Consider the following 57671-nt stretch of genomic DNA (forward strand, 5'->3'; position numbering starts at 1 on the left):
GGTCGTGCACCGCGCGGCGGCCGTCCCCGCCACCGGCGCGGCGGGGATCGTCGACTCCACGGGGGCCGGGGACGCCTTCGCCGCGGGCTTCCTGACCGCGCTGCTCGCCGGCCGCCCCGCGCCCGCCGCCCTGGATGAGGGCTGCCGGGCCGGCGCCGCCGCGGTCGCCCGGCTCGGCGGCCGTCCCCCCTCCCGTCCCCCGGCCCTCTGACCTGCCCGCCGGCGGGCGCCGTCACCGGCCCAACGGCGGTGAAGGGGCATGGCGGGCACGGCACGGGGGCACGAGGGCATGGCAGGCGCGGCGAGAACGGCGGGCAGGGCGGCGGATCGGGGTGGCGATGAGGGCCGTGTGCGCCCCCGGGCGCCGCGCGAGCCGCTATGTTCTCCCTTGATGGCGCTAATTGATAGCCTCCGGCGTAAGCTGCACCACTAGCAACATGCGTCACACTCGGGAGGATGCGGTCAGCCGATGGACGCCGATTCAATGATCTGCCTGAGTGATCTCGTTCCGGCTCTGCGCTGGAGTCGGCCTCAGCAGATCGCCGAGGTGCTCGCCGACCCCCGGCTGCCCGGGGGATGGTGGGCGTCGGTCACCCTCAGCCGTGCCCTGGGCACGACCGGTGTCGAGTGGCTCTGCGACCGTCTCTCGCGGCTGGCCGTCAGCCGCTGGGACCACATGGCGCTGACGGACGTGCTGCCGGCCCTGCAGGTCCACGCCGGCGACCCGGCGCTGCCCGGCTGGCCCGAGCCCGCCCGGTCGGCCGTCAGCGGCATGGGCGGCATCCAGCGCCTGCGCCGGCTCAGCCCCGCCGACCTGCGCGTCCCCGCGGTCCCCGCCTCGCCCGAGGTGATCATCACCGCGCTGTTCCGCGAGGTCCTCGGCCGGATGCCGGCCGTCTCGCCGCAGGTGCCGCCGCCCGCCGGCGCGCCGGGCGCGACGCACCCCGCCCAGCGCACCGGCCCCCACCCGGTGCAGCCCGGCCCCGTTCCCGGACAGCCCGGCGGGCCCCAGCAGGGCGTCCCGCAGCCCGGACAGCCGGGCCTTCCCCCGCAGGGCGTTCCCGGGCAGCCCGGCCCGGCCCCGCAGGGTGTCCCCGGGCAGCCGGTCTTCTCCTCACAGCCGGGGCAGCCGGGGCAGCCCGCCGTGCCGTACGCCGGGCATCCCACCGGGCCGCAGGGCCGGTCGGCCGGGCCGCGCCCGGGAGCTCCCGCCGGGCCCTACTCCGGGCAGCACACCGGGCCGCACCCCACGGTGAACGGCGTGTCCCGCGCCCCGTACGCCGAACCTCCGGCGCCGCCCGCCCCCGCGACGCCTCCGCCGCCGCCGGTGTCGGACAACCCGCTGGTCCGGCTGGTGGACGCGGTGTTCCGCGAATGGACGCCCCTGGAGCGGGCCGTCGCGATAGAGCGGCTGTTCGCCGAGCAGCCGGTCAGCCTGCGCACGCTGGCCCACGAGCTGCACGTCGACCGCGACGTCCTCTCGCAGGCGCAGCGGGCCGCCGAGGAGCGGGTGCTGCAGTGGCTGCGCTCGCCGGAGTCCACGGCGGTGACCGGGCACCTGTTCCGGCTCACCGAATGGCTCGGCGTCGCCGCCACCGAGGACCAGCTCATCGGGGCCGACCCCGCGCACCCGATCGAGGTCCCCTCGCTGGGCACGCCGCTGTGGCGGGTGCTGGTGGCGCTGATGCGGGACCGCCGCCTGCAGGACGGCTGGCTGGTCGTCGGCGACCTCTCCCGGCTGCGCGAGCGGACGGCGCAGATGCTCGGCGACAAGACCTCCGGCGAGGACGCCGTCGAGATGCTGGCCCAGGTCGGCATCCGCGCGCACTCGGCCCAGGCGTGGATCGAGGCGCTGCCCAAGGCGATGACGCGGGCGCCGGAGCCGATGGCCACCACGACCAACGGGTTCGCGCCGCTCCCCCGTCGTACTCCCGGGGCCAACGGCCACCAGATGCGCGGCGGCCTGCCCATCCCGTCGGTCGCCGACAACCTGCCCGACGCCCAGACGGCTCTGGCCGCGCTGACGGCGCTGTCCGGCCCGCCCCGGCCCCACCTGGTGCCCGAGCCGCGCGCGGCCACCCAGACGCCGATTCCCGGTCCGGCGTCCGACCCGCGCCGCTGGCAGCGCATCGACGTGACCCCCGAGCACCTGCGCGGCGAGCCGGTGCCCGTGCCCGAGGGGTACGCCACCCAGCTCGGCATGCGCCCGGGCACGCTGCTGTCGGTCACCGGGCCCGGGGAGAACGCCGTGGTGCTGGTCTGGCGCGACCGCCAGCCGGTGTTCGACTCGCTCCAGCCGGTGCTGATGCGCCTCAACGCCCGGCCGGGCGACGCGGTGTACGTCACGGTGGAGGGTTACCGCCTGGACGCGCAGCTCACGTCCTGACCCGGCCGCCGGGCCGCCGGCGGGCCCGTGAGCGGGCCCGCCCGGGAGCGGTCGCGCGTCAGGCCGGGCGGTCGGCCTTGAGCACCTTGCGGTAGTAGGTTCCCGCGGACTCGTACTCCAGTGCCGCGTAGAACTCCGGCGCCCGCCGGGTCGCCAGCGCGATGTACCCGGCGTCGCGGGAGCGCGCCCAGGTCTCGAACTCCTCCAGCAGCGCCCGGCCGAGCCCGCGCCGGCGGAAGCCGTGCTGGGTCATGGCCTCCTCCACCCAGGCCACGTGGCCGTTGGCGAACAGGGTGAGGTGCACGAAGCCGAGCAGGTACCCGCGCACCGTGCCGCCCACCGTCACGACCAGGAGCAGGGCGTCGGGGTTCTCCAGCAGGCGGGGGAAGGCCGCGTCGAACGCCGATCGCTGGGGACGGAAGGACATGGCGAACTCGCGGGTGAGCCCGAAGATCTCCTCGATGTCCTTCTTCTCAGCCCTTCGCACCAGGAGATCATCAGAAGTCATGAAAAGGACTTTAGGGAGTCGATGGCGGGTTCGTCCATTCGGCGGCCTTCCGCGGGCCCCGTGACGCCTGGCGCGGGAGCGCCGCGGGGGACGAAGGGGCGGGCCGGAATCAAGCCCGGGGGTGCCGGGGGCATCAGAACGCGCGGTCCTTGCCGGGCATGGCGTACCCGAGCTGCGCCGCCAGCTCGAGCTGGTCGAAGTACAGCCGGTGACTGGCCACGGCGCCGTCCTCGATGGTGCACACCGAGCAGCAGCGGATGGCGATGGGGCGGCCGGTCGCCTCCGCCACCTCCCCCGCCGCCATGATCAGCGGCCCTTTGTGCGTGCCGGTGACCATGAACTCCAAAATGGTGCTCTCACCCGCCGTGACCAGCAAAGAGGGGGTCACCACGGAGTCGGGGAAGGCGCCGATCCAGTCGGCGTAGTAGGAGAAGATCTCGTCCAGCCCCTCGGCGATGCCTCCCGGCGCGACGGTGACCGCACGGGGCGCGTAGCACCGCGTGATCGCCTCGACGTCGTGGCTGTTGTAGGCCTCAGTCAGCCGAATCATGATTTCACTGGCCTCGGACATCGGGACGGACCTTTCTCGCGGCAGGGGCCGACGAAGGCGGCACGCGGCGGGCGCGACCGGCTCGGCGAGCCGGCCGGACGCACCCCCCGATGCCCCCATGTTGCACGATAGCGCAGGTCACAGCGCGGACACCCCCCGCAGATCAGGCCTTGACCTGCGATCTGCCCCCTACGCGGGCATGCCGAGCTGCCGGGCGATCAGCATGCGCTGCACCTCGCTGGTGCCCTCGCCGATCTCCAGGATCTTGGCGTCGCGGTAGAAGCGCCCGACCGGGAACTCGTTCATGAAGCCGTACCCGCCGAAGATCTGGGTGGCGTCGCGGGCGTTGTCCATGGCGGCGTTGGAGCTCACCAGCTTGGCGATCGCCGCCTCCTTCTTGAACGGCTCGCCCGCCAGCATCTTCTCGGCGGCGTGGTAGTAGGCCAGGCGGGCGGTGTGCGCGCGCACCTCCATGTCGGCGACCTTGAACTGGATGGCCTGGTAGCGCCCGATCTCCTGCCCGAAGGCCCGCCGCTCCTTCACATAGCGCAGGCATTCGTCGACGCAGCCCTGCGCCAGGCCCACCGACAGCGCGGCGATGGCGACGCGGCCCTCGTCCAGGGTCTGCAGGAACTGCGCGTATCCCCGGCCGCGCCCGCCGAGCAGGTTGGCCTCGGGCACCCGGCAGTCGGCGAAGGACAGCTCCCTGGTGTCGGAGGCCGACCAGCCGACCTTGGAGTACTTCTTGGACACCGTGAACCCCGGGGTGCCGGAGGGGACGATGACGGTGCTGATCTCCGGCGCCGGGCTCCCGTCGGCCCGCTCACGCCGGCCGGTGATCGCCGCCACGGCGACGAACCCGGTGATGTCGGTGCCGGAGTTGGTGATGAACGCCTTGGAGCCGTTGACCACCCATTCACCGGCGTCCAGCGCGGCGGTCGTGCGCATGCCGCCCGGCACGTCGGAGCCGCCGCCCGGCTCGGTCAGGCCGAAGGCGCCGAGCGTCTCGCCGGAGGTCAGCCGGGGCAGCCACTCCTGCTTCTGGGCGGCGGTGCCGAACCGGTAGACGGGCATGGCCCCCAGGGAGACCGCGGCCTCCAGGGTGATGGCCACCGAGGAGTCGACGCGGGCCAGTTCCTCAAGGGCCAGGCACAGGGCGAAGTAGTCGCCGCCCATGCCGCCGTACTCCTCGGGGATCGGCAGCCCGAACAGTCCCATGCGCCCCATCTGGGCGACGATGTCGTACGGGAAGGCGCAGCGCTCGTAGTAGTCGGCGATGACGGGGGCGACCACGTCCCGGGAGAACTCCTCGACGCTCTTGCGCAGCGCCTCGTACTCGTCGGTGAGCCGGTGCATGCTCTTCACTCCTGTTCTGGGGCCGGCGGCCCGGGGGGTCTCCCCGTGGCCGGCTCGGAGGGTCGCTCCGCCGGGGGTCCGGCGGCCTGGCCGGCCTCCGGCGCGCCGGCCCGCGTGGTGGCGGGCCCGGCGGCCAGGGCCTGGACGACTCGGGAGGGGCTCGGGCGGCCGAGTTCCCCGGCCAGCCACGCGCTGGTCTCCACCAGCGATGCGAGGTCGACGCCGGTCTCGACGCCGAGGCCGGACAACATCCAGACCAGGTCCTCGGTGGCCAGGTTGCCGGTGGCGCTCTCCGCGTACGGGCAGCCGCCGATGCCGCCGGCCGAGGCGTCCACGACGCTCACCCCGGCGCGCAGCGCGGCCAGGGTGTTGGCCAGGGCCTGGCCGTAGGTGTCGTGGAAGTGCACGGCGAGCCGCTCGGGGCCGACGCCCGCGTCGGCGAAGGCGCGCAGTAGGGCGCTGACGTGGCCGGGGGTGCCGACGCCGATGGTGTCACCGAGGGACAGTTGCGTGCAGCCCAGCTCCAGCAGCCGCCGGCCGTGCCGCACGACCTGCTCGATCGGCACCGGTCCCTCCCAGGGGTCCCCGAAGCACATCGACAGGTAGGCCCGGACGTCCAGCCCGCCGGCGCGGGCGCGCTCGACCACGGGGGCGAACATCGCCATCGACTCCTCCACGCTCCGGTTGAGGTTGCGCCGGGCGAAGGACTCGGTGGCACTGCCGAAGACGGCGATGTCGGTGACGCCGAGGGCGAGGGCGCGGTCCAGGCCGCGCTCGTTGGGCACCAGCACCGGGTAGCGGACGCCGGGCACGCGGTCGAGGCGTCCGAGCAGCTCCTCGGCGTCGGCGAGCTGGGGTACCCACTTGGGGTGGACGAAGCTGGTGGTCTCGATGGTGGTCAGGCCGGCCCGGGCGAGCCGGGCGACCAACTCGGCCTTGATGGCGGCCGGCAGGACGGTGTCCTCGTTCTGCAGGCCGTCCCTGGGCCCGACCTCGTAGATCGTCACCCGGGCGGGCAGTCCCTCCATGGGCGCCCGGAACGGTGCGCGCATCATGATCCCTCCTCGGCGGCCGGGGCGCCCGCCGGCTCGGCGGGCGCGGGGCGGATGACGGCGAGGACCGCGTCCATGTCGACCGGACGGCCGGCGCGCACGGCGAGTTCGGCGACGATGCCGTCGGCGGGGGCGGTGACGGTGTGCTCCATCTTCATCGCCTCGACGATCAGCAGCGGCTGCCCCTGGGTGACCTGCTCGCCGGGGACGACCTTGACCAGCAGGACGGTGCCCGGCATGGGGCTGCGCACCACCCCGTCGCCCGCGCCGCCCGGCCCGGCGCCGGCGCCGTGCTCCCCCGCCTCGTGCGGCGTGAGCGCCCAGGACCGGCCGTCGCGGCCGAGCCAGACGACGCCGCCGTCGAGGGCGCAGGCGAAGCGGGAGGTCATGCCGTCCATGGTCACCTGGACGGCGTCGCCGTCCCGCGCGAGCCGCGCTTGCACGGCCGGGCCGTCCGCGACGGCGACCTCGCATCCGCGGGCGGGCAGGCCTCGCACGCGGACGGCGGCCGTCTCGCCGCGCGCCGCGAGCAGCCAGGTCGTCCAGGCGGGCTCGCCGACGCGCCAGCCGTCGGGCACCTCCCACGGGTCGTCCCCGGCGCGCCGGGCCAGCTCGTCGTGCAGCACCAGGGCGGCCGCGGCGAGCACCTCGCCCGGCGGCGCGCCGCCCGGCACGCGGCCGCCGGCGACCTGGCCATCCGGAACGCTCTGCGTGCGGGAACCCGCCGAGACGGAGCCCTTCGCGGGGGAACCCGCCGAGATGGAGCTCACCCCGACGGCTCCGCCGCCCTGGGCGGCGTCGAGGAGGGCGCCGAGCCGCTGGTCGATCAGCCCGGTGCTCAGGCGGCCCGCGGCGACGTCGGGGTCGGCGAGCAGGGCGCGCAGGAAGGCGATGTTGGTGGTGACGCCGAGGACGGTGGTCGCGCGCAGCGCCGCGTCCAGCCGCCGCAGGGCCTCTCCCCGGTCCGGCGCCCAGGCGATGATCTTGGAGAGCATCGGGTCGTAGTCGCTGCCGACGACCGTGCCGGGCCGAAGACCGGAGTCCACGCGCACGTCGGGCCGGTCGCCGGGCTCGGCCAGGGCGAGAACCGTTCCGCCGGTGGGCAGGAAGTCGCGGGCCGGGTCCTCGGCGTACACGCGGGCCTCGACCGCGTGGCCGCGCAGCCGCACCTCCTCCTGGGCGAACGGCAGCGGCTCGCCGGCGGCGACGCGCAGTTGCAGCTCCACCAGGTCCAGGCCGGTGACCAGCTCGGTGACCGGGTGCTCCACCTGCAGGCGGGTGTTCATCTCGATGAAGTAGGCCGGGTGCCCCGGCTCGTCGCCGGCGACGATGAACTCGACGGTGCCGGCGCCGACGTACCCGACCGAGCGGGCGGCGCGCACGGCGTCCTCGCCCATCCTGCGCCGGGTCTCCTCATCCAGCAGAGGGGACGGCGCCTCCTCGATGATCTTCTGGTGCCGGCGTTGCAGGCTGCACTCGCGCTCGCCGAGGTGGACCACATTGCCGTGCGCGTCGGCGAGCACCTGGATCTCGATGTGCCGGGGCCCGGCGATGTACCGCTCGACGAGCAAGGTGGCGTCGCCGAACGCGGCGGCGGCCGTGCGGCGGGCCGATTCCAGGGCCTGCGGCAGCTCCGCGGCCGAGCGGGCGACCAGCATGCCCTTGCCGCCGCCGCCCGCCGACGGCTTGACCAGCACGGGGAAGCCGATGCGCAGGGCGGCCTCGGTAAGGTCGTCCGGCTCGGCGCCGCCCGGGACGACGGGGACCCCGGCGGCGGCCACGGTGGCCTTGGCCCTGATCTTGTCGCCCATGGCCTCGACGGCCTCCGCGGGCGGGCCGACGAAGACGACGCCCTCCTCGGCGCAGCGCCGGGCGAAGGCGGTGCTCTCGGCGAGGAACCCGTAGCCGGGGTGCACCGCCTGCGCGCCGGTGCGCCCGGCCGCCGCCAGGACCTCCTCGACGGCGAGGTAGCCCGAGGGCAGGCGGACGGCCGCGTCGGCGGCGCGGACATGCGGGGCGCCCGCGTCTGCGTCGCTGTACACCGCCACCGACCGCACGCCGAGCCGGCGCAGCGTCCGGATGACGCGCAGCGCGATCTCGCCGCGGTTGGCGACCAGAACGGTGTCGAACATCGAGGTCATGGTCACATCCGGAAGACGCCGTAGCCGATGGGGTCGAGGGGGGCGTTGGACGCCGCCGAGAGGGCCAGCCCGAGGACGGTGCGGGTGTCGGCCGGGTCGATCACGCCGTCGTCCCACAGGCGCGCGGTGGAGTAGTAGGGGTTGCCCTGCTCCTCGTACCGCTCGCGGATCGCCCGCTTGAACTCCGCCTCCTCGCCGGCGTCGCCGCCGGGCCGGACGGTCGCCAGGACGTTGGCCGCCTGTTCACCGCCCATGACCGAGATGCGGGCGTTCGGCCACATCCACAGGAAGCGCGGCCCGTAGGCCCGGCCGGCCATCGCGTAGTTGCCGGCGCCGAAGGACCCGCCGATGACGACGGTGAACTTCGGCACCCGGGCGCAGGAGACGGCGGTGACCATCTTGGCGCCGTGCTTGGCGATGCCGCCGTGCTCGTAGGCCTTGCCGACCATGAAGCCGCTGATGTTCTGCAGGAACACCAGCGGGATGGCGCGCTGGTCGCACAGCTCGATGAAGTGGGCGCCCTTGAGCGCCGACTCGGCGAACAGGATGCCGTTGTTGGCCACGATGCCCACCGGGTGGCCGTGGACGTGCGCGAAGCCGGTGACCAGCGTGGGGCCGTACTCGGCCTTGAACTCGAGGAACCGGCTGCCGTCGACGACGCGGGCGATCACCTCGCGGACGTCGTAGGGGGTGCGGGTGTCGGCGGGCACGATGCCGTAGAGGTCGCGGGGGTCGTGCGCCGGCTCCTCCGCCCGCTCCCGCTCCCAGGGGGCCGGGCCGGCCGGGCGCAGGGTGGCGACGATGTCGCGGACGATGGCGAGCGCGTGGGAGTCGTCGTCGGCGAGGTGGTCGGTGACCCCGCTGACCCGGGAGTGCACCTCGCCGCCGCCGAGCTCCTCGGCGGTGACCTCCTCGCCGGTGGCGGCCTTCACCAGCGGCGGCCCGCCGAGGAAGATCGTTCCCTGGCCGCGCACGATGACGGCCTCGTCGCTCATGGCCGGAACGTACGCGCCGCCGGCGGTGCAGGAGCCGAGGACGGCGGCGATCTGCGGGATGCCGCGCCGGGACATGGTCGCCTGGTTGTAGAAGATGCGCCCGAAGTGCTCGCGGTCGGGGAACACCTCGTCCTGCAGGGGCAGGAACGCGCCGCCGGAGTCGACGAGGTAGACGCACGGCAGGTGGTTGTGGAGGGCGACCTCCTGGGCGCGCAGGTGCTTCTTGACGGTGATCGGGTAGTAGGTGCCGCCCTTGACGGTGGCGTCGTTGGCGACGATCACGCACTCGCGGCCGGAGACCCGTCCGACGCCGGTGATGATGCCCGCCGCCGGCGCCTCGTCTCCGTACAGGCCGGTGGCGGCGAGCGGGGACAGCTCCAGGAAGCGGGAGCCGGGGTCGAGCAGCGTGCCGACGCGGTCGCGCGGCAGCAGCTTCCCGCGCTCGACGTGCCGGGCCCGGGACCGCTCGGGACCGCCCAGGGCCGCGACGGCCAGGCGCTCGCGCAGCTCGGCGGCCAGTCGCTCGTTGACCTCCGCGTTGCGCTTGAACTCCTCGCCGCCCGGACCCGCCGTCGTCCGGAGCACAGGGGCCATGGTCGCACGCACCTCCCTGGGTTAACGTCCGCTAACACCGCCTCGGATGTTAGTCACCATTAACTGATTCGTCTACCATTGCGCTTTATGACCGCTGTGCCGAGTCCTACCCGCGTTCCGAGCCCTCGCCGCAGGGAAATCCTCGACGCGGCGGCCGCGCTCTTCGCGGCCCGGGGCTTCCACGGGGTGTCGATCGAGGAGATCGGCGGGGCGGTCGGCATCTCGGGGCCGGCGCTCTACCGCCACTTCAGCGGCAAGGAGTCGCTGCTGGCCGAGATGCTGCTGGACATCAGCGAGCGGCTGCGCACCTCGGCCGTGGAACGCGCCACCCGGGCCGCCGACGGGCGAGAGGCCCTGGACGCCCTGCTCAGCGGGCAGATCGAGTTCGCGCTCGACCATCCGGCGCTGATCACCGTGCACGACCGCGAGCTCGGCAACGTCCCCGAGCCCGAAAGGCGCCGCATCCGGCGGCTGCAGCGGCTCTACGTCGAGGAGTGGGTGACGGTGCTGAGCGAGCTGTACCCCCGGGTGCCGCCGCCGCGGCTGCGCGCAGCCACGCACGCGGTGTTCGGGCTGCTGAACTCCACCCCGCACAGCGCCGGGGAACTGCCCCGCGACGCCATGGCCGCCCTCCTGCACGACATGGCCCGCGCCGCCCTGGCCGGCCTCGTTAACGGGCGCTAACTCCCACCCGGCCGGCGGTCCCGCCTCGCCGCCATACGCCCGCCCTACACGGCGCGTCGTAACCTCCCCCATGTCCGAATTAGGGCTTGTCTCGTCAACTATCTAGATATATCGTTAACATATCTCGATAGTTGGAAGATCGGTGAGATGGACGCTTGGAACTTCGCGGGTTCCCGGAGCCTGCCCGACGGGCCGCACTTCCCGCCGCGGGTGCGGCGCGGCGACGTACGGGCCGCCCTGCTGTCCCTGCTGGGCGAGGGGGCCCGAAACGGGTACCAGATGATCCAGGAGATCCAGCACCGCAGCCAGGGAGTCTGGCGGCCGAGCCCCGGATCGGTGTACCCCGCCCTGCAGCAGCTGGAGGACGAGGGGCTGATCACCGGCGAGGAGTCCGGCGGCAGCCGCACCTACGCCCTGACCGAGGACGGACGCCGGCACCTTTCCGCCCGCGCTCTCGGCGATCCCTGGTCGGAGGTGGCGCGGACGCTGCCCGAGGACATGATGGAACTGCGGATGCTGTGGGGGCGGCTCGGCGAGGCGTTCGGCCAGCTCGCCCAGGTCGCCAGCCCCCGGCAGGTGGCGGCGGCGCGCGAGCTGCTCAAGAGCACCAGGCGGTCGATGTTCGCGATCCTCGCCGACGACGGTGACGAGGAGGAGACGGAACGATGACGACAAGCGAGGAGCCCGCCGTCGCCGTACGCGGGCTGCGCAAGAGTTACGGCGACTTCGAGGCCGTGAAGGGCGTCGACTTCGAGGTGCGGCCCGGCGAGGTGTTCGGGTTCCTCGGGCCGAACGGCGCCGGCAAGACCACCACGATCAGCATGCTGTGCACGCTGGCCCGCCCGACCGGCGGACAGGCGTCGGTGGCCGGGCACGACGTGGTCAGGGAGCGCGACGAGGTCCGGCGCAACATCGGGCTGGTCTTCCAGGACCCGACGCTGGACGGCTACCTGACGGCCGAGCAGAACCTGCGCTTCCACGCCGAGCTGTACGGGGTGCCGCGCGAGGCGGTCGCCGAGCGCATCAGGCAGGTCATGGAGATGGTCGCGCTCTGGGACCGCAAGGACGCCAAGGTCAACACCTTCTCCGGCGGCATGAAGCGCCGCCTGGAGATCGCCCGCGGCCTGCTGCACTCCCCCCGGGTGCTGTTCCTGGACGAGCCGACCGTCGGGCTTGACCCGCAGACCCGCTCGGCCATCTGGGGCTACATCAACCGGCTGCGGCGCACCGAGGACATCACCATCTTCATGACCACGCACTACATGGACGAGGCGGAGTACTGCGACCGCATCGCGATCATCGACCACGGCGAGATCGTCGTGGTCGACTCCCCCGAGGCGCTCAAGGCCAGCGTCGGCAAGGACCGCGTCCAGATCCACACCGCCGACGACGAGCTCGCGATCACCTCGCTCAAGGAGCGCTTCGAGCTGGACGCCGCCCTGCGGGAGGGCGTGGTGACCTTCGCCGTCGCCTCCGGCGAGGCGTTCGTGCCCCGCCTGTTCGCCGAGCTGGGCGTGCCGATCCGCTCGGTCAACGTGTCGCGGCCCTCGCTCGACGACGTCTTCATGAACTACACCGGCTCCACGATCCGCGACGCCGAGGCCGAGGGCGGCGGCGCGTCGACGTGGATGCGCGCGATGGCGAGGAGGTAACCGATGACCACAGGCGTCACCGCTCCCGGAGTGGTCCGCGTGCGCGTCCCCGGACGCAGCGTGCGGCACGACCTGCGCGCGGTCAGGATCGTCCTGCACCGCGAGATGCTGCGGTTCGTCAACGACCGCACCCGCATGGTGTCCACGCTCGTGCAGCCCGTGCTGTGGCTGTTCGTCATGGGCACCGGCCTCAGCACGCTGGTCTCGCGGGGACCGGGCGAAGGGGTCGACTTCCGCACCTTCATCTACCCCGGCGTGATCGCGATGACGGTGATCACGACGGCGATGTTCTCGGCCGGTTCCATCGTGTGGGACCGCGAGTTCGGCTTCCTGCGCGAGATGCTGGTCGCCCCGGTGAGCCGCGCGTCCATCGTGATCGGCAAGTGCCTGGGCGGCGGCATCGTGGCGACCGCGCAGGGCGTCATCATCCTGGCCCTCGCGGGCCTGGTGCACGTCCCCTACTCCCCCGCGCTGATCCTCACCCTGCTCGGCGAGATGTTCCTGGCCTCCTTCACCATCACCGCGTTCGGCGTGAGCCTGGCCGCCCGGATGAAAAATATGCAGTCGTTTTTTGGGATCATGCAGATGGCGATCATGCCGATGATCTTCCTGTCCGGCGCGATGTTCCCTCTCGCCAACCTGCCGGCGTGGCTGGCCGTGCTCACCAAGATCAACCCGTTGACGTACGCGGTCGACCCGATGCGCCACGCCGTCTTCAGCCACCTGAACGTGAGCCCCCGGGCCGTCGAGGCGCTCAACCCCGGCGTCCACTGGTTCGGCTGGCGGGTCACCACCGGAGTCGAGCTCGCGATCGTCGCGCTGATGGGCGTCGCGCTGCTCGGCGTCGCCATCGCCCAGTTCCGCCGCACGGACTGATCTCACGGACCGACCGCACGGACCGACCGCGCGGATCGACCGCACGCACTCCGGGCGGCAGGCGGGACGCGGACGGCCCGGGAGCAGGGCTCCCGGGCCGTCGTCATCTCAGATGATCGCCGTCTCCCGGCGATCGCCGTCGCGGGCGATCACCGTTTCCGGCGATCGCCCCGACCGCTGGTGCTACCGCTTCACCTTCACGTAGTCGGCCTTGCTGGTCGACGACTTGGTGTCATCGCCGCCCTTGAAGACGACCTTCCAGTAGCCGGAGTGCCAGGCCTTCACCTTGGTTGAGAAGGCGCCGGCGCCGTTGGTGCCGACCGTCTTGACGTACTCCCACTTGGAGTGGTGGGCCCGCTTGAAGTACAGCGCGACCTTCGTGTGGTCATAAGCCGTCCAGTGGTCGCCGTCCCAGACCTGCAGCGTGCCCCGGTTGGTGAGGTACCTGCCGTACTTCACCGGCTCGGGCGAGGCGTTGAAGCGGACGACCCGCGTGGCGGCCGGCTTGACGACCTTGTGCACCGTGACGTGCTCGGGACGGCTGCTCGTCCCCCGAACGCCGGGGGCGCCGTCGAACGCGGCGCGGAACCAGCCCGACTCGACCGCCTCCGTGCTGATCCAGAACCGGCCGCCGCGGTCGGTCCAGTCGTGCCCGACGACCTTCCAGCGGCGGGAGCCGTCGGCCTTGAACAGCAGGTCGACCTTCTTGCCCCGGGAGCCGTCCCAGCCGCTCGCACGCTCGACCGACAGGCGCCCGCGGGCCACCAGCCGGTCACCCTCGTCGGCCGGGTCGGGTCCGATGCGGAAGTCCGAGAGGTGGGTGTGCCAGATCTGCAGGACGCGGAAGCTCTCGCTCGCCGTCCCGGTTCCGACGACGCTGGTCGCCTTGGCCGTGACGCTCCACCTGCCGGAGGCGTCCGACCGGGTGAACGTGCGGGTGCCCTGCCACTTCTGCTTGCCGTCGCTGTCGCCGACCTTCTTGGCCTCGACGTCGACGGTCGACCCGTCGGGCCGCTTCAGCGTGAAGCCGCCCGTGGTGGCCCCGTCGACCAGGAAGCTGAAGGTCACCGCCTTTCCGTCCTTGTCGTACACGACGACCGTGCTCGGGCTCACGTCCACCGAGGTCACGGTGGGCGCGGCCTGTGCCGTCGCCGAGGCCGGCGTGGACACCAGAGCGAGGGCTCCGGCGCCCAACGCCATCGTCACGACGATGGCGCGGATGCGTTGTAACACGGGGATCCGTCCTTCCCGTTGCCTTAACGCGGCTTGAGGGTGCCACGTCATTTCCTCTAGGTAGACGGCCGGGAGGTGGCAGTGGTTGGTCGATCTGACAAACTGTCAGTAATACCGGTCAAATGGACCGATCCACTCGGACACCGGACCAGTCTCGGCAAGCCACGGGACGCGGCCCGGTTCATGGCGACATAATCGGCCTTGTGGCCCGCGACACAGTAGAGACGCACTTCATCGAGTCGGTCGCCGCGATGGTCCCCGGAAACCGCCGCGATCCGGGCCTGCCCGTGCGGGCCGGCACGACGCTCACCGGCGCCGTGTGCCGCGACCTGTTCGAGATCCAGCTCGCCAGCCGGATGCTGGACATCGCCGCCCGCTGGCTCCGCGAGCAGGGCGAGGGCTTCTACACCATCGGCTCGGCCGGGCACGAGGGCAACGCCGCGGTCGCGGCCGCCCTGCGCGTCACCGACCCCGCGCTGCTGCACTACCGCTCCGGGGCGTTCTACCTCACCCGGTCCGCGCAGGCCGGCCGCCTGGCCGAAGAAGGGCTGCGCGACGTGCTGCTCGGGCTGACCGCCGCCGCCGAGGAGCCCATCGCCGGCGGGCGCCACAAGGTGTTCGGCCACCCCGGCCTGGCCGTCATCCCCCAGACCTCGACCATCGCCAGCCACCTGCCCCGGGCGGTCGGCGTGGCCTTCGCCATCGAACGGGCCCGCAAGCTCGGCGTCGCCGGCTCCCCCTGGCCCGCCGGGTCGGTCGCGGTGTGCAGCTTCGGCGACGCCTCCGCCAACCACGCCAGCGCCCTGACCGGGTTCAACACCGCCGCGTACTGCGCCTACCAGGGGCTGCCGCTGCCCATCCTGTTCGTCTGCGAGGACAACGGCATCGGCATCAGCGTCCGCACCCCCGGCGGCTGGGTCGAGGCGGCCGGCCACCCGCTGATTCCGCGCTTCACCGCCGACGGCTGCGACCTGCCGGACGCCTACGACGCCGCCCGGCAGGCCGTCGAGCACGTGCGCGCCCACCGGTCCCCGGCCTACCTGCACCTTCGCACCGTGCGCCTGATGGGGCACGCCGGCTCCGACGTCGAGTCCGCCTACCGCACGCCCCGCGAGCTCGCCGCCGACCTCGCCCGCGACCCGCTGGTCGCCACCGCGCGGCTGCTGGTGCAGGCCGGTCTGGCCACGCCCGACGACCTGGCCGCGCGCTACGAGTCGCTGCGCGAGCACGTGCTGAAGCTCGCCCTCGAATGCACCCGCCGGCCCCGGCTGGGCTCCGCGCACGAGGTGATGGAGCCGCTCGCGCCCCGCCACCCCGCCCAGGTGGCGGCCGGGGCGGCGCGGCCCGCCGCCGACCGCGGGCCCCTGTTCGGCGACGCCCCGCCCGAGCGCGAGGGCCCGCTGACGCTCGCCCAGGCCATCAACCGCACGCTCGCCGACCTGATGGGCGCCCACCCCGAGGTCATGCTGTTCGGCGAGGACATCGCCCGCAAGGGAGGGGTGTACGGGGTGACGCGGGGGCTGCTCAAGCGGTTCGGCGCGGGCCGGGTGTTCGACACCCTGCTCGACGAGCAGTCCATCCTCGGGCTGGCCCTGGGCTCGGCGACCTCCGGGCTGCTGCCCATCCCCGAGATCCAGTACCTGGCCTACCTGCACAACGCGCTGGACCAGTTGCGGGGCGAGGCGGCCACGCTGCGGTTCTTCTCCCAGGGGGCCTACCGCAACCCGATGGTCGTGCGCGTCGCCGGGTACTCCTACCAGAAGGGGTTCGGCGGCCACTTCCACAACGACAACTCCGTCGCGGCGCTGCGCGACATCCCGGGCCTGGTCGTCGCCTCGCCCGCCCGGCCGGACGACGCGGCGGCGATGCTGCGCACCTGCGTCGCCGCGGCCCTGGCCGACGGCGAGGTGTCGGTGTTCCTCGAGCCGATCGCGCTGTACAACACCCGCGACCTGATGGACGACGGCGACAACGGCTGGCTGTCGGCGTACGTCCCGCCCTCGCGGTGGGCCGAGACCCACGTGCCGATCGGGCGGGGCCGCTCCTACGGCGACGGCCGCGACCTCACCATCGTGACCTTCGGCAACGGCCTGCGCATGAGCCTGCGCGTGGCGATCCGGCTCACCGCCGAGGGGTACGGCTGCCGCGTGCTCGACCTGCGGTGGCTGTCGCCGCTGCCGGTGGAGGACCTGCTGCGCGCGGCCGACCTGACCGGCAGGGTGCTGATCGCCGACGAGACGCGCGCTTCGGGCGGGGTCTCCGAAGGGGTGCTCGCCGCGCTCGCCGACGCCGGCTACACCGGCCGGGTCGCCCGGGTGACCTCGCGCGATAGTTTCGTCCCGCTCGGCGACGCCGCCGCCCACGTGCTGCTGTCCGAGCACGACATCGAAGGCGCCGCCCGCAAGCTCCTCGGCTGACGACCGCGCCGCGGGGACATGGCGCTCCGCCGGCGGGCCGCGGCTCAGGGTGGCGACTCAGGGTGGCGACTCAGGGTGGCGACTCAGGGGTGGCGGCCGGTGAGGGCGAGGGTGCGGGTCTGCGGGTCGGCGTCGGCGGGCACCGGCACGGGCTCGTCGAACATGCCACTGCCGGCGAGCGCGTCCTTCATCGGCAGCAGGTGCTCGTAGGCCGCGCTCATCACCCCCGGGTCCACCCGGTCGTCGGCGCCGAGGGCGCGGGCCAGGTCCCAGGCGTGGACGGCGAGGTCGGCGGTCAGCTCCATGCAGTAGTGCCGGGCGCTCACCGTCCCGTAGGACAGGTGGACGTCCCGGTCGAGCGCGCCGGGCTCGGCCAGCGCCCGCTGCGCGGCGACGGAGGCGTCGGTCCAGCGGGCCACGGGGTCCTCGCCGAGCCGGTCGCCGGCGAAGCGGTCCCCCACACCGGCCACCGTCTCCCCGGCCAGCAGCGGCGGCACCCACAACTGCTCGACCACCAGATGGTTCACCAGGTCGCGGACGGTCCACTCCGAGCACGGGGTCGGAGCCTCCCACATGTCGCCCTCGACCATCCCCACCCGGAGCCCGAACTCGTCCATCGCGATGGCGTGCAGTTCCAGCAGGCGTTCCTCCATACGCGGGGACCTACCCCGAATGCGCGGGTCGTCCCTCCCGGTCCGGCCGGATCGCGGCGCGGGCGGTCAGAGCCGGTCGCGGCGCGGGCGGTCAGAGCCAGTCGCGGCGCTTGAAGACCAGGTAGAGGGTGGCGCAGACCGCCCCCATGAGAGCGACGGCGAACGGATAGCCGTACACCCAGCCGAGCTCGGGCATATGGGTGAAGTTCATCCCGTAGATCGTGCCGACGAGGGTGGGCGCGAACAGGATGGCCGCCCAGGAGGAGATCTTCTTGACCTCTTCGCTCTGCGCGTAGCTGGCCTGGGTGACGTTCTTCATCTCCTCGTTCTGCGCCTGGCTGACCAGGGTGGAGTTCACGATGAGGATGTCCTGCAGCATCTGGCGGAAGTTGTCCACCCGCTCCACGACGGTGATGGCGTGGTCGGCCACGTCGCGCAGGTAGCGCTGCAGCTCGCCGTCGACGCCGTACTTCGGCGAGCCGGCGATGAGGTTGCTCAGCATGTCCAGCAGCGGCCGGGTCGCCCGCTGGAACTCGATGACCTCGCGCGACAGGGCGTAGATGCGCCGCGGCGCCGCCGGGTCGCCGCCGAAGACCTGCACCTCGATCTCGTCGATGTCCTTCTGCAGGCCGGCCACGACCGGCGCGTACCCGTCCACCACCGCGTCGAGGATCGCGTACAGCACCGCCTGCGGGCCCTGGCGAAGCAGGTCGGGGTCGTTCTCCATCCGGCGCCGCACCTTGCTCAGGTCGGGGGCCTCGCTGTGGCGCACGGTGAGCACGAAGTCGCCGCCGACGAACACGTGCAGCTCGCCGAACTCGACCTTCTCCGGCGAGTCGAGGTACTGCGCGGCCCGCAGCACCAGGAACAGCGTGTCGCCGTACCGGTCGGCCTTGGGCCGCTGGTGGGCGACGATGGCGTCCTCGACCGCCAGCTCGTGCAGGCCGAACTCCTCGGCGGCCTTGAGGATCTCCGAGCCGGCCGGCCGGTACAGGCCGATCCACGCCATGCTGCCCGGCCGGGCGCGCAGGGCCGTCACCGCCTCGGCCAGGGACGGCGGGGTGTCCACCCGCTTGCCGTCGACGTAGACGGCGTTGTCGATGACGCTCCGCTGCGCGGCCGGAGAGTCGTTCTCCTTCGGCCGGGGATCCATCGAATGCTCCGGGGCGACCTCGTGGTCGCCTCCCCGCACGACCGGCACGCGCATCAGATCCCTCAGCCCGCGCACACGACGATCCGACATCGGACACCTCCCCTGGACGCTCGGGGCGGTCGCGGACCTACGACCGGGTCGACTCGCCCGTGTCAGACCTTAACCCGATATGAGTGACCCATTTCGCAGGTACTCGTCGAGCCGGTGGCGCGCCCTGTCGCGGACCCTGCGGCGCAGCGCCGGAGCCCAGCCGACGAGCACGCCGGTGGGCCTGCCCAGCGCCAGCGTCGACCAGTGGCGAAAGTCGAAGTCGTCGTGATGGCGGACGATCAGCCCGTCCTCGAACCGGAACTGCGCGCTCACCTGGTTGACCACCTGCCTGCCGTTGCGCCGCAGGACGTAGCGGGCCGACCAGCTCGCGCCGCCCGAGTGGTCGTCGGCCGTGATGTCCCAGGCGGCGACCCTGAGGTCGGTGACGGAGGCGAGGAGCATGCTCCACATGCCGACGACCTGGTCGCGGCCCTCCAGTTCGAGGAAGACCGGGTCGCCGAAGCTGATTTCCGGGTGGTAACACCGTCCCAGGGCGTCGGTGTCGCCGCGCGCGAAGGCGTCGAAGAAGCCGCGGATCACCTGCTGGTGCTCGGCGGGTCCCGTCGCCGGTGTACGGGAGTAGGGCACTGCTCCAGCTTAGAGGGCTTTTCCCGAACGCCGATGCCGTTACGCCGGCATCCTCCAAAAGCCGGTCGTCGATGACACCGAGCGCATCAGCGCGGGCCCCCGGCACCCCCGACCCCATGGCCCACCCCGCCGCCTCCCCACCTCCGCGGCTCACCCCGCCCCCTCCCGTCCCGCGCGAAGCTCCACCTAGTGCGATGACCGCATATGTTCACCGGACGCGACTCTCCACCCGACCACCCGCCACACTGATCAGTACGTGCCCACATACGTTCGTCGGCCGCGGCTCTCCACCCGGGCCACGTGCCGCAGTGATCGGCGCCGGGTCGGCGGGTCGTGGTACGGCGATGCCGGCGCCTGCTACGGCGCCCGACCGCCGCCGCGTACCGTGCCGTCGGCCGGCGGGGATGCGGATCACCCAAGTCGAATCTTGTTCTGGCGGGACAGTGCGCGTGCTGTCGGCGGACATGCAAGGCTATGTCCGCGCGTTCTCGCGCGCGGCCGCCGGTGGCCTGGTCGATGGAGGTGGACCCTGCAGACGTTCAGCGCTCTCTGGGCACGGCTGACCACCGTGCAGCCGGTCCCGCCCATGTGGATCGCCGCTCTGGCCGCGCTCGTCGCCTTCGGCGTGGTCGTGTACCCCACGTCGTGGCACATCTCCAGAGGCCTGATCACGATCGCGCACGAGGGAGGGCACGCGCTGGTGGCCGTGCTCACCCGGCGCAAGCTCCAGGGCATCCGCCTGCATTCCGACACCTCCGGGGTCACGCTGACCCGGGGCCGTCCCACCGGGCCGGGGATGATCTTTACGGCCGCCGCCGGGTACGTCGCCCCCTCGCTGCTCGGGCTGGCCGCCGCGTGGCTCACCGCCCTCGGGTACATCACGATCCTGCTCTGGACCATCATGCTGCTGCTGGCCAGCATGCTGCTGATGATCCGCAACGTCTTCGGCGTGGTGTCCCTCCTGACGATCGGCGGAGCGGTCTTCGCGCTTTCCTGGTTCGCCCCGGCGCACATCCAGGCGGTCGGCGCACAGCTCGTCGCGTGGTTCCTGCTGATCGGCGGCGTACGGCCCATCCTCGAACTGCGGAGCAAGCGCCGGCGCGGCCGGGCGCCCGACTCCGACGCCGACCAGCTCGCGCGACTCACCCCGTTCCCGGGCGGCTTCTTCGTCTTCCTGTTCCTGCTGGTCTCCGGCGCGGCCCTGGTCATCGGCAGCTACCTGCTCACCCCTCTGGAGATCCTGGACCTGCTCAACGCCACCTGACGAGCGAAGATCACCAGCGGGCCGGGGCGCCGGTCACCGCCGCGTCAGGATGGGACGGCTGTCGCCAGGGTCGAGCCGAAGCGCTGTTTGGTGACCTTGAGCTGGGCGGGCACGCGGGCACGCAGCTCGCCGACGTGGCTGACGATGCCGACCGCCCGGCCGCCGTCGCGCAGCTCGTCCAGGATGTCGAGGACACCGTCGAGCGTCTCGTCGTCCAGGGTGCCGAACCCTTCGTCGATGAAGAGCGTGCCGAGCTCCACCCCGCCCGCCTCCGCGGTAACCACGTCGGCCAGCGCGAGGGCCAGTGCCAGCGAGGTCATGAACGCCTCACCGCCGGACAGCGTCACCGGGTCACGGTCGGCGCCCGTCCAGCCGTCCAGGACGCGCAGGCCGAGCCCGCCGCCGGAGCGCTTGCGGTCGGCCGCCGACTTGCGCACGTCGAACAGCAGGCTGTAACGGCCACCGGACATGTGGTCGAGCCGCTCGTTGGCGGCGTCCACGACCTGGCGCAGCCGCTCGCCGAGGACGAACGACGACAGGCGCATGTCGAGCCTGTTGTCGGAGGAGGTGCCGACGGCCAGCTCTGCCAGGCGCTTGGCCAGGCGGTAACGCTCCTCGGCGGGACGCCATTCGGCCAGGGCGGCTTCCAGCGTCGCGGTGAGCGCCAGCAGCTCGTCGTGCCGTCCTTCGGCCTGGTCGCGCGCGGAGGTGCGCGAGGCGTGCTCGCGTTCGGCGCGTTCGAAGCCGTCGGTGAGGGCGGGCAGATCAGGAGCGGGCGCGGCCGCCGCGGCCGCCAGCTCAGGGTCGGCCAGGAGCCTGGTCACGGCGGCGCGTTCGGCGTCCAGCTCCCGCAACCGCGCGGCCATGGACTCCAGGCTCGCCGCCGGGCGCGTGGCCGCCCGCACGTCGGCGAGGCTCGCGAAGTCGGCGTCCGCGGCGGCGCTCTCGGCGCGTGCCACCGCGGCGTCCCGTTCGGCGCTTTCGGTGAGGGCGGCGCGAGCGGTCTCCACGGCGTCCCGCAGCAGCTCGGCCTCGTCTGCGAGCCGGTCGACGCGGGCGGCGAGCGTGGCGTCCTCGCCCTTGGCCTCGGCCAGCCGGGCCGCCAGCCGCTCGGCGTCGGCGGCCGCGGTCTTCCCGGCCGCGCGCTCCGCGGCGATCTCAAGCCCGAGGCGCGTGAGGCTCTCACCGAGCTTGGCGAGCTGCTCCTCGACACCGGTCAGCTCTTCGACCAGCGCGGCCTCCCCCTCGGCCGCCTCCCGCAGCCGAGTCAGCGCCGCCTCGGCCTCGCGCAACATCTCCTCGGCCGCGACCGCGCTCATCTCGCCTTCGGCCGGCGCACCCTCGCCGGCGCGTTCGGACCGGGCGCGGGAGACGGCGGCGCGGGCCTCGGTGCAGGCGGTGGCCGTCTCGGCGACGCCTGCGGCGGCCTGGACGGCGGCGGCCAGTAGTGCGGTCTCGGTGGTGACGCGGTCGCGACGGGCGCCCACGCTGTCGTCGCCGCCGCGCGCGGCGGCGAGGAGCTCCCCGAGACGGTCGAGCTCGCGTCGCAGCCCGGCCTGGTCGGCGCGCCGCTCGGCGATCATGACGTCGAGCTCGCGGGCCCGGCCGGTGACCGCGTCCAGCTCGTCCTGGAGGCCACGGACCCGCGCCTCGATGGCGGGCACCTGACCGGCGATCGACTCCAGACGGACCAGTTCGGCATCGGCCTCGTCGCGCGCCGCCAGCGCCGCGCCGGCCGTCCGTCCGCCGGCGCGGAGGGTGGCGTCCTGGAGCCGCGCGGACAGCACCGCGGCCCTGCCCTCGGCCGCCTGGCGGGTCTCCTGCGCGGCGTCGGACAGCGCCTGGGCCGCCTGCTCGTCGTCGAGCGTCGGCGTGGACAGGGCCGGCGACGCGGGCGCGGGATGGTCGGCGGAGCCGCACACCGCGCACGGCTCACCGGGGACCAGGCCGCGCGCCAACTCGGCCGCCATGCCGTCGATGCGGGCCTGCCTGATCTGCTGGAGACGGTCGCGCAGCTCCTGCGCCTCGTCGGTGGCCCGGCGCCGCTCGCCCTCGGCGGCCTCCAGCTCGGCCGTGAGCGCGTCGCGGCGCGACGCCTGCTCCAGCACGACCGCGGCGGCCTGGCAGGCGGAAGCGGCCGCCGGAACCAGCGCCGCCTCGGCCTGGGCCTCGGCGAGCCGTCCCGACGCCTCTTCCAGGCGGCCGGGAAGCCCGGCCCGCGCGTCGGCCAGGGCCGCCTCGCGCTCGGCCAGCTCGGCGAGCACCCCGTCGAGGGCGCGCAGCGCGGCGCGGGTCTCCTCGAACCGGGCCTCGTCGGCCCGGCGGAGCTCCAGCCCGGCCAGCTCGTCGCGGTGCGCCCGTTCGAGCGCGGCGAGCCGGTCGCGCAGATCGCGCGCGACCACTTCCACCGCGGCCGCGCCCTCCGCGAACTCCGTCGAGGAGATCGCCCCCCGCGCCACCTCCTCCAGCGGCCCCGCCCAAGCCTGGGCCGCCCCAAGAGGCACTCCTCCAGCCGACGGGTCGACCCCGGCATCGACCCCGGCGTCGGCATCGACCCCGGCGTCGGCGTCGACCCCGGCCCCGGTGTCGGTGTCGGTGTCAGCGGCTCCGGATGTCGTCCGCCGCGTCTGTTCCACCGGTGGGCCGGCGCCGGCCTCCCCCGATCGGGAGCCGGCGACAAGGGCGGCCGGCAGGGCGGCGAGGGCATCCAGCAGGTCGCGCGCGGCGGCGGCGAGCCGCCCGGCGAGGACGTCGCGGCGGCGGACGGCCGCGAGGTCGCCGGTGGCGGCGGCCACGGCGGCGCGGGCCCCGGGCAGGCCGGAGGCGGCCAGGCGGGCCTGCGCCAGACGCTCACCGGTCCGGCGGCGCAGCTCGGGCAGCGCGGCGAGCCGTTCGGCCGTCTCGGCCTCCTGCGCCGTGAGGTGCGCGAGCCGCCTGCCGGACGCGGCGAGCTGCTCACGCAGGCCGGCGAGCCGGGCCTCCTCGGGACGAAGCTCCTCCAACCGGACGATCTCGTCGCGACGAGCGCGCGCCAGCTCGGCCAGCCGTTCGGGACCATCCGGTCGGGGCGGGCGCGCCTGCCCATCGCCCGGCTGGGGCGGACGTGTCTGTCCGATGCCCGTGTGCGTCGCGTCCTGGTCTTCCGTACCTGTATGCGGAGTGCCCGCACGATCGTGGCTCGTATCAGAGTGGCCGGTGCCGTTGTGATCGGTGCCGTTGTGATCGGTGCCGTCAGGGCCGGTGGAGGGGCGACGCGTGAGGGGAAGGGCGCGGGCCAGCGCGTCCGCGGCCAGGCCCTCGGCCTTGGCGGCGGCCTCCGCTCGCTGCTCGGCCTGCTGGACCAGCGGCAGCACGGCCTCGGCACGGGCGGCGTCGGCGAGGATGGACGCGAGGTCGGAGCGCTCGTCGGCGGTGCGGTCGAGGCCGTCGCGGCGGGCCACCGCCTCGGCGTGGGCGCGCTGCCGCTGGGCCAGTTCGCGTGCCGCCTCGAACGCGGCGCGCGAGGACCGCAGCGCCGCCTCGCTCGCCACCTGCGTACCCGCCTCGGTGACGTACGCCTCATGCGCCATCGCGAGCAGCGCCCGCGCCCACTCCAGCGGCTCCTCCCGGGGATCGGGAGCCGCCGCCGCGTCGGGGATGACGGCCGCCAGGAGGGCGGGGCCGGCTGCGCCGCGCATCTGGTCGACGACCGAGTCGACGCGCTGGCGCAGTTCCTGGCGTTCCTGGCCGGCGGTGGTGCGGTGGTCGGCCAGCCACCGCTCGACCTCGCTGTAGATCTTCACCGAGAAGAGCTTCTCGAGGAGCTTGCGGCGTTCGTCGCCGTCGGCGCGCAGGAACCGGGCGAAGTCGCCCTGAGGGAGCATCGCGACCTGGCAGAACTGGTCGGCGTTCATGCCGAGCAGCCCGCCGATCAGCTCGCCGGTCTCGTCGGCGCGCCCGGACAGGAACACGCGCTCGCCGGAGGGCAGGACCTCTTCGAGCAGGACCTTGGCCTTCTCTTCGATGAACCCCTCGCCACGCAGCTTGGGACGGTGCCAGACGGGCGAGCGGGTGAGGCGGAACCTCCTGCCCCGCAGCGTGACGTCCAGCTCGACCTTGGGGCCGCGGTCGGCCGGGGCGTGGTCGCAGCGCAGGCGGCGGGCGCTGTTGCGCTGGCCGGGCACCTGGCCGTAGAGGGCGTAGCAGACGGCGTCGAGCACGGTGGTCTTGCCCGCGCCCGTCGGGCCGTGGACCAGGAACAGCCCCGCCTCGCCGAGGGCGTCGAAGTCGACCTCCTCCTGCCCGGGGAAGGAGCCGAAGGCGGTCAGCCGCAATCGGTGCAACCTCATCGCGCGTCCCCCTCTCCCCAGGCAGTGCCGCCGCCCGTCCCCGCTTGATCGTATGCGGGCAGATCGCGTGCACCCTGACGTCGGCTGACCGACGAGCGCGCGCCCGTACGCCGCATGACCGCCGGGCCGTCGATCACCGTCACCGCCGATCGCGTGTCCGGGTGCCACCCGGCCGCGGGGACGCCCATCTCCATGAAGGACGGTCGCGGGCCGGTGATCGGCATGCCGGTAGGGACGTTGATCCGGGTCACCGGGGGTCGCGGGGGCGTACGCAGGGTGACCGAGGGCGGCATGGGGGCGGCGGCCGCCCTGGGGAGGAGGGTCACGCGAGGGCCTCCTTGGCGCGGCATGCCTCGACGGCCTCGCGCAGCAGGCGGCGTTCGCCGTCGTCGGCCGGCTCGCCGCGCACCTCGCGGACGAAGTCGAGCGCCACCTCGATCTCGGGCCGGCCCGCGAGCCGGGGCGCGCGGGGCGCGGCCTGCGGGGCGTCCTCGGGGTCGAAGGACAGGGCCAGCGTGTGGGGGAAGCGCCGGCGGAGGTTCTCCATGGCGCTCTTGGGCCGCACCGGGTCGGTGAGGGTGACCTGCAGCCAGTGGCCCTCCAACGCCGACCAGCGCTCTGAGGTGAGCAGATCGGCCAGCCGGCCGCTGACGCGGGCGATCGGCCGCGGCACGGGGGCGGGGACGAACTCGGCGCCCCGGAACCCGCCGGGCCCGATGTCGACCAGCCAGGACCCCTTCACCTGCGTGGCCTCGGAGAAGGAGTAGGCGATCGGGGAGCCGGAGTAGCGGACCGACTCGCTCATGCGCTGCCGGCCGTGCAGGTGGCCGAGGGCGACGTAGTCGACGCCGTCGAAGGCGGCGACCGGAACGTGCGCGACGCCGCCCACGCTGATGTCGCGCTCGCTGTCGCTGCCCTTGCCGCCGGTGACGAAGGCGTGGGCGAGCACCACCGAGGGCATGCCGCGCCCGGCCAGGTCGTCGCGGACCAGGCCCATGGCGTGCTCGAGAGCGGCCGAGTGGCTGCGCTCGGGCAGGGCCCACGGCGCGCGGACGGCCTCGGGCTCGAGGTAGGGGATGGCGTAGAAGGCCACATCGCCGACGATGACCGGCTCGCCGACGCGGGCGGGATCGGTGCGCAGGTGCACCCCGGAGGCGTCCATCAGGTCGGCGCCGAAGCCGAGCCGGCGCGCGGAGTCGTGGTTGCCGCTGATCAGGACGGTGTGGACGTTCTCGGCGACGAGCCGGCGCAGGGTCTCGTTGCACAGCGCGACGGCGTCGACCGAGGGGAGCGCGCGGTCGTACACGTCACCGGCGACGGCCACCACGTCGACGCGCTCCGACCTGATCGTCTCCACCAGGTGGTCGACGAAGGCGGCCTGGGCCTCGAGCAGGCTCTCGCGGTGGAAGGCCCGGCCCAGGTGCCAGTCGGAGGTGTGCAGGACACGCATGTCGCAGGAAGCTAACAGGTCCCACCGACAAAGGTGGCCCCTCCGGCACCATCGTTCCATCCGTGTGACTTAACCTGATGATCGGAGGTCATATTAAGGGCGGAACGCCCTCGTATAGAGGACATGCGCGCGCCAGAGCCGGGCCTGTGGGCCGACGCGGCACGACGGTCCGACGACGAGCCGCCGCACGAGGAGGTGGCGTGAGCGTCCGGAGCCGGCTGAGCGTCGCGACCGGGGTCCTGCTGGGGATCCTGGCCACGGTGGGTTACGTGCTGTCCCCGCCTTCCTTCGACCCGCCCCCGCTGACCCAGAGCGCGGGCCTGAGCGCCCTGCCGGCGCAGCCCGCCGCCGAGTACCGCCCGGTCCCGCACTACGGCGCCATCGACGTCAAGGACATCTCCGTGCCGGCCCAGGGCACCACGCTGACGGCGACGATCAGGTCGCCGCGCACTCCCGGCCGTCACCCGGCGCTGGTCTTCGTCCAGGGCTCAGGGTCGGGCGACCGTGGCGAGTTCACCACGCAGGCGACCTGGCTGGCCCGGGCGGGTGTGGTGACGCTCACCTACGACAAGCGGACCGTCGGGTACGACTTCCGCCACCGCGACTTCTCCCTGCTCGCCGACGACGCGCTGCGCATGATCGAAACGGTGCGCGGGCGCCCGGACGTCGACCCGGGCCGCGCGGGCCTGTGGGGCGTGAGCGAGGGCAGCTGGGTGCTGCCGATCGCCGCGGCCAGGAGCATGGACGTCGCCTACACCGTCATGGTGTCCGCCCCCGTCGTCTCGCCGATGCGCCAGGTGGCGTGGGCGCTGAACGAGCAGCTCCAGCGCCTGCACGCCCCCGCGGGGGTCCGCGAGCTGCTGACCAAGGCGATGGGCGGCGTCGGCTTCGACTTCCTGCGCTACGACAGCGTGCCGGTGCTGCGGCGGGTGACGCAGCCGATGCTGGCGCTGTACGGGACGATGGACCCCTCGATCCCGTTCGTCGAGAGCACCCAGAAGCTCACCGCGGCCCTGCGGGAGGCGGACAACGCCGACTACACCATCCGCTTCCTGGGCGGGGCCGACCACGCGATGCGGGTGAACGGCGGGCCGTTCGCCCACGGCTACCTGGAGACGCTGGCCAACTGGGTGCTCAACCTGCCAAGGACGGCGGCGCCGGCGGCCGGGCTGCAGGTCGCGGGGGCGACGCCCGTGCAGCGCTACGTCGCGGCCGACGTGCCCACGGCGCCCTGGTACGCGCGCGGCGCCATCCTCGGCTTCGCGCTGACCCTCACCGCCGTCGGGTACGTCGCGGCCCCGGTGACCGAGATGGTCGTGCGGTTACGCGGCCGGGACGCCCTGGTGTCCCGGCCCGACCTGTGGCCGGGGATCCGCCGCCGCCTGCGCCGCATGGCGTGGACGGGGGTGGGCCTGCTCGCCGCCGTGACGGCGTTCATCACGCTGATCGTGCTGTTCTCGGTGAACCAGGCCGGGGCGTGGCCGGCCGTGCTCGCCGGGTGGCTGGTGGTCCGGGTGCTGGCCGTGCTGATGCTGGTGCAGGAGGTGACGACGGTCGCGGCCCTGATCGCCGCGCTGCGGGACGGCTGGGAGCCGGGGCGCTGGCAGCGGTTCGCGCTCGCCGCGGTGCTGGGGGGCACCGCCCTGCTCATGGTCACCGCCGCCTACTACGGGCTGTTCGGCATCCCCTGGTAACCCGGCGTGCCTGCCCGCTGACCTGTCGGACACATCTTTCCCGGCATACCCGTACAACTCGACCGCCGTTCCCTGCATGTTCACGTCCGCGTCGGCTGCGCTGGATACATTGCCCCCTTGATCGAAGAGGATGGGGCAGCGTTGCCGGAGAAGATCAAGCCGCGGGGGACGGCCGCGGTCATCGGGTGGACGGCTCTTTCCGCCCTGGTGCCAGGCGCGGCGCACCTGCGCGCCGGCCACCGCCGCACCGGGTTCCTGCTGCTCGGCGCGTACGGCGTGCTGCTCGCGGCGGTCACGGCCGTCGCGCTGACGGCGGACGCCGGCCTGGCCGGGCGCCTGCTGGACCCCGGATGGCTGCGCGCCGTGATCGCCGTGGCGCTGGTCGCGGCGCTCGGCTGGTTCACGCTGCTGGTCCGCTCGTACGTGGTCCTGAACCCGGGTGAGCTGCCGCAGGCGGGACAGGTGGTCTCCGGCGTCCTGGCCGGGATCCTGGCGGTCAGCGTGGCGTTGCCGTTCGTCGTCGTCGCCCAGTACGCGATCGTGTCCGGGGAGACGCTGGACACGGTCTTCGACGCCCCGCCCACCGTGGCGGCGGCGGCGCCGACGCCCGGCTCCCGCCCGGTGGACCCGTGGGGGGGCAGGACGCGGGTGAACATCCTGCTCCTCGGCGGCGACTGGCAGCCGAACCGGGTGGGCGTGCGCACCGACAGCCTCAACATGGCCAGCGTGGACGTGCGCACGGGCAACACCGTGCTGCTCAGCCTTCCCCGCAACCTGGAGAAGGTGCGCTTCCCCCCGGGCACTCCGATGCGGCGCAGGTTCCCCGACGGCTTCCGCCTGCCCGCCAACCCCGACGGTTCCCGCGAGGACCTGCTGTTCTCGGTGTGGGAGTACGCCGAGACCCACCCCGAGCTGTTCGGCGGCCGGCACGGCATGGGCCCCGAGACGCTCAAGCAGACCATCGGCTACACCCTGGGCCTGGACGTCGACTGGTACGCCCTGGTCAACATGTGGGGGCTGGCCAGGATCATCGACGCCCTCGGCGGCCTCACGCTGACCGTCCCGACCGACGTGGTGTTCGGCAAGTACAACGAGGGCCTGGTCAAGGCCGGCACCCGCAGGCTGCGCGGCGCGGACGCCATGTGGTTCGCCCGCTCGCGCACCTACAGCGACGACTACACGCGCATGGGACGCCAGCGGTGCGTGCTGGACGCCCTGCTCCACCAGACCGACCCCGGCACGGTGCTGATCAGGTTCAACCAGCTGGCGCGGGCGTCGAAGGGCATGTTCCGCACCGACATCCCCCGGTCGATGCTGGAGCACCTGGTGCCGCTCGCGCTGAAGGTGCGGGACGCGCGGGTCACCGGGGTGCAGTTCGTGCCACCGCTGGTCAGCACCGCCGACCCCGACTGGGCGCTGATCCGCGCGCGCAGCGCCAAGGCGATACGCGACTCGGCGGCGGGCCCCGCGACGCCCTCCCCCGCGGCGTCCGCGGTGACCTCGCCCTCGGCGTCCCCGGCGTCCCCGGCGACCTCGCCCTCGGCGGGCGGCCCGGCCACGGCTTCGCCCTCGTCGGCCGCCTCGGGCCCGGGCACCCCGTCCCCCTCGGCGACCCGCGCGGGCACGCCGGGCAAGCACGCCGACCGGAGCATCTGCGGCGCCTGAGGACAGGGAGCTCCGCCCGACCCCTTGGTCACGGTTCGATAACGGCGATGCCTCGACCACGTCACGTAGTCGGTCGGCTACGGTAAGTCTTACTCGTGTGTCCGCCCCCCGCGACGCGGCCGTGCTGAAAGCCGTCCGCCATGACGCGTCCTCCCCGTTCCCTCATCCGCGCTCCGGGTGGCCTGTTACGAGCGTTGTTCCGGCGGCCCGCGAACCCCACGCCCCTGCGCGTCCCGCGGTCCCCTGCCGCCGCACCACCGGGCCGGCAGGTCCCGGACGCCCGCGTCCCGGCGCCTCTCGCCGGCGGCGCCGCCAACCCCCACAAGGAGAGCGCAGTGTCCAACGCGGAAGCCGGTTCGGGCATCACCGTAACCGGCATCGACGACAGGTACGGCGCGCTGTGCCAGGGTTCCAACCAGCGCTGGACCGCCCGGCCCGACTATGTCAAAGTCGTGCGGTCGACCGGCGAGGTGATCGGCGCCCTGAACGAGGCGCTCAACAGCGGCCGCACCCGGGTCACCGTGCGCTCCGGCGGCCACTGCTACGAGAATTTCGTGGCCGCCGACGGAGTCCAGGTGATCATCGACATGGGCGGCATGGACCGCGTCCACCACGATCCCGCCATGGGGGCGTACTGCGTGGAGGCCGGGGCGACGAACTGGCACAACTACGCCCGGCTGTACCGCGAGTCCGGGCGCACGCTGCCCGCCGGGTCCTGCTACTCGGTCGGCGCGGGAGGCCACATCTGCGGCGGCGGGTACGGGTTGCTGTCGCGCCGGCACGGCCTGACGGTCGACTACCTGTACGCCGTGGAGGTCGTCGTCGTGCGCCGCGAGCCGCGCGGCGACTACCAGGCGCAGGCGGTGATCGCCCGCAGGGACGACGACGGTGACCTGCGCGAGCTGTGGTGGGCGCACACCGGCGGCGGCGGCGGCAACTTCGGGGTGATCACCCGCTACTGGTTCAAGGACCTCCCCCGGCCGCCGATCAACGTCTGGCTCAGCGCCGTCGGCTGGAGCTGGGAGGGCATGACCTATGACCGTTTCGCCCGGCTCGTCGGGAACTTCGGGCGGTTCTGCGCTGACAACAGCGCCCCCGGCAGCGAGTACGCCGGCCTGTTCTCCATCCTGAAGCTCACGCAGCGAGCGGCCGGGAAGATCGGGCTCATCACGCAGGTGGAGGCCACCAACCCCGCCGCCGGCCGCGACCTGCTCGACGCCTTCCTCGCCCAGATGGAGGACGGCGTGGACGCGCCGCGCGCCACCTTGGACGTGGAGACGGGTGAGCACCCGCCGATGGAAGGGCTGCACGACGAGCCCCGCCTGATGCCGTGGATCCAGGCGACCCAGGCCCTCAACGGCGCGGGCGCGGGCCGGCGCGGGAAGTACAAGTCGGCCTACATGCGCAAACCGTTCCCCGACCAGCAGGTGCGGGTCATGTGGAACTTCCTGTCCGGCGCGCGCGACGACACCGAGGTCCCCGGCGACGACTACGACACCACCGCCTACGCCAACCCCGAGGCGCTCATCCAGGTGGACACCTACGGATGCGCGATCAACGCGGTCGGCGCGCACGAGACCGCCGTGGCGCAGCGCGACTCGATCATGAAGCTGCAGTACCAGACGTACTGGACCGACCCGGCCGAGGACGCCGTCCACGAACGCTGGATCCGCGAGCTGTACCGCCGGGTCTACCACGCCTCCGGCGGCGTCCCGGTGCCGGCCGCGGCAGACGGCGCGACGGACCCCGACGCCGTCACCGACGGGTGCTACATCAACTATCCCGACCGCGATCTCAGCAGCCCGCGGTGGAACACCTCCGACGTGCCGTGGTACCGCCTGTACTACGGCGACAACTACGAACGCCTGCGGCAGGCCAAGCGCACCTGGGACCCGCACGACATCTTCCGGCACGACCAGTCGATCAGATGACGCTCCCGGCACAGCACGGCACGGCCTGGCACAGCGCAGCACGGCCTGGCACGGCACGGCCCGTCATGGCCCCGGCACGACTTCCGGCCGACCCGGTCGCCTTCGCCGCCTTATCCGCCTTATCCGCCCCGGCCGGTCCACCGATGCCGCCGGCCCCATGGGCAGTCCCTGGCCATTCATCGACGGTGCTGACCGGTCATATCGATCCCGGCCGTTCATCGGCGGCCCTGGCGGTCATGAGCGACCGTCCCCGTTCATCGGCAACCTGCCGGTCCTGACCTTCCCTGGGCGGTCCTGCCGGTCCTGGCCCGTCCTGGGCGGTCCTGCCGATCCTGGGTGGTCTTGCCCGTCCTGCTGGGCCTGACCTGCACTGGGTGGTCCCGCCGGTCCTTGCTGGTCTTGCCGGTCCCGCCGGGCCTCACCTGCACCGGGTGGTCCTGCCGGTCCTGCCGGTTCGGTGTTCAGAGGCGGAAGGAGTCGCCCGCGAGCCGGCGGACGCGGTCCTCGTCGACCAGGTGGCCGAGGCCCGGCTGGGTGAGCGGGACGGCGACGACGCCGCCGGAGGCCCCGACCGGGGGTGTCACGATCTGCGCGCTGCGCGGCGGCTCGGTCACGTCGCTGGGCAGCGTGCACCCGGGCAGGCTGGCGACGGCGACCGTGGCCGCGCGCGCCAGGCCGGTGCCGCGCCCGCCGGCGGCGGTGATGTCCCACCCGGCCGCCACGGCCACGTCGTGCGCCGTCCGCACGGCGCGCAGCGCCCCGAAGCGGGACGGGCGCAGCAGCAGCGCGCCGCCGGCCCACGCCGCTACGGCCTCACGCAGCGCGGCCACCGAGTGCACCTCGATCGCGACGAGCGAGGTGACCCGGTCCTGCAGTTCGGCGTGCATGTCCAGGTCGGGGGCGGTGTCCGGGCCGCCGAACGGACGCTCGATGGCGGTCACGTCGTAGGAGGCCAGCGCCTCCAGCGCCGAGACGTCGGTGTAGGCGCCGCGTGCGTCCACGGCGAGCGCCAGGGCGGGATAGGCCTGCCGCACCGCGCGCACCGGCTCGACGTCCCAGCCGGGATGCACGTCCAAGGTGACGTGGGCGTAGCCGGCGCACACGTGGCGGTTCACCCGGGCCACCATCGCCTCGAGCGACCGCTCGGCGGCCAGTCGCACCGTCGCCATGAGGGAGGTGCGGGTGCCGCCGATCGCGTGGGCCAGCGGGACGCCCTGCATGCGCGCCCACAGGTCCCAGCAGGCCAGGTCGACGGCGGTGCCGCCGGGGACGGTGCCCAGTTCGTCGGGGTGCTCCCAGTCAACGCCGAGAAGCGCGGGGCCGAGAGACTCCTCCAGCGTCGCCCACGTCTTGCCGAGCACGTGATCGCGGTCGGCGGCCTCAGCGGCGCCCATGTCGTCCTGGCCATGGGCGGTGGCGGTGTGCGTCCCCCGCGCGGGCCGGAGCTCCGCGGGCTGGACGACCTCCCCCCACCCGGTCATCCCCCCGTAGTCGGTGAGCTTGACCAGGATGCTCTCCGGACGCCTGCCGTAGGGCAGCACGAGCCGGAAGACCTCGAGCTCACGGACGCGCGGCATGGAACCCCCTCATCGAACACCTGTCCCTTCCATGGTGCCCGCTGCGAGGAGGCGCTCGAAACGCGGGCCGCCCGCGCGGGCGGAAACCTCCGGTCGGCGAGGCGCTCCGCGCGTGACATTCCCGCTGGTGGCCCGCCTGTCAGCCCCCGGCCCGACAGACGGTCAGACCACGCCACGATAGGGGCCTCCCCGTCCCATCACAGGCCCGACCACACCACGACACAGGGCCCCTAGGTCCGGGTCCGTCACGGTCCGAGCCACATCCCAACACGGAGCGCCTAAGGCCCGGTCCGTCACGAGTCCGGGCCACATCACGACACGGGGCGGCTCCGGCGCGCTGTTATGGATCCGGGCCGCATCACGACGCTCGGGCGATCTGGACCGGTCATGAGTCCTGGTCACATCATGACGCCGGGACGGCCCGGGCGGGTGATCGGCGGGCCGGGCGGCGGTCAGGCCTGGCCGGGACGCGGGGCGGCTGCGCGGCTGTCAGCGTCCGGTGCGGCCGGCGATCGGCGTGGCGAGGGCGGCCTGGGCGACGATCAGGCCGAAGCAGGCGAGGTACACCCACCAGGCGGTGTCGAACGCCGCGAACAGCGCACCCGTGAGGGCGATGGCGACGACCGAGAAGACCGACTCGCCGATCTGGAGCGAGGAGCTGTTCCTGCCCTCCTCGCCGGGGGCGGACAGCTCAAGGGTGAGGACCGACAGCGTCGGGTAGACCAGGCCGATGCCGAACCCAGTGGCCAGCCATGCGACCAGGCCGGCGGCGAGCGGCACGGAGTCGAAGACCAGCAACGCCGTGCCGGCGGTGCCGACGGCGACCAGGAACGTCCCGACGCGCAGCAACCGCGTGCGGTCGTACCGGCGGCGCCCCTGGATCCAGGAGGCGAGTGACCAGGTCAGGGCCGACCCGGTGAGGAACAGGCCCGAGAACGTGGGGCTCAGCCCGCGCTCGCCCGTCAGCATCAGCGGCACGAACACATCGGCGGCGAACGACGCCCCGGCGGCCAAACCGCGCAGCAATACCACCGTCGGGAACCCGCGCGCCGCGCGCATCGTGCCGCGGGGCAGCAGGCGCGGGAGGGCGACGGCGAGGACGGCGAGCCCCACGGCCAGCAGCACATAGCCGTCGCCGCCCAGGCCGCTGCCGTACTGCAGCAGGGCCGCGCCGACGGCGACGACGCCGCCCCAGGCGAGCCGAGCACGAAAATCGGCGCCGGAGGGCGCGCCATGCGGCGCGTTCTGGGGCGCGAACTGGGGTGACGCGCCCTGCGGTGCGCCATGCGGCGCGTTCTGGGACGCGGCCTGAGGTGGCGCGGCGGCTTGCGGTGCGCCATGCCGCGCGTCCTGGGGCGGGGCTTGGGGTGACGCGCCCTGCGGTGCGTCCTGCGGCCTGTCGGCGGCCGACCGTCCGGTCAGCCCGTGCCACAGCACGACGGCGGCCGGGGCCACCAGCAGCGGGATCCCCAGGAAGACCCACCGCCAGCCGGCGTGCTCCACCACGGTGCCGGTGATCGCCGGACCGACGATGGACGGCAGCACCCATGCCGTGGCCAGCAGGGAGAACACGCGGGGGTGCATCTCCGGCGGGTACACCTGCGCCACGACCACGTACAGCGCGACCGAGAACAGGCCGCCGCCGATGCCCTGCACGAACCGGCCCAGGACGAGCACGTGCATCGTGGGAGCCAGCCCTGCGATGAGCAGGCCCACGGTGAACCCGCCGATCCCCGTCCACAGCGGCGCGACCGGGCCGCGCACGTCGCTCCACCGGCCGCCCGCGACGGTGGCGATCACGCTGGCGGCCATCGACCCGCTGAAGGCCAGCCCGTAGAGCGGCAGCCCGTCGAGCGCGCGGGCGACCACCGGCATCGCCGTCGCCACCGCGAGGTACTCGAACGCGATGAGCAGCACGAGAGCGACGATGCCGGCGCTGAGTCCCCGGTACGGACGGCTGAACACGCCGGACGGCGAGATGGGCGGAGATTCGATCACTGCTGAGGACACGCGCTCACCGTATGAGTCCGTCGCGTCCGCCACATCGGCCCCCTACCTAGGCCTTTCGCCCCAAGCCGGCCCTCCCGGCCCGCGTCACCCGAGGTGCGGCGGCTCCGGAACGGCCCGCCGGTCACGGCCCCGATCATGATTGAGGTTCTCATTCTGTACGAGCGGATCAACAAAACTCACATACCATCCCAAAACACTCCCATCCCCGCAAAGCCCTTCCCACCCTCATCGCCCCCATGGCCACGGCCACATCACCTCCCGCCTCATGGCCCGTCACCACCGCATGGCGTCGAACCGGCGCGGTGGCCGTCAGGTCGCGCGGACCGACAGGGTGCGTTCGGCCCACTGGGCGATGTCCCGCCGTTCGATCGCCGCGGCCATCAGCCCGGGGAAGGCGTCCGGCGTGCACGCGAACGCGGGAACTCCCAGGGCCGCCAGCGCCTCGGCGTTGTCGCGGTCGTAGTGCGGCTGACCCTCGTCGGACAGAGCGAGCAGGACGATGACCTGCACGCCGGCCGCCGTCATCGCGGCGACCCTGCGCAGCATCTCCTCACGCACCCCTCCCTCGTACAGGTCGCTGATGAGGATGAAGATGGAGTTCGCCGGACGGGTGATCAGCCCCTGGCAGTAGGCGATGGCCCGGTTGATGTCGGTGCCCCCGCCGAGCTGCGTGCCGAACAGCAGCTCCACCGGGTCGTGCAACTGCTCGGTGAGGTCCACCACGCTGGTGTCGAAGACCACCAGGGACGTGCGCAGCGACCGCATCGAGGCGAGCACCGCGCCGAAGACGCTGGAGTACACCACCGACGCCGCCATCGAACCGCTCTGGTCGATGCACAGGGTCACCTCGCGGATCACCGCGCGCTGCCGGCGGGCGTACCCGACCAGCCGGGACGGCACCACCGTGTTCCTGTCCGGCAGGTAGTTCTTCAGGTTGGCGCGGATCGTGCGGTTCCAGTCGATGTCGGCCACCCGGCGCGGGCGGTGCGTGCGGGCCGACCGGTCGAGCGCCCCGGCGACGGCGGTCCTGGTGCGCTGCGCCAGCCGCCGTTCGAGGTCCTCGACGACCTTGCGCACGACCGTGCGGGCGGACTGGCGAGCCGTCTCGGGCATGACCCGGTTGAGCGACAGCAGCGTGCCGACCAGGTGCACATCGGGCTCGACGGCGTCGAGCATCTCGGGTTCGAGCAGCAGGCGGGTGAGGTTGAGCCGTTCGATGGCGTCCTTCTGCATCACCTGGACGACCGTGGAAGGGAAGTAGGTGCGGATGTCGCCCAGCCAGCGGGCCACCCGCGGCGCCGAGCCGCCCAGCCCCGCACCGCGCGGGGAGTCGCCGCCCCCGCCGCGGCCGGAATCGCCCGAGCCGCGCCCGCCGTTGTAGAGCGCGGCCAGCGCGGCGTCCATCTGGGCGTCATCGCCGCCCAGCGCGCATCCGGTGCCGTCGGCGTCGCCGCCCAGCACCAGCCGCCATCGCCGTAACCGCTCATCCATGCCGATCTCCCTCCACCCGTCCGGCGTATCGGTCGTCTCCGGCGGCGGGCCGGAGTGCCAAGGGAAGTGGCACCCCGGCCCGCCGTCCGGCGCATCAGGCGCTCCCCAGGATGGAGAGCACGGTGTGCACGGCCGGGGCGGCGCGCTCCGCGTCCGCCTCGGGCGTGTTCGCCCTCTCGGACTCGCCGGAGGACACGCGCCCGCCGATGGCGCGGCGCTCGGGCGGGCTGAAGGCGGCGAACGTCCGCCGCAGCAAGGGCAGCACGTCCACGAACGCCTCCGCGGTGAGCCCTGTCAGCCACGTGTCGATCAGGCCGAGCAGGCCCGGGTCGTGGACCAGCAGCAGGCCGCTGCCCGACAGGAACCCCTCGACCCACGCCGCCGCCCGCGCGGGCGGGTTGCCGGCCGACATCGAACGGGACATGCGCCGCGCGACCTCCTCGGTCGCGATCGTGCCGGCGTCGAGCAAGATGCGGGTCAACCGGCCGGCGATCAGCCCGTGCAGGTCGCGCCGCTCGGCGACGCCGCGCAGCGCGGCCAGCCAGCCCTGCCTGCGCGACTCCAGCAGGCCCACCGACGCGTGGACGGCGTCCACATGGCCGAGCACCTCGCGGGCCGCGTCGTCGTCCAGCCCGGTGACCGCGGCCGGGAGTCCCGCGCAGATGCGGCCGAGCAGGGACTCCACGATGACCGACAGGCCGGCGGCCGGGGTGCCGCGGACATCGCCGTAGCGCTGGGCGCGCACCAGGGCCGGCAGCGCCGCCATCAGGTGGGTGACGTCACTGTCCAGCGCCGCCCTTGTGGAGATGGACGTGAGGACGTCGGGAAGGGCCTCCGGCAGGTCGGCGAGCAGACATCGTTCGGCCACCCTGGTCAGGTCGGCCAGCGTCACCGCGGGTCGCGCGGCGGAGCCGGCGCTCGGCGCGGCGTGCCGGGCCGTCCGCACCGTGCCGAGGTCGACCAGTTCGCGCACCCGCGCGGTGGCCGCCGCCGGGACGGTGGTGCCGTACGCGCCCGCCTCGATGAGGTCGATGTCGAACTCCGGGAGCCACCGCAGTGTCCACGACTCGCGGAAGGTGCCCTTGCCGCGCGCCTCGCGCGAGGCGCCCCAGGGGACGCCGACCAGGCCGAGCCGGTGCAGCAGGCGGCTGCGGTCGAGGTCGAGCGGCTTGCGCAGGTCGAGGTCGAGGTCGCGTTCGAGCGCCTCGGGCTGGAGCTTCAGCCGCCGCTGCCGGTCGCGCAGGTCACGTTGGAGCGGCACCATCGGAGTGTCGTCGGGGACGTGGCCGAGGCGTTCGCCGACGACCATGCGCCGCTGGATGAGCTCCACCGGCAGTTCGTCGCCCTCGCAGAGCACCGCCCTGACCGCCTCGGTGACCTCGCTCAGCCCGGCCAGCGGGCGGCCCCGGACGCCGGCGAGGCTCTCGGCGAGCCGCACGGCCTCGATGACGTGGGCGGAGGAGACCGGAAGGTCCTCCTCGCGCAGCACCTGGGCGGCCGCCGCCAGCCACCGCTCGATCGGGCGGTCGGGCGCGCTGAACAGGTGGTCGTACCAGCCGGGCGAAGTGATGCCCGCGCCGTAGCCGCTCCAGGAGGCCAGACGGCCGTGCGTCCACGGAACCCAGGTCATCTCCACCTTGACCTTGGGCAGCCCGCGCAGGATGCGGTCGTCGGGCGCGGCGGGCCCCGGCTCGCGCAGCGCCGGCACGTGCCAGGCGCCGCAGACCACGGCGACGCGTCGGTGCCCCTCTTTGAAGGCGGCGCGGATCGTCCTGCGCATGTACGCCTCGCGCCGGGCCTCGTGCTCGTGCGGGGTGTACCCCTCTCTGACCGCGGCCATCGCGTCGGCGATCACCTCGAACGGGGTGTCACCGCCGCGGTGCTCCACGGCGTCCTCCCACCAACGCTCCGGATCGTCGTACCCGGCCGCCCGCGCCAACTCCCCAACGGGATCCAGCCGCACCCCCTCCTCCGGTCTCCGATCGGCCTCGGGGGCGGTGTCCGGCTGTGGGGGGGCGGGGTGTTCGGCCAGGCTGTGGGCGGCGGGCAGGTCGCAGAAGCGGGCGGGGATGCCCGCGCGGGCCGCGTACCGGATGGCCTGCCATTCGGGTGAGAACCCGGCGAACGGCCAGAAGGCCGCCCTGGCCGGGTCGCCCGGCACGTGAGCGAGCAGGGCGACGGGCGGCTCCATGCCGGGATCGCCCGCCAGGGCGACCAGCGCGTCGGCCTCGGGCGGGCCCTCGATGAGCACGATGTCGGGGCGCAGTCTGTCCAACTCGGCGAGCACGGCCTTGGCGGAGCCCGGCCCGTGGTGACGGATGCCGAGCACCGTGACCGCCGCCCCGGCCCCCACCCGCCGCCCACCGGCCTCCCGCCCCTCGGACGAACGCCCTGTGGCGCTCCGGCCATCGGTCACCTGGCCGATGCCGGAATCCTCGGCCTCGAGACCGGCATCGGCTTCGTCTTCCGCTCGACCCGCGACTCCGCCTTCGGCCGGAGCGACTGGAGGATCTTGGGCGGACACCGTGGAGAGGACCGCGGGCGCCGCGGCGGGCCCCTCGACCGCCTCGGCGATGGCCGGGGCCGGCTTCGCGGGTCGCCGAGCCGGCTCGCCGGTGGCCGGGACCAGGGGCGTCATGACGTGTGCGGGGGAATCAGGAGGCATCGCGGCAGGCCCGGTAGAAGTCGCGCCAGTCGGCGCGCTCGCGCACGACCGTCTCCAGGTACTCGTTCCAGACGACGCGGTCGGACACCGGATCTTGGATCACCGCGCCGACGATGCCCGCCGCCACGTCCCCGGCGCGCAGCACGCCGTCACCGAAGTGGGCGGCCAGCGCGATGCCGCTGGTCACCACGGAGATCGCCTCGGCGGTGCTGAGAGTGCCGCTGGGGGACTTCACCGTCGTGCGCCCGTCCGCCGTCACCCCTGAGCGCAGTTCACGGAACACGGTGACCACCCGGCGGATCTCTTCGAGCCCGGTGGGCGTCGGCGGCAGCTCCAGCGAACGGCCGAGCTGCGCCACCCGGCGGGACACGATCTCCACCTCCTCCTCGGCCGTGTTGGGCACGGGCAGGACGACGGTGTTGAACCGCCGCCGAAGAGCGCTGGACAGCTCGTTGACGCCGCGGTCGCGGTCGTTTGCCGTGGCGATGACGTTGAACCCGCGCGCGGCCTGGACCTCCTGGTTCAGCTCCGGGATCGGCAGCGTCTTCTCGGACAGGACGGTGATCAGCGCGTCCTGCACGTCTGAGGGCATGCGGGTCAGCTCCTCGACACGGGCTAGCCGGCCTTCGGCCATGGCGCGCATGACAGGGCTGGGCGTCAACGCCTCGCGCGAGGGCCCTTCGGCGAGCAGCCGCGCGTAGTTCCACCCGTACCTGATCGCCTCCTCGGCGGTGCCGGCCGTGCCCTGTACCAGGAGCGTGGAGTCGCCGCTGATCGCGGCCGCCAGGTGTTCCGACAGCCAGGTCTTGGCGGTGCCGGGGACGCCGAGCAGCAACAGTGCCCGGTCGGTGGCGAGGGTGGCGACGGCGACCTCGACGATGCGGCGCGGCCCGATGTACTTGGGCGTGATCTCCCGGCCGTCGCCGAGCAGGTAGGTGGTCACCGCCCAAGGCGAGAGCCGCCAGCCCGGCGGCCTCGGCCGGTCGTCGGACTTGGCCAGGATCGCCAGCTCCTCGGCATAAAGGTCTTCCGCATGCGGACGCAGGACGGTCATGTCGGCTTCAGCTCGCTTCCGCGTAGTCGGCCAGATCGAAGATGGGGGTCAGAGGACGAACCGGTCGCGCCGCCACCGCGCCCCCGCGCGGCCCTCGCGGCGGGCCGACGGGATCACGCCCGCCCGCGCGCCGCGACCTCGCGGGTGGACGCGTCCCGCGTCCGTCCGTGGACAAGAGGATCGAAGGAGTGCACTCGACGCCCCCGCCCGCTGGAGGCGGGAGCGCATCAGAACGCCTCACGCGCGCTTCGCCCGGAGGCGAGATCGCGGAAGGACGGTCGGCATGCCCTCCTTCGGGGAGATGGGGCAAGCCGGGCCGCGTGACGGGCCGGCGATGCGGGACGAGATTCACGCGCCGGCCTCCAGTTCGGCGAGCATGTCGGAGCGGAAGCGCAGGGTGGCGGCGACCTCCTGGACCGGCGGTTCGAGGGACAGCCGCGCCGCTATCGGATGGAAGGCCGGGTCGACGCGCTCGCCGGCCAGCCGCACCAGCTCGCCGAGGTTCCACGGCTGGCGTTCGACCGTGTCGAGGATCTTCTCCAGGACGGCCTTCGCCAGCGCCGCGCCCCACGGAGCGGGGACGCCACCGAGCATCATGATCAGCTGGCCGTCGACGGGCTGGTCGCGGACCAGCTCGGCGGCCTTGTCGGCGCGCTCGCCGGGAGGCAGGACGGCGAGCAGGTCGGTGAGCGGCTCCACGGCGAACAGTGCCCGCGCCCACGTGGCGTCGTTCTGCAGCACCGCGGCCCGCTCCCAGCCGAGCCTCACCTCTCTGGACCAGTCACCGTTGTTGAGGGCGACGATCTGCTTGGCCGTACGCCCGAAGTGGCCGGTCCAGAAGCCGAGCGGGGTGTGCGCGACGATCTGCTGGAGCCACCAGCTGCGCGGGCCCGTGCCGCCGGGCGCACGCGCGCGGACGCCGTCGCGTTCCATGGCGGCGTCACAGGAGGCGGGCGGCTCGGCGACGAGCCGGTCACCGGCCAGCCGCAGGCACCGGGCGGCCCGCTCGGCCATCCGGCGGCCGAGCCGGGAGTCGGGCAGCCGGGTGAGCAGGTCGGCCGCCTGGCCCCGGACCTCGCGCCGCCGATCGTCGAGCGCGGCCTCGAGGAACGGCTCGTCCGCCATCGACAACCCCTCGGCCAGGGCATGGACGAACGCGGCCCGGTCTTCCGGAGACTCCTCATCCCAGCTCCGCAGCAAGAGCGCGCGAGCGCCCACGGGGTCGGCCGTGCGCAGACTTCGCAGGTAGGACAGTCGATCGCCGCGCGTGCCGAACTCCCAGAGAGGATGCGTCGGCACACTCACATCGTCCGGCCCCTCCCCATCGCCGCCCCCCATGCCCGGCTCCCCAGGCCCTCCGGTCCCTCCGGTCCCCTCAACGGCCGGCCCTCCACCCAGGCCCGGCGACCGGCCACCAGCCGGAGAGACGCCACCTGCCGGAGGTCCGCCCGCGTCCAAAGCTGTGCCACCTGTTAAAGGATCGCCCGCCTCCGGAGAGGCCCCAACTGCCGAAGGGCTGCCTGCATCCGGAGAGGCGCCACCTGCCGAAGGGCTGCCTGCATCCGGAGAGGCGCCGCCTGCCGGACAGCCACCGGCCGGAGAAGCGCCACCTGCGTCCAGAGATGTTCCACCTGCCGAAGCATCGCCTGCGTCTAGAGAGGCGCCACGCGCCGGAGGTCCGCCAGGGGGTGGGGAGCCGACCGTGGTCGGCGGTCCACTACCGGTGGCGGACAGGTGGGCGGAGGCCTCCTCGAGGAGGTAGGCCCACGAGGCGTTGAGGGAGGCCAGCCAGCGCCCCCTGGCCCCGGCCAGCACGCCGATGGGAGGGCGCAGGGAGCGGTCGCGCGCCCCCTGGTCCAGAACCGAGGGGATGAGCTTCGACGGCAGGCGGTACCCCCGCGCGGCGGCGGCCTCCAGCCATTCGGGCAGCAGCCGGGGATGCTCACCGCCGAGGATGCGCGCGGCGCGCTCACCGGCCGCGCGCGGCACCAGTGGCTGCTCCTCCGGAGACGCGACGGGCAGCGGCTCGCCCCTGTGAAGCCGCTGTCCCGCCCGCGTGCCCGCCGTGTACGCCGCCGCCTTGCCCAGCAGACCGGGCACGGGCCGCCGATCGGTGCCCACCAGCGCGGCCGACACCAACCGTTCCCACTCCTCCGCGGTGATCACCACGCCGCCGCTCCCGCACTCCTCAGCCGTACTCACAGGACCACCACCCGGTTCTCCTCGTCCCATGTCGTGAGAAGGCGCAGGCCACCTGGCGTCCACTCGGCGGCGACGGTGACGGGCTCGCCCCCGGACACGGCCAGCAGCCGCCACGGGACGCCCATCGAGGCATGCAGCGGCATCCCGCCGAGTAGCCCCGGCCGCGCACCCCCCGGACCGTGCCACTCGTCCAGTGCGCCATGCCGGTCGCCGTCCGGACTGTGCCGCTCGCTCTGTGAACCGTGCCGCTCACCCCCCGAGCCGTGTAGCTCACCCCTCGTGTCGTGGCACTCACTCCCCGGGCCGTGCTCGTCGTCCCCCGGGCGCTGCCGGTTACCTCCCGGGCCGTGCCGGTCAGCCCCTGGGTTGTGACGGTCATCCGGGGCCGGGGTGAGGTCGGCGAGGAGCCATCGGTCAGCGCGTCTGGCGGGGACGACATCGGTCAGCACGACGGGCCAGGACTCCAGCCACGGGTCTGCGGCGAGCGCGGCGGCCAGCTCGTCCAGCGCGGCACGCGCCCCGGCCCCGGGTGGGGGCCCGGACGGCGCCGCCTGGTGTCGGACGGCGACCAGCACGCGCAGCGGGGCGGCACCGGGATAGAACGCCAGCTCGGCGTCCATGACGGTGCCGGTGACCAGCGAGGCGTCCAGGGCCTGACCGGGCGGAGCGAACGACAGCACCAGAGCGAAACGGCCACTGGTGCGCCCGCGCAGCCAGACCCGGCGTGAGACGAGACGGTCCTGCTCTTCGTCTCGTGAGCCGAGCACATGCCAGTGGTCGCGCACGGTCGCCCCCGCCAGCACCTCCTCTCGGGAGGTGGGGAAACCCACCCGCGACCGGACGGTGTCGCGAAGCGGCGCGGGCAGCTCGGGCGCGCGACGGTAGCCGACCGCGAGCAGGTGGAGCAGGCCGTACTCGCCCAGGAGCCGGGCGGGCCAGTCTTCCTCGGCCAGAACGCGGGGCAGACGCGAGACGACGCCGGCGACACCGGGCGCCTGCGCGTCGACCAGCCGCCTGGTCAGCTCCTCCCACTGCGCCGGAGCGCTCTTCCGGGCCCCGGCCAAGCCTTGGCCGATCTGGTCGGCCAGCCATCGTTCGAGCTCGGACAGGCCCGCTGCCACCCGCCGCTCACGCTGGACGGCCCGCCGATCGGGCTCGCCGCCGTCGGCGGAACCCGGCCCGCCGTCCACGACACCGGGCCCACCGTCCACGACACCCGGTCCGCCATCCGCAAGCCTTGTCCCCCCGTCGGCGAGCCCCGGCGCCCCGGGCTCTGCCTGCGCGCCGATGCCCTCACCGGCCGTGCCTTCGGTGTCGCCTGTGGGCGGGATCGCCGCGTGGCCGGGGCCCGAGCCGGAGCCGGCGTGACCGGCCGTTCCCGGACCTGCGTGGCCGGCCGTTCCCGGACCTGCGTGGCCAGCCGTCCCGGGGCCTGCGTGGCCGGCTGTCCCGGGACCGGCGGTCGGGGTGCCGCTTCGTGGCGTGGCGGCCTTGGCGGCGCGGGCTCGGCGCTGCTCGAGCCACTCGGTGACCCAGTCGGGTGAGGCATCGGCGGACGGGACACCGTCGGCGGACCACAGCAGGAGCAGGCCGAGCGCGTGCTTGCACGGGAACTTGCGGCTCGGACAGGTGCAGCGGTAGGCGGGCTCGGCAAGGTCGACGCACGCGCGGTACGGCGTGGCGCCGCTGCCCTTGCACTCACCCCAGAGCACGTCGGGCGTCGCCCCCGTCGCCGGCCACTTCGCCGGCGTGCTCACGCTCTGCGCGCCCTTCTGGGAGGATGCGTCGGGGGCGAGCGCGAGCACTTGTTCACGGCTCCAACGTTCGATCACACCAGGCACATTAGCCACGGCCTCCGACAAAAACCGGGCCGCGCGAAAGGGCCGGAATACCTCCCGGACCAGGGGTACGGGAGCACCATGAGTCTTATCTGGGAGCAAGTGGTCATCGACTCGGCCGACCCGGTCGCGCTGGGCGAGTGGTGGGCGAAGGCGCTCGGCTGGGTCGTGGTCAACGACGCCGAGGACGAGTACGAGATCCGGCTGGCCGAGGACGTGCTGCCGGGCCTTCTCTTCGCCCCCGTGCCGGAGGAGAAGGCGGGCAAGAACCGGCTGCACCTGGACTTCCGCCCGGTCGACCACCAGGCCGAGGTCGATCGCCTGCTGGCACTGGGCGCCCGCCGGGCCGACGTGGGGCAGGAGGCGGTGCCGTGGGTCGTGCTCGCCGACCCCGAGGGCAACGAGTTCTGCGTCCTCGGCGAACGCGCGAGCTGAGCAGGGCACCAGTGTCGCGAGCTGAGCAGGGCACTAGAGTTCCGGCTGTGCTCGTGATGACGCTCGCCGCCTGTCCCGATGGTCCCGGTCTGGAGGCGGCCGATGACGACGATGCCCTCCGGGTCGCCAACGCGAGCCTGAACGGCCCGGAGCCGGTGGTGGCCGTGGACGACGACGGCGGGCTGCGGTTCCTGCGCCGGGACGTGTCGGGGCGGTTCGTCGCGGTGCAGCGGCGCCCGCCGGTGGCCGAGGCGCTGGACCTGCTCCCCCACCCTGAGGGCGGGTGGTTCCGCGAGACGTGGCGGACCTCGGAAGGCTTCGAGCCGGCCGGGTACGGCGCGGTGCGGCAGAGCGCGACCGGCATCTACTTCCTGCTCCAGCCGGGCGAGGAGTCGGTGTGGCACGCGGTCCGGTCGGACGAGGTGTGGTTCTGGCACCGTGGCGGTCCGCTGACCCTCGTGCTCGGCGGCGACGGTGACCGGCCGGCGGCGGGGCGGGAGATCACGCTCGGCCCTGCGGTGGAGCGGGGTCAGGTGCCGCAGGCCCTGGTGCCGGCGGGCACCTGGCAGGCGGCACGCCCGGCCGGCGCCGAACAGGTGCTGGTGAGCTGCGTGGTCTCTCCCGGCTTCGACTTCGCCGACTTCACGGCCCTGTGACCTCGTGCCCGTCCAGCCTGAAGGGCGGGCGCGCGGGCCGCTGCCGGTGGGCCGCCCCCGCCGAGCGCAGCTGGCGGAGCGTCCAGCCGTGGCCGGAGGGGGTGAGCGGGACGGTGGCGGCGGTGAACACCTCGGCCGCGCGCCGGTAGGACAACCGGCCGCGGCCGGTCACCGGGCAGCGGTCGTGCTCGGGCGTGCCCGGGGCCGCGCGGCGCCGCGTCAGCAGCAGCGGGCCTTTGGTGCGGCCGAGCAGGAGCAGCCGCAGCAGCCGCGCCGTGCCGGGGCCCCAGCGCAGTGACGGGGAGTCCCTGACGCGCCGCCGCGCCAGGTCGAGGTCGTCGACGTCGAGGGCGAGCAGGCGTTCCACGGTGGCCGAGGTCTCGTACAGCAGGCGCCAGCAGGCCTGTTCGCGCAGGTCGGCCGGCAGGCCGAAGATCTGCGCCACCTGCTCAGGGGTGAGCACCGCGAGCGCGGCCGCCGGCGCCGCGGGAGACCGGAGCCGGGCGCCCGCGACGTGCAGCGGATCGCCGTCGATCCAGCCGCGCACGCGCCACCACGCGAGGGCTCCGCGCAGGATCGACAGCTCGCGGCCGACGGTGCGCGGGTCGGCGCTCGCGGCGCGCTCGTCCAGCGCCGAACGCAGGCGCAGCGCGGTGGCCGGCGCGTCCAGCAGGGCCAGCGGCACGATGGGCGGGACGGCGCCGCGGCGCGCCCTCCCCCGCGGCGGGGTCCTGCCGACGAGCGCCCAGGCCCAGGTGGCCAGCGCGATGCGGTAGACCCGCCGCGATGCCTCTCCCAGCCGGAGCGTGGCCAGGTAGTGGTCGATCGCGACGGCGTACTCGACGGGCGGCGGGGAGGTGGTCACATCGCCCTCGCCACCGTGCGTGCTCGGGTGCACGACGTGTCGCCTCCCTCTCGCCCGCCACGGGCGGTGCCGAGGTGGCGTCGCTTCGCCACCCCGCCGTCGAATGAACGAAACCGCAGTAAAACATCGTCGACCGGCATCTTCGAGACTAGTGCTGCCGCAGTAAATGACCTGTCGGACGACCGCCGGCGGTCGAAGTCTAGCCGGACGCATCATCAGGTCAACGGGGATACGTCAAGAGCGGATGCGTCACTGGAAGATGGTGCAGTAAAGGGACTCAACTTCTCTCAGCCGAACCGTTGCATGGCATGCTGCCCACTGCGCAGGGTGAGGGGCATGGTCGGGAGAAGACTTCGGCGGCGCATGGCCGCGCTGGCTCATCGGGATCTGCGGCTGTTCTTCGTCGGCGAGGCCACCTCGCTGCTCGGTTCGGCGATGGCGTCGCTGGCCCTGGCCTTCGCGGTGCTCGGCGGCGGGGGCACGCAGTCGGAGCTGGGGTACGTCATAGCCGCCCGCATCGTCCCCATGGTCGTGCTCATGCCGTTCGCCGGAGTCGTCGCCGACCGGGTGGGTCCGCGGCGCGTCATGGTGAGCTCGGACGTCCTGCGCTGCGTCACCCAGGCGATCCTGGCCGTCCTGCTGCTCGCCGGACGTCCGCCCCTGTGGGCTTTCGTCGCGCTCGTCACGGTGTGGGGGGCCGGGGAGGCGTTCTTCATGCCGGCACGGGGCGCCCTCATCCCGCGGGTCGCCGCCGGCGGTGACCGGTACGCGGGCAAGCTGCGGGACGCGAACGCGCTCGCGGGCCTGGCGCAGTCCCTGGCGTCGGTGAGCGGCCCGGCGCTCGCCGGGGTCGCCGTGGCGGTGCTGGGCCCGGGAGCGGTGGTCGCCCTGGACGCGGGCACGTACGCGGTGAGCGCCGTCGCGCTCATGCTCCTCCGCCTGGCCAGCTCCGGTCCCCCACCGGTACCGGCCATGCGAGGAAGGGCGATCGGGGAACTGGCGGAGGGGTGGCGGCACTTTCGCGCGCGCTCCTGGCTCTGGGTCACGACCCTGCAGTTCACGCTGTTCAACATGCTCGTGTGGGCGCCGTTCCTGGTGCTCGGGCCCGTCGTCGCGCAGGAGCGGCTGGGTGGGGCCGGCGCGTGGGGGCTGATCATGGCGTGCTACGGCGGCGGGGCCGTGGGAGGAGGGCTCGCCATGATGGGCGGACGGGCGGTGCGCCGCCCCCTCCTGGTCGCGACCGTCGCCACCTTCGGCTGGGCTCTGCCGTCGGGTGCGATCGCCGCCGGGGCGCCGGTCACGGTGATCGCGACCGGCGCGCTGATCGCGGGCGCCGGCTCCGCGGTGTGCGGCACGCTCTACGCGACGACCAACCAGCGGTACCTGCCGGCGGGGGTGCTTGCGCGGGTCACCTCTCTGACCGGTGTGGGGGCGTTCGTCCTCGGCCCCGTCGGGCTGGCCGTCGCGGGTCCGGCGGCCTCGGCCGCCGGGGTGACCGGCGTGCTGGCCTTCGGCGCGGTCTGGCAGGCGGTCGCCTGCTGCGTCGTCCTCGCCGTTCCCGGCGTGCGCGGCCTGCCCGCGGCCCCGGCTGGGGTGGAGGACGCCGATGCCGCCGCGACCACCGACGAGGCCGCGCGAGTCTGACCAAGGGCGGGATTGTAGCGGCTTATGTCCTATTTGTTCGGTAGTGCGAATGAGTAAATGTGCACATTCGACAGGCAATCCAACAGTGGCTCACCCGCGAATGAAGGGGGCAAGCACCGCAACCGAGCAGTGACATGAGAGGTACCGGAAATGAACAAGACCCTCGCTCTTCCGGGCGTCGTCCTGGCCGCCGGGCTGGCGGCGGCGGCCCTCGCGCCGTCGGCGGCCCAGGCGGCGCCGCGGTCCGCGAGCGCCGCGACCGCCGCCGCACCGGCCTCCGCCTCGGCGGCCCAGGCGGCGGCGGTCTCGTCGGGCGCCTACTTCGTCGGGCATCTGACCGGCCGCAACGAGGTCCCGGTCAAGGGCGGCCCCGCCGTCGGGGACAAGAACGGCGCCGCTCTCGTCGCTCTGCGCATCAGCGGCGACCGCGTCACCTACGCCGTACGGTGGGAAGGCATCGCCGCCCCCACCGCGTTCCACATCCACAAGGGCAAGGCGGGCGTCAACGGCGACGTCAAGATCCCGTTCTTCGGGGAGGCCCTGCCGGACGGCGCCCGTGCCCTGGCCGGCACGGTGAAGGCCGACCGGGGGCTGCTGTCCTCGATCAAGGCGAGCCCGTCCAAGTTCTACCTGAACGTGCACACCGGTGAGTTCCCCGGCGGCGCGGTACGCGCCCAGCTCCACCGGGTGTCACACCCGATCGACCTGGCCGGCCTCCTCGCGCAGGACACCCACACGCGGCTGCACTCGGAGGGCAGCGGCGCGCAGGAGGTCCGCGAGCCGGGCAAGAAGGTCGGCGACCCCGACGGCGCCTCGCAGTGGCTGGTCGGCGTCAAGGGCTCCAAGCTGTACTACGCCACCATCTGGGACAAGCTGGACCCGGTCACCAACGGGCACATCCACCGCGGGAAGAAGGGCAAGAACGGCCCGGTGGTCGTGAACCTGTTCGCCGACGCCAACGGCCTGCCCGCGGGCGTGTACGGCATCGCGGGCGTCGCGCCGGTGAAGGGCGACATCGCCAGGGGCATCGTCAAGACGCCGAAGAACTGGTACACCAACCTGCACACCACCGGGTTCCCCGACGGCGCCGTCCGCGGCCAGCTCTACTCCGCCCACGGCTCCTGGTGACCCCCGAGGTCCCCTCGACGCTCCACGGAGCCGGGACCTCCCGATGACCCCGGAAGTCCCCCGGTGACCTTTGGCCGCCGGGAGGTCTTCCGGTCCCCCGCGGTCTCCGCGGACCCTCACCGCCCCGCCCGCCGTGCGTCCTCGTGCGGCGGGCGGTGGCGTTCCAGGACGTCGCCGACGCGGCAGGCGGGCCGGCGAGGCCCCGCGCGGGAGGGCGGCGCGAGTTGGGGAATGACAGGTCAGGCGGAACAATGGCAGGCAAGCGCCCATGCGAGGAGGTCAACGGTGACCCGCCAGATCGTCTCCGTCGTCGGTGGCAAGGCCGCCGAGGACGCCAACGCCTCGACCTACGACTCGGTGAACCCCGCCAGGACGGCCGAGACCGTGGCGAGCGTCCGGCTCGCCGGCGCCGCGACGTTCGCGTGGGCGTGCAGCATGGCCTCGGCGGCGCAGCGCGAGTGGGCGCGGGTGCCCGCGCCGGTCAGGGGGCGGGTCATCGCCTCCATCGGGCGGCTGGTCGAGGCCAACGCCGAGACGCTGGCCAGGCTGGTGACCGACGAGATCGGCAAGCCGTACGCCGAGGCCATGGGCGAGGTCCGCGAGATCGTCGACACGTGCGACTTCTTCCTCGGCGAGGGCCGCCGGCTGTACGGCCAGACGGTCCCGTCGGAGATGCCGGACAAGAGCCTGTTCACCTTCCGGACGCCGGTCGGGGTGGCCGCGGTGATCACGGCCGGCAACTTCCCGGTGGCGGTCCCGAGCTGGTATCTGGTGCCGGCGCTGCTGTGCGGCAACAGCGTGGTGTGGAAGCCCGCCGAGTACGCCTCCGCCTCCGCGCACGCGCTGTACCGGCTGTTCGCGGCGGCGGGCCTGCCCGACGGGGTGCTGAACCTGGTGTTCGCCGACGGGGCGACGACCTTCGCCGGGCTCGACCAGGCACTGACGGAGGGCACGGTGCAGAAGGTCGGCTTCACCGGGTCGACGGCCGTGGGCCGCGAGATCGGCGCGCTGTGCGGGCGCCATCTGCAGTCGCCGTGCCTGGAGCTGGGCGGCAAGAACCCCATGGTGGTCATGCCGGACGCCGACCTCGACCTCGCCGTGGAGGGGGCGCTGTTCTCGGGGTTCGGCACGGCCGGGCAGCGCTGCACGTCCCTGGGCACCGTCCTGGTGCACAGGTCCGTGCACGAGGAGTTCGTCGGCAGGTACGCCAGAGCCGTGGCCAAGGCCACGGTCGGTGACCCCGCCGGTGAGGTGCTGTACGGCCCGATGCTCGACCACCGGTTCGCCGAGCGCTACGAGCACTACCTCGGCTGGGTGGAGCCGCACCACGCGGTGGTCACGGGGCCGACCGGCCGCATCACCGCCGACAACCCCCGGGGCGGCTTCGACGGCGCGGGCGGCCTGTACTACCACCCGGTGGTCGTGGACGGGGTGCGTCCGGGCGACCGGCTGTTCATGGAGGAGACCTTCGGGCCGATCGTCGGCGTCACCGCGTTCGGCGGACTGGACGAGGCGATCGAACTGGCCAACCGGCCGGGGTACGGGCTGTCGTCGTCGATCTACACCACCGACCCGGCGGCGGCGTTCCGCTTCCGGTCGGGCATCGGCGCGGGCATGGTCAGCGTCAACAACTCCACCTCCGGCGCCGAGGCCCACCTGCCGTTCGGCGGCAACGGCAAATCGGGCAACGGCAGCCGGCAGTCGGGCCAGTGGGTGCTCGACCAGTTCACCCGCTGGCAGGCAATGAACTGGGACTATTCAGGCCGTCTGCAGAAGGCGCAGATGGACGTCGCCGAGATCATCCCCGACCTGGAGTTCCGCCTGTAACCCTCGGAGCGCGCGGAGTCACGGGCGGCGGTCTTCGGGGCAGGCCGGTGATGTCAGGGCGCGCCGGGGCCGCCTCGGCCGTCGTAGCCGAGCAGGCGCATGGCCGTCTCGGGGTCCATGGCGGCCGCCAGCAGTTGCGCGCGCTCGGTGGCCCGGTCTCTGGCCTCCTCGGCCCTGGCCCGGGTCGCCTGCTGGGCCCTGAGCATGACGAACGCGAGCACCCCGCAGACGATCAGCAGGCCGATCAGGACGATCAGCCCGGCCACCAGGTTGGTGGAGGAGAGCGCGGAGACGTCCGCGCCCATCGCGGGCGCGCCGCCGAACAGGGCCAGGCCGGCCAGGACGAACACCACCAGGGCGATGGCGGCGGCCAGCGCGATGAGGACGGGACGGATCCGCCGGGCCTTGACGGCGGGCGGTTCCATGCCGGGCTGCGGCCCCGGGCCCGGGCCGGAGCGCGGGCGGTCGGGACTCCAGGGGATGAACTCCGGCGACCCGGCCGAGCCGGGCACCGCCTGCCCCCCGGGCACGACCTGACCCCCGGACACCGCCTGCCCCCCGGGCACCGCCTGACTTCCGGGTGCGCGCGCCGAACCGTTTCCGGCCGCCGAGCCGTTGCCCGTTCCCGAGCCGTTGCCGGGTGCCGCGGTCAGCCCCGTTCCCTCACCGGTCACCGCACCCGGGCCGTCGCCGGTCACCGGCCCGGCGGCCCCGTGCCCGTCGCCCGGAGCGTGCGGCATCAGGGTGGGCGTCGCGGTGCCGGTGTACGGGAGCAGCCGGCCGGCGATGACCGGCACGGGCGGTTCGGGCACGCGGGGGCGGGGCAGCGCCGTGGTGACGCGGCTGTGCGTGCGGTGCGCGTCGGCGGCCACCTCGTGGTATGCCTCGATCTCCTCGAAGAACGCGTCGGAGCCGTAGTCCGCGCCGTCGATCAGCGGCCCCCGGGTGCACTCGATGACCGCGACGACGTCGTCGCCGTTGAGGGTCTTGTGCTGCTCGAGGGCGTGGGCGACGCACAGGATCTCGCGGCGGTTGGCCCGCAGCAGGTCCTCGGTCTTCTTCAGCAGCCTGGCCAGGTTGAACTCGATGCGCTCGGCGAGCATGTCGGGGGTGAGGTGGTCGCGGCGCCCGCCGGGCTCCTGGGTGTAGCCGATGCCGCCTCCGCCGCCGGCGGGCGGCGCGGCCTTGCCGTCGCGGATGCCGAGCTGCTGGAGCGCGGGCAGCGAGGCCACGCCGACGCCCATGCCCCAGTACGCCTCCATGAGCCCGGTGACCATGGTGGCGCTCTCGAGGTCCCCGGAGACGCCCGAGGAGTTGTCCTCCCCGAAGAACATGCGCTCTCCGGCCAGCGAGGCGAGCGAGACCATGATGTCGGCCTCGTACTCGCTGCGCCATCGGGTGAACTGGTCCTCGGGCTTGATGCTGGACACCATGCCGAGGTAGTCCGAGCCCTTCTCGATGGTGGCCAGGTCGATCTCCAGGTGCTGGCGGGTGCGGTAGGCGGCCACGGCGTGGCAGGCCTCGTGCACCGCGACGGCGTGGCGTTCGCGCTCGATGTACTCGACGTCCTCGGGCGGGCCGAGCTGCTTGAGCCGCTTGGCCGTCAGGACGTCGGCCCAGGTGATGACATCGCGCCCGCCCCGGATGGCGGTGATCAGGGACTCGTTGACCAGGTCCTTGATGGTGGCGCCGGTGGCGTAGGGGGTGATCGTGGCGAGCTTGTCGAGCTGTTCGGCGGTGAGCTCGTGCCGGACCTTTTCGAAGTAGCCCTGGTAGGTGCGCACGCGCCCCGCCTTGGAGGGGTAGCCGACCTTGTAGATGCGGTCGATGCGGCCGGGCCGCAGCAGCGCCTCGTCCAGCGAGTTGGGCATGTTGGTGGCCATCATGACCAGGATGCGGTACTTGGGCGGCGGCTTGGGGCGCATGCCGAGCAGCCGCCGCACGTAGCGGTTGAGGAAGCCGCGCGGCTTCTTCAGACCCGACAGCTCGGTCAGCAGCGCCTGCAGGGTGCCCTGGTCGCCGCTGCCCATCATGCCGCCCATGGGGCTGACGACCCGGTCGCGGCCGGGCGCGGGCGCCTCGGCGCGGGACGGCCCGAGCGCCTGGCGGGTCAGCTCCGCGCGGGTGTTCTCCGACAGGTAGCCGAACCCGTGGCAGCCGTCCGTGCGGAACGGCGCCGCGGGCGAGAAGCCGGCCGACCCGGGAGGCCCCTGCTGGGCGAGCGCGCCGCGCCGTCCGAGCGAGTCGGCCTCGTCGAAGAAGACGATGACGCCGCCGTACCGCAGGGCGAGCTTGCGCAGCTTGCGGAACAGCGACTTCACCTTCAGGATGCCGATGCCCATGAACATGTTGATGAAGGCGCCCGGGTCGACGAAGACGTAGGGCCGGCCGGTCTCGCCGGCGACGGCCTCGGCCATCAGGGTCTTGCCGGTGCCGGGCGGTCCCCACAGCAGCAGGCCGCTCGGCACGTAGCCGCCCTTGGCCTCGATCTCGTCGGGTTTCTCCAGGAAGACGATGTTCTCCTTGACCCGCTCGACGACGTGGTCCTGTCCCCACACGTCGGAGAAGCGGGTCTTGATGTCGTCGGGGAAGTAGGTCTCGACGCCGCCTCTGGACATGAACCAGAACAGGCCGACGAACTGGACGATGACGAAGAAGAACCCGAACGCGAGCTGCAGCCCGTAGGGAAGCACCTGCCACAGCAGGGCGGGGGCCTGGAACAGGGCCAGGGCGGGCGAGACGTCGAGCACCTGGCCGAGCACCAGCGCCAGGACCGCGATCCAGAACAACCACTTCAGCGCCCGGGCGATGCGGTAGCGGTTCCAGTCGCTGAACCGGCGGCGGCTCCACCGGTCGAACCCGCCGAACACCCGCACCGTCCACAGGCGGTGGTAGCGGGGAGAGCGCTCGCTGACCAGGAAGTGCACCTGGCGCAGGACCTCCAGGCCCATCAGGGCCATGATGATCTGTCCGGTGCGGTCCGCCGCCATGACCCGCACGGCATCGCCGAACGGCATGATGCCCTCGTACTCCGCCATGGTGTGCCACACCAGGACGAAGAAGGCGAGCGTCAGCACGAACAGGAACTTGACGCGGTCCCAGAACGGCATGGTGCCCCTGCCGAGGTCGGCGGGGCCGGAGTCCGGAGCGCGAAGGCCCATGGGCCGGTCAGGGGCGGGGGCTTGGTTCATCGGGGCTCCTCACCCGGTCACCCGGGAATTCGCTTGACCTTGAAGGACTGCGCGATCTTCCCGATCTCCCCGGCGCGCTCCCGGTAGCAGGTGGCCGAGCAGCGGATGAGCAGGACCGATACGCGCGTGCCGTCGGCGGCGAGGTAGGCGGTCTGGTCGAAGGTCTGCACCGGACCTCCGAGTACCTTGAAGTTGTAGACCACGTGGACGCCCCGGACGCCGTTGTCGGACGGCAGCACCTCGTCGTGCAGGAGCTCGAAACCTTTGAAGGGGTAGGCGGCCGACTCCTCCATCTGCTTGCGGAGCTCGTCGGTGACCACGACCGGCAGCATCCCGGCGTTGCGCAGTCCGTTCAGGGAGACCTGGTCGCGTTGCGCCTCGGTCAGGGCGGACACCATGGCGAAGGCGAAGGGCTCGTCGGGCACGGCCGCCGGGGCGAGCAGGTGGTCGGCGGACGGGGTGCCGAACCCGTCATAGGCGACGGTCCACGACAGCTTCTTCTCGGCCTGCGCGAGCGCGGAGCTCATGTCGCCGAAGATCTTCTCGTCGAGGGACTTCTGGTCCACTTTGCGCCACGACGCGGGCACCTTGAAGTAGCTCTGCCCGTCGCCGCCCATCACATAGGTGAAATCCGCACCACCACAGCCGGCCGACGCCCCGACCAGGACGGCGATCGCCGCCGCCACGACCAGCCGTGCCCCCACCCGCGTTCTCTCCACAGGGGCCATACCTCCGCTTTGCGGGCCAACACGGTAACTGTGCCCGCTTTTCGGAGCTCCTCCCCTTCCTTGGCTGGGGAAATCTTGACCAAATCTTGCCGCAAGTTAGCTCAACTTGTTACATGCCCGGACGTTCGGCGACCCCGCCACCGCTCCGGGAATAGTTGAAATCTAAACTTCTGTTAGGGGGAGTATCGTCGCTCCCCTGGCGGCTCCTCGCCGTCGACCTGTAGGAAGGGTTCCCATGCCGGCCGTAACCATCGACAACCCTTTGAGCCTGCCGCGCGTGGCCGCGCCGGCCGACGCCCTGCCCCGTCCCGTGCGGGGGGTCACGACCGCGCCGAGCGGCTTCGAAGGCGAGGGCTTCCCGGTCCGCCGGGCCTTCGCCGGCATCCACTACCGTCACCTGGACCCGTTCATCATGATGGACCAGATGGGCGAGGTGGACTACCAGCCCGGAGAGCCCAAGGGAACCCCCTGGCATCCGCACCGGGGCTTCGAGACCGTCACCTACATCATCGACGGCATCTTCGACCACCAGGACTCCAACGGCGGCGGTGGCACCATCACCAACGGCGACACCCAGTGGATGACGGCCGGAGGCGGGCTGCTCCACATCGAGGCGCCGCCGGAGCACCTGGTCGTGTCCGGCGGGCTCTTCCACGGTCTGCAGCTGTGGGTGAACCTCCCGGCCAAGGACAAGATGATGGCGCCCCGCTACCAGGACATCCGTGGCGGCAGCGTCCAGTTGCTCACCTCATCCGACGGCGGCGCGCTGCTGCGCGTCATCGCCGGCGAGCTGGACGGCCACGCGGGTCCCGGCATCACCCACACGCCGATCACGATGATCCACGCGACGCTGGCGCCGGGCGCGGAGGTCACCCTGCCGTGGCGCGAGGACTTCAACGGCCTGGCGTACGTGCTCGCGGGCCGCGGCACGGCCGGCGCCGAGCGCCGCCCGGTCCACCTCGGCCAGACCGCCGTCTTCGGCGAGGGCTCCTCGCTGACCGTCCGCGCGGACGACAGGCAGGACTCCCACACGCCCGACCTGGAGGTGGTCCTGCTCGGGGGCCGCCCGATCCGCGAGCCGATGGCGCATTACGGGCCGTTCGTCATGAACACCCAGCGAGAGCTGCAGCAGGCGTTCGAGGACTTCCAGGCGGGGCGGCTGGGCACGATCCCGGCCGTGCACGGGATGTCCGAGGGCGGACTCCGCGGCTGACCCACCGGTTCCCATCGGTCCCCGGCGGCAGGGCGCGACCCCGCCCCTGCCACCGGGCGGCCGACGACCGGACGGCACTTCTCGCTAGTCTTTCCGCATGCCCACCGCACTGATCACGGGCGCGACCGCCGGCATCGGCGCCGCCTTCTGCCGCAGGCTCGCCGCCGACGGCTTCTCGCTGGTCCTGGTCGCCCGCGACGAGAAGCGCCTGGCCGCTTCGGCGTCGGAGCTGCACCGGCGCTACGGCGTGTCCTGCCAGACGCTGCCCGCCGACCTCGCCACCGACAAGGGCATCGCGGCGGTGGAGGAACGGCTGCGCGAGGGCGTCGACCTGCTGGTGAACAACGCCGGCTTCGGTCACCCGGGCGAGGCCCTGGACGTCCCGGTCGCCGACGAGCTGGTCATGCTGCGCGTGCACTGCGAGGCGGTGCTGCGCCTGACGCTGGCCGCCCTGCCGGGCCTGCGCGCCCGGGGACGCGGCGGCGTGATCAACGTCGCCTCGGTCGCGGCGTTCTTCCCCTACGGCACCTACAGCGCGTCCAAGGCGTGGGTGGTGAACTTCAGCGAGTCACTGGCCGCGCAGATCCCCGAGCCGCGGGTGCGCGTGATGGCGCTGTGCCCCGGGTTCGTGCGCACCGAGTTCCACGAGCGGGCCTCGATCGACGCCTCGTCGATCCCGGCCTACCTGTGGCTGTCGGCCGACCGCGTGGTGGACGCCGCCATGCGCGACCTGGCCCGCGGCGTGCCGGTGAGCGTGCCCGACCCCCGCTACAAACTGATCGCCGCGGTGGGCAGGTATGTCCCGCGCGGCGTGCTCGGCCGGTTGTCCCGCCGCGCCGGCCGCTGAGCGGCCCAGGCGTCCCCCGGGCCGCCCGGGCCGGTGCCGCCGGGCGTCCCGGGGGTCACAGCCGCTCGACGTTGGCCCCCCGGCAGCGGTTGCGCGCGTCGAAGACGAAGGCGCTCGCCCGCTGGACCAGCTCGTAGTCGAAGCAGTCGTGGTCGGTGAGCACCACGACGGCGTCCGCGCGCGACAGCTCGGCCTCGGTCAGCCGCACCATGTCGAAGTCGGTGGGCAGCAGGAAGGTGTCCACGTGCGGGTCGGCGACGCTCACCCGCGCGCCTAGCTTGCACAGCGCCTTGGTCACCTCGATGGCCGGCGACTCGCGGCAGTCGCCAGCGTTCTTCTTGTAGGACAGGCCGAGCACCAGGACGCGGCTGCCCTTGACCGGCTTGCCTCGCTGGTTCAGCGCCAGGGCGAGCCGCTGCACGACGTGGTCGGGCATGTGGTCGTTGATGTCGTTGGCCAGCTCCACGAACCGGAAGTTGTGCCCGAGGCTGCGCTTGACCCGCCACGACAGGTACGAGGGGTCGATCGGCAGGCAGTGGCCGCCGACGCCGGGCCCCGGGGTGAAGCGCATGTAGCCGAACGGCTTGGTGGAGGCGGCGTCGATGGCCTCCCAGACGTCGATGCGCAACTGCTGGGCGAAGATGGACAGCTCGTTGACCAGCGCGATGTTGACGTGCCTGAAGGTGTTCTCCAGCAGCTTGCACAGCTCGGCGACCTGGAGGGAGGACACCGGCACGACCTCGCGCACGATGCGCCCGTAGAAGGCGCGGATGCGCGCCAATGATGCCTCGTCGATGCCCGAGACGACCTTCGGGGTGTTGTCCAGGCGCCACCGCGTGTTGCCGGGGTCGATGCGCTCGGGGCTGTAGCCGAGGTGGAAGTCCTCGGGCGTGCGCAGGCCGGAGCCCTCCTCCAGCAGCGGGCGCAGGTGCTCCTCGGTGGTCCCCGGGTAGGTGGTGGACTCCAGCACCACCGTGGCGCCCGGCCGCACCAGCGGCGCGATGGCCGCGCCCGCGGAGCCGATGTGGCGCAGGTCGGGC

Annotated in this window: 41 protein-coding genes and 1 pseudogene (1 of these 42 running past the window's edge); 18 read left to right on the plus strand and 24 right to left on the minus strand. The window is 73.2% G+C overall.

Translation table 11 applies throughout. The annotated features are described in order from the left end of the window. Together ABZU32_RS29405 and ABZU32_RS29410 are read left to right on the plus strand one after the other, a co-directional pair. On the plus strand, positions 1 to 211 hold a 211-nt coding region (locus ABZU32_RS29405; protein ID WP_354927068.1), incomplete at its 5' end, for a PfkB family carbohydrate kinase. 258 nt (positions 212 to 469) lie between these two features. Continuing rightward, the gene (locus ABZU32_RS29410) at positions 470 to 2386 is read left to right on the plus strand and encodes a hypothetical protein (protein ID WP_354927070.1); all 1917 of its coding nucleotides are present in this window, start codon (positions 470 to 472) and stop codon (positions 2384 to 2386) included. A 58-nt stretch (positions 2387 to 2444) separates the two neighbouring features. On the opposite strand, the gene ABZU32_RS29415 is transcribed toward ABZU32_RS29410, so the two are convergent. The 6 genes from ABZU32_RS29415 to ABZU32_RS29440 all read right to left on the minus strand — a co-directional run bounded on the left by ABZU32_RS29415 (position 2445) and on the right by ABZU32_RS29440 (position 9582). Beyond that, positions 2445 to 2894 (minus strand): GNAT family N-acetyltransferase, encoded by a 450-nt coding sequence (locus ABZU32_RS29415; RefSeq protein WP_354839439.1) that lies wholly within the window; start codon positions 2892 to 2894, stop codon positions 2445 to 2447. Between the two features lie 133 nt (positions 2895 to 3027). Further along, positions 3028 to 3444: a nuclear transport factor 2 family protein gene (locus ABZU32_RS29420; protein WP_354839437.1), complete on the minus strand. Its 417-nt coding sequence runs from the start codon at positions 3442 to 3444 to the stop codon at positions 3028 to 3030. Between the two features lie 189 nt (positions 3445 to 3633). Continuing rightward, positions 3634 to 4800, minus strand: a complete 1167-nt coding sequence (locus tag ABZU32_RS29425) for an acyl-CoA dehydrogenase family protein (protein WP_354927072.1) — start codon at positions 4798 to 4800, stop codon at positions 3634 to 3636. A 5-nt stretch (positions 4801 to 4805) separates the two neighbouring features. Next, positions 4806 to 5855, minus strand: coding sequence for a hydroxymethylglutaryl-CoA lyase (locus ABZU32_RS29430; RefSeq protein WP_354927074.1), 1050 nt, complete (start codon positions 5853 to 5855; stop codon positions 4806 to 4808). Continuing rightward, positions 5852 to 7984, minus strand: coding sequence for a biotin carboxylase N-terminal domain-containing protein (locus ABZU32_RS29435; RefSeq protein WP_354927076.1), 2133 nt, complete (start codon positions 7982 to 7984; stop codon positions 5852 to 5854). The genes ABZU32_RS29430 and ABZU32_RS29435 overlap by 4 nt, the downstream gene beginning before the upstream one ends. 11 nt (positions 7985 to 7995) lie before the next feature. Then, the gene (locus ABZU32_RS29440) at positions 7996 to 9582 is read right to left on the minus strand and encodes a carboxyl transferase domain-containing protein (RefSeq protein ID WP_354927078.1); all 1587 of its coding nucleotides are present in this window, start codon (positions 9580 to 9582) and stop codon (positions 7996 to 7998) included. Positions 9583 to 9669: 87 nt separating this feature from the next. On the opposite strand from ABZU32_RS29440, the gene ABZU32_RS29445 reads away from it, so the two are divergent. The 4 genes from ABZU32_RS29445 to ABZU32_RS29460 all read left to right on the plus strand — a co-directional run bounded on the left by ABZU32_RS29445 (position 9670) and on the right by ABZU32_RS29460 (position 12794). Beyond that, positions 9670 to 10266, plus strand: coding sequence for a TetR/AcrR family transcriptional regulator (locus ABZU32_RS29445; RefSeq protein WP_354839422.1), 597 nt, complete (start codon positions 9670 to 9672; stop codon positions 10264 to 10266). Positions 10267 to 10413: 147 nt separating this feature from the next. Further along, the gene (locus tag ABZU32_RS29450; RefSeq protein ID WP_354927080.1) at positions 10414 to 10935 is read left to right on the plus strand and encodes a PadR family transcriptional regulator; all 522 of its coding nucleotides are present in this window, start codon (positions 10414 to 10416) and stop codon (positions 10933 to 10935) included. After that, the gene (locus ABZU32_RS29455; RefSeq protein ID WP_354839417.1) at positions 10932 to 11918 is read left to right on the plus strand and encodes an ATP-binding cassette domain-containing protein; all 987 of its coding nucleotides are present in this window, start codon (positions 10932 to 10934) and stop codon (positions 11916 to 11918) included. Before ABZU32_RS29450 ends, ABZU32_RS29455 begins: the two co-directional genes overlap by 4 nt. A 3-nt stretch (positions 11919 to 11921) precedes the next feature. After that, positions 11922 to 12794, plus strand: a complete 873-nt coding sequence (locus ABZU32_RS29460) for an ABC transporter permease (RefSeq protein WP_354839415.1) — start codon at positions 11922 to 11924, stop codon at positions 12792 to 12794. 183 nt (positions 12795 to 12977) lie between these two features. Here ABZU32_RS29460 and ABZU32_RS29465 read toward each other — a convergent pair whose 3' ends face one another. Beyond that, positions 12978 to 14027, minus strand: coding sequence for a hypothetical protein (locus ABZU32_RS29465; RefSeq protein WP_354839412.1), 1050 nt, complete (start codon positions 14025 to 14027; stop codon positions 12978 to 12980). A gap of 203 nt (positions 14028 to 14230) precedes the next feature. Here ABZU32_RS29465 and ABZU32_RS29470 point away from each other — a divergent pair, with 203 nt between their 5' ends. Then, positions 14231 to 16444 carry a thiamine pyrophosphate-dependent enzyme gene (locus ABZU32_RS29470; protein WP_354927082.1) on the plus strand — a complete coding sequence of 738 codons (2214 nt, stop codon included), beginning with the start codon at positions 14231 to 14233 and terminating at the stop codon, positions 16442 to 16444. Between the two features lie 83 nt (positions 16445 to 16527). Here the strand turns inward: ABZU32_RS29470 and ABZU32_RS29475 are convergent, their stop codons facing one another. The 3 genes from ABZU32_RS29475 to ABZU32_RS29485 form a co-directional block, all read right to left on the minus strand. Beyond that, a complete protein-coding gene (locus ABZU32_RS29475; protein WP_354927084.1) occupies positions 16528 to 17097 on the minus strand; it encodes a TIGR03086 family metal-binding protein in 570 nt (189 codons plus the stop codon). 91 nt (positions 17098 to 17188) lie between these two features. Next, positions 17189 to 18340, minus strand: a complete 1152-nt coding sequence (locus tag ABZU32_RS29480; RefSeq protein WP_354927086.1) for a magnesium and cobalt transport protein CorA — start codon at positions 18338 to 18340, stop codon at positions 17189 to 17191. Between the two features lie 69 nt (positions 18341 to 18409). After that, a complete protein-coding gene (locus ABZU32_RS29485; protein WP_354927088.1) occupies positions 18410 to 18928 on the minus strand; it encodes a nuclear transport factor 2 family protein in 519 nt (172 codons plus the stop codon). Between the two features lie 586 nt (positions 18929 to 19514). Between ABZU32_RS29485 and ABZU32_RS29490 the strand changes: the two genes are divergently transcribed. Beyond that, entirely contained in the window at positions 19515 to 20192 is a 678-nt protein-coding gene (locus tag ABZU32_RS29490; protein ID WP_354927193.1) for a M50 family metallopeptidase, read from the plus strand. A 44-nt stretch (positions 20193 to 20236) separates the two neighbouring features. Here the strand turns inward: ABZU32_RS29490 and ABZU32_RS29495 are convergent, their stop codons facing one another. Continuing rightward, positions 20237 to 24520 carry an AAA family ATPase gene (locus ABZU32_RS29495; RefSeq protein WP_354927090.1) on the minus strand — a complete coding sequence of 1428 codons (4284 nt, stop codon included), beginning with the start codon at positions 24518 to 24520 and terminating at the stop codon, positions 20237 to 20239. A gap of 322 nt (positions 24521 to 24842) precedes the next feature. Further along, positions 24843 to 25970, minus strand: a complete 1128-nt coding sequence (locus ABZU32_RS29500) for an exonuclease SbcCD subunit D (RefSeq protein ID WP_354927092.1) — start codon at positions 25968 to 25970, stop codon at positions 24843 to 24845. A gap of 200 nt (positions 25971 to 26170) precedes the next feature. On the opposite strand from ABZU32_RS29500, the gene ABZU32_RS29505 reads away from it, so the two are divergent. The 3 genes from ABZU32_RS29505 to ABZU32_RS29515 all read left to right on the plus strand — a co-directional run bounded on the left by ABZU32_RS29505 (position 26171) and on the right by ABZU32_RS29515 (position 31260). Beyond that, complete coding sequence (locus ABZU32_RS29505; RefSeq protein WP_354927094.1) at positions 26171 to 27664, plus strand: prolyl oligopeptidase family serine peptidase; 1494 nt, start codon at positions 26171 to 26173, stop codon at positions 27662 to 27664. Positions 27665 to 27781: 117 nt separating this feature from the next. Continuing rightward, positions 27782 to 29329 carry an LCP family protein gene (locus ABZU32_RS29510; RefSeq protein ID WP_354927096.1) on the plus strand — a complete coding sequence of 516 codons (1548 nt, stop codon included), beginning with the start codon at positions 27782 to 27784 and terminating at the stop codon, positions 29327 to 29329. A 335-nt stretch (positions 29330 to 29664) separates the two neighbouring features. Continuing rightward, positions 29665 to 31260, plus strand: a complete 1596-nt coding sequence (locus ABZU32_RS29515; protein WP_354927098.1) for a BBE domain-containing protein — start codon at positions 29665 to 29667, stop codon at positions 31258 to 31260. A gap of 461 nt (positions 31261 to 31721) precedes the next feature. Here ABZU32_RS29515 and ABZU32_RS29520 read toward each other — a convergent pair whose 3' ends face one another. The 8 genes and pseudogenes from ABZU32_RS29520 to ABZU32_RS29555 form a co-directional block, all read right to left on the minus strand. Further along, positions 31722 to 32837 (minus strand): enolase C-terminal domain-like protein, encoded by a 1116-nt coding sequence (locus tag ABZU32_RS29520; protein ID WP_354927100.1) that lies wholly within the window; start codon positions 32835 to 32837, stop codon positions 31722 to 31724. 489 nt (positions 32838 to 33326) lie between these two features. Then, a complete protein-coding gene (locus ABZU32_RS29525) occupies positions 33327 to 34847 on the minus strand; it encodes an MFS transporter (protein ID WP_354927102.1) in 1521 nt (506 codons plus the stop codon). A 309-nt stretch (positions 34848 to 35156) separates the two neighbouring features. Further along, complete coding sequence (locus ABZU32_RS29530; RefSeq protein WP_354927104.1) at positions 35157 to 36338, minus strand: VWA domain-containing protein; 1182 nt, start codon at positions 36336 to 36338, stop codon at positions 35157 to 35159. Between the two features lie 94 nt (positions 36339 to 36432). Further along, the gene (locus tag ABZU32_RS29535; RefSeq protein WP_354927195.1) at positions 36433 to 38691 is read right to left on the minus strand and encodes a DUF5682 family protein; all 2259 of its coding nucleotides are present in this window, start codon (positions 38689 to 38691) and stop codon (positions 36433 to 36435) included. Between the two features lie 301 nt (positions 38692 to 38992). Then, entirely contained in the window at positions 38993 to 40057 is a 1065-nt protein-coding gene (locus ABZU32_RS29540) for an AAA family ATPase (RefSeq protein WP_354839371.1), read from the minus strand. Positions 40058 to 40405: 348 nt separating this feature from the next. Next, positions 40406 to 41356, minus strand: a complete 951-nt coding sequence (locus ABZU32_RS29545) for a DUF5691 domain-containing protein (protein WP_354927197.1) — start codon at positions 41354 to 41356, stop codon at positions 40406 to 40408. A 453-nt stretch (positions 41357 to 41809) separates the two neighbouring features. After that, positions 41810 to 42289, minus strand: a pseudogene (locus tag ABZU32_RS29550) (DUF5691 domain-containing protein); the annotation flags it as partial. Next, positions 42256 to 44091, minus strand: a complete 1836-nt coding sequence (locus ABZU32_RS29555) for an SWIM zinc finger family protein (protein ID WP_354927106.1) — start codon at positions 44089 to 44091, stop codon at positions 42256 to 42258. The gene ABZU32_RS29555 and the pseudogene ABZU32_RS29550, both read right to left, overlap by 34 nt. 87 nt (positions 44092 to 44178) lie before the next feature. Between ABZU32_RS29555 and ABZU32_RS29560 the strand changes: the two genes are divergently transcribed. Next, the gene (locus ABZU32_RS29560; RefSeq protein WP_354927108.1) at positions 44179 to 44532 is read left to right on the plus strand and encodes a VOC family protein; all 354 of its coding nucleotides are present in this window, start codon (positions 44179 to 44181) and stop codon (positions 44530 to 44532) included. Between the two features lie 56 nt (positions 44533 to 44588). Then, the gene (locus tag ABZU32_RS29565) at positions 44589 to 45188 is read left to right on the plus strand and encodes a cupin domain-containing protein (RefSeq protein ID WP_354927199.1); all 600 of its coding nucleotides are present in this window, start codon (positions 44589 to 44591) and stop codon (positions 45186 to 45188) included. Here ABZU32_RS29565 and ABZU32_RS29570 read toward each other — a convergent pair. Continuing rightward, complete coding sequence (locus tag ABZU32_RS29570) at positions 45175 to 46086, minus strand: site-specific recombinase (protein WP_354927110.1); 912 nt, start codon at positions 46084 to 46086, stop codon at positions 45175 to 45177. The two genes, ABZU32_RS29565 and ABZU32_RS29570, sit on opposite strands and share 14 nt — an antisense overlap. A 303-nt stretch (positions 46087 to 46389) precedes the next feature. Here ABZU32_RS29570 and ABZU32_RS29575 point away from each other — a divergent pair, with 303 nt between their 5' ends. The 3 genes from ABZU32_RS29575 (at position 46390) to ABZU32_RS29585 (ending at position 50652) form a co-directional block, all read left to right on the plus strand. Next, the gene (locus ABZU32_RS29575; protein ID WP_354927112.1) at positions 46390 to 47697 is read left to right on the plus strand and encodes an MFS transporter; all 1308 of its coding nucleotides are present in this window, start codon (positions 46390 to 46392) and stop codon (positions 47695 to 47697) included. A gap of 150 nt (positions 47698 to 47847) precedes the next feature. Then, positions 47848 to 48825, plus strand: coding sequence for a CHRD domain-containing protein (locus tag ABZU32_RS29580; protein WP_354927113.1), 978 nt, complete (start codon positions 47848 to 47850; stop codon positions 48823 to 48825). 285 nt (positions 48826 to 49110) lie between these two features. Then, entirely contained in the window at positions 49111 to 50652 is a 1542-nt protein-coding gene (locus ABZU32_RS29585; protein WP_354927115.1) for an aldehyde dehydrogenase family protein, read from the plus strand. 53 nt (positions 50653 to 50705) lie between these two features. Here the strand turns inward: ABZU32_RS29585 and ABZU32_RS29590 are convergent, their stop codons facing one another. Both ABZU32_RS29590 and ABZU32_RS29595 read right to left on the minus strand, forming a co-directional pair. Beyond that, positions 50706 to 53843, minus strand: coding sequence for an AAA family ATPase (locus ABZU32_RS29590; RefSeq protein WP_354927117.1), 3138 nt, complete (start codon positions 53841 to 53843; stop codon positions 50706 to 50708). A gap of 17 nt (positions 53844 to 53860) precedes the next feature. Beyond that, on the minus strand, positions 53861 to 54562 hold the full coding sequence (locus ABZU32_RS29595; RefSeq protein WP_354927119.1) for a hypothetical protein: 702 nt from the start codon (positions 54560 to 54562) through the stop codon (positions 53861 to 53863). Positions 54563 to 54806: 244 nt separating this feature from the next. Between ABZU32_RS29595 and ABZU32_RS29600 the strand changes: the two genes are divergently transcribed. Further along, a complete protein-coding gene (locus tag ABZU32_RS29600; protein WP_354927121.1) occupies positions 54807 to 55784 on the plus strand; it encodes a pirin family protein in 978 nt (325 codons plus the stop codon). A gap of 97 nt (positions 55785 to 55881) precedes the next feature. Then, the gene (locus ABZU32_RS29605) at positions 55882 to 56631 is read left to right on the plus strand and encodes an SDR family oxidoreductase (RefSeq protein ID WP_354927123.1); all 750 of its coding nucleotides are present in this window, start codon (positions 55882 to 55884) and stop codon (positions 56629 to 56631) included. A 55-nt stretch (positions 56632 to 56686) separates the two neighbouring features. Here the strand turns inward: ABZU32_RS29605 and ABZU32_RS29610 are convergent, their stop codons facing one another. After that, positions 56687 to 57671, minus strand: the 3' portion of a protein-coding gene (locus ABZU32_RS29610; protein WP_354927125.1) for a nucleotide sugar dehydrogenase. Its footprint extends 275 nt past the window's final position; 985 of the gene's 1260 nt are visible here — the last part of the coding sequence; its start codon lies beyond the right edge, outside the window — the gene reads right to left on this strand; it ends in the stop codon at positions 56687 to 56689.

This window comes from Sphaerisporangium sp. NPDC005288, from assembly GCF_040607475.1.
GTDB lineage: Bacteria > Actinomycetota > Actinomycetes > Streptosporangiales > Streptosporangiaceae > Sphaerisporangium > Sphaerisporangium rhizosphaerae.

What these genes read in the sequence shown, in the direction of transcription:
- ABZU32_RS29410 (WP_354927070.1), top strand. Translation starts at nt 470, where the DNA reads ATGGACGCCGATTCAATGATCTGCCTGAGTGATCTCGTTCCGGCTCTG.
- ABZU32_RS29415 (WP_354839439.1), bottom strand. Translation starts at nt 2,894, where the DNA reads ATGACTTCTGATGATCTCCTGGTGCGAAGGGCTGAGAAGAAGGACATC.
- ABZU32_RS29420 (WP_354839437.1), bottom strand. Translation starts at nt 3,444, where the DNA reads ATGATTCGGCTGACTGAGGCCTACAACAGCCACGACGTCGAGGCGATC.
- ABZU32_RS29425 (WP_354927072.1), bottom strand. Translation starts at nt 4,800, where the DNA reads ATGCACCGGCTCACCGACGAGTACGAGGCGCTGCGCAAGAGCGTCGAG.
- ABZU32_RS29430 (WP_354927074.1), bottom strand. Translation starts at nt 5,855, where the DNA reads ATGATGCGCGCACCGTTCCGGGCGCCCATGGAGGGACTGCCCGCCCGG.
- ABZU32_RS29435 (WP_354927076.1), bottom strand. Translation starts at nt 7,984, where the DNA reads ATGTTCGACACCGTTCTGGTCGCCAACCGCGGCGAGATCGCGCTGCGC.
- ABZU32_RS29440 (WP_354927078.1), bottom strand. Translation starts at nt 9,582, where the DNA reads ATGGCCCCTGTGCTCCGGACGACGGCGGGTCCGGGCGGCGAGGAGTTC.
- ABZU32_RS29445 (WP_354839422.1), top strand. Translation starts at nt 9,670, where the DNA reads ATGACCGCTGTGCCGAGTCCTACCCGCGTTCCGAGCCCTCGCCGCAGG.
- ABZU32_RS29450 (WP_354927080.1), top strand. Translation starts at nt 10,414, where the DNA reads ATGGACGCTTGGAACTTCGCGGGTTCCCGGAGCCTGCCCGACGGGCCG.
- ABZU32_RS29455 (WP_354839417.1), top strand. Translation starts at nt 10,932, where the DNA reads ATGACGACAAGCGAGGAGCCCGCCGTCGCCGTACGCGGGCTGCGCAAG.
- ABZU32_RS29460 (WP_354839415.1), top strand. Translation starts at nt 11,922, where the DNA reads ATGACCACAGGCGTCACCGCTCCCGGAGTGGTCCGCGTGCGCGTCCCC.
- ABZU32_RS29475 (WP_354927084.1), bottom strand. Translation starts at nt 17,097, where the DNA reads ATGGAGGAACGCCTGCTGGAACTGCACGCCATCGCGATGGACGAGTTC.
- ABZU32_RS29480 (WP_354927086.1), bottom strand. Translation starts at nt 18,340, where the DNA reads ATGTCGGATCGTCGTGTGCGCGGGCTGAGGGATCTGATGCGCGTGCCG.
- ABZU32_RS29490 (WP_354927193.1), top strand. Translation starts at nt 19,515, where the DNA reads ATGTGGATCGCCGCTCTGGCCGCGCTCGTCGCCTTCGGCGTGGTCGTG.
- ABZU32_RS29495 (WP_354927090.1), bottom strand. Translation starts at nt 24,520, where the DNA reads ATGAGGTTGCACCGATTGCGGCTGACCGCCTTCGGCTCCTTCCCCGGG.
- ABZU32_RS29500 (WP_354927092.1), bottom strand. Translation starts at nt 25,970, where the DNA reads ATGCGTGTCCTGCACACCTCCGACTGGCACCTGGGCCGGGCCTTCCAC.
- ABZU32_RS29520 (WP_354927100.1), bottom strand. Translation starts at nt 32,837, where the DNA reads ATGCCGCGCGTCCGTGAGCTCGAGGTCTTCCGGCTCGTGCTGCCCTAC.
- ABZU32_RS29530 (WP_354927104.1), bottom strand. Translation starts at nt 36,338, where the DNA reads ATGGATGAGCGGTTACGGCGATGGCGGCTGGTGCTGGGCGGCGACGCC.
- ABZU32_RS29540 (WP_354839371.1), bottom strand. Translation starts at nt 40,057, where the DNA reads ATGACCGTCCTGCGTCCGCATGCGGAAGACCTTTATGCCGAGGAGCTG.
- ABZU32_RS29560 (WP_354927108.1), top strand. Translation starts at nt 44,179, where the DNA reads ATGAGTCTTATCTGGGAGCAAGTGGTCATCGACTCGGCCGACCCGGTC.
- ABZU32_RS29565 (WP_354927199.1), top strand. Translation starts at nt 44,589, where the DNA reads ATGACGCTCGCCGCCTGTCCCGATGGTCCCGGTCTGGAGGCGGCCGAT.
- ABZU32_RS29575 (WP_354927112.1), top strand. Translation starts at nt 46,390, where the DNA reads ATGGTCGGGAGAAGACTTCGGCGGCGCATGGCCGCGCTGGCTCATCGG.
- ABZU32_RS29580 (WP_354927113.1), top strand. Translation starts at nt 47,848, where the DNA reads ATGAACAAGACCCTCGCTCTTCCGGGCGTCGTCCTGGCCGCCGGGCTG.
- ABZU32_RS29590 (WP_354927117.1), bottom strand. Translation starts at nt 53,843, where the DNA reads ATGAACCAAGCCCCCGCCCCTGACCGGCCCATGGGCCTTCGCGCTCCG.
- ABZU32_RS29600 (WP_354927121.1), top strand. Translation starts at nt 54,807, where the DNA reads ATGCCGGCCGTAACCATCGACAACCCTTTGAGCCTGCCGCGCGTGGCC.
- ABZU32_RS29605 (WP_354927123.1), top strand. Translation starts at nt 55,882, where the DNA reads ATGCCCACCGCACTGATCACGGGCGCGACCGCCGGCATCGGCGCCGCC.